General features: G+C 52.1%; 49 protein-coding genes (2 of these 49 running past the window's edge). 23 read left to right on the top strand and 26 right to left on the bottom strand.

The window, feature by feature from the left end:
- Window positions 1-1,820, bottom strand: the 5' portion of a protein-coding gene (locus tag EL633_RS21430; protein WP_126629156.1) for an FHA domain-containing protein. 505 nt of this gene lie to the left of the window's left edge; only the first 1,820 of its 2,325 coding nucleotides appear in the window; the start codon lies at window positions 1,818-1,820; its stop codon lies off the left edge, out of view.
- 150 nt (window positions 1,821-1,970) lie between these two features.
- The gene (locus tag EL633_RS21425) at window positions 1,971-2,696 is read right to left on the bottom strand and encodes a hypothetical protein (protein WP_126629155.1); all 726 of its coding nucleotides are present in this window, start codon (window positions 2,694-2,696) and stop codon (window positions 1,971-1,973) included.
- Between the two features lie 300 nt (window positions 2,697-2,996).
- On the opposite strand from EL633_RS21425, the gene EL633_RS21420 reads away from it, so the two are divergent.
- From EL633_RS21420 to EL633_RS21405, 4 genes are all read left to right on the top strand, one after another.
- On the top strand, window positions 2,997-3,449 hold the full coding sequence (locus EL633_RS21420) for a hypothetical protein (RefSeq protein WP_161982308.1): 453 nt from the start codon (window positions 2,997-2,999) through the stop codon (window positions 3,447-3,449).
- Window positions 3,450-3,648: 199 nt separating this feature from the next.
- Window positions 3,649-4,035 (top strand): PadR family transcriptional regulator, encoded by a 387-nt coding sequence (locus EL633_RS21415; RefSeq protein WP_126629153.1) that lies wholly within the window; start codon window positions 3,649-3,651, stop codon window positions 4,033-4,035.
- Window positions 4,032-4,973: a hypothetical protein gene (locus EL633_RS21410; RefSeq protein ID WP_126629152.1), complete on the top strand. Its 942-nt coding sequence runs from the start codon at window positions 4,032-4,034 to the stop codon at window positions 4,971-4,973. Before EL633_RS21415 ends, EL633_RS21410 begins: the two co-directional genes overlap by 4 nt.
- Window positions 4,974-5,001: 28 nt before the next feature.
- Complete coding sequence (locus EL633_RS21405) at window positions 5,002-5,628, top strand: DUF4352 domain-containing protein (RefSeq protein WP_126629151.1); 627 nt, start codon at window positions 5,002-5,004, stop codon at window positions 5,626-5,628.
- Window positions 5,629-5,705: 77 nt separating this feature from the next.
- On the opposite strand, the gene EL633_RS21400 is transcribed toward EL633_RS21405, so the two are convergent.
- Window positions 5,706-6,071, bottom strand: coding sequence for a VOC family protein (locus tag EL633_RS21400; RefSeq protein ID WP_126629150.1), 366 nt, complete (start codon window positions 6,069-6,071; stop codon window positions 5,706-5,708).
- A 366-nt stretch (window positions 6,072-6,437) separates the two neighbouring features.
- Between EL633_RS21400 and EL633_RS21395 the strand changes: the two genes are divergently transcribed.
- A complete protein-coding gene (locus EL633_RS21395; RefSeq protein ID WP_126629149.1) occupies window positions 6,438-7,271 on the top strand; it encodes an aldo/keto reductase in 834 nt (277 codons plus the stop codon).
- Between the two features lie 64 nt (window positions 7,272-7,335).
- Here the strand turns inward: EL633_RS21395 and EL633_RS21390 are convergent, their stop codons facing one another.
- From EL633_RS21390 to EL633_RS21380, 3 genes are all read right to left on the bottom strand, one after another.
- Window positions 7,336-8,289 carry an RluA family pseudouridine synthase gene (locus tag EL633_RS21390; RefSeq protein ID WP_126629148.1) on the bottom strand — a complete coding sequence of 318 codons (954 nt, stop codon included), beginning with the start codon at window positions 8,287-8,289 and terminating at the stop codon, window positions 7,336-7,338.
- Window positions 8,282-8,893: a signal peptidase II gene (gene lspA, locus EL633_RS21385; protein ID WP_161982307.1), complete on the bottom strand. Its 612-nt coding sequence runs from the start codon at window positions 8,891-8,893 to the stop codon at window positions 8,282-8,284. The genes EL633_RS21390 and lspA overlap by 8 nt, the downstream gene beginning before the upstream one ends.
- A 108-nt stretch (window positions 8,894-9,001) precedes the next feature.
- Window positions 9,002-9,511 (bottom strand): hypothetical protein, encoded by a 510-nt coding sequence (locus EL633_RS21380; protein ID WP_126629146.1) that lies wholly within the window; start codon window positions 9,509-9,511, stop codon window positions 9,002-9,004.
- 361 nt (window positions 9,512-9,872) lie between these two features.
- Between EL633_RS21380 and EL633_RS21375 the strand changes: the two genes are divergently transcribed.
- Window positions 9,873-10,940 carry a Gfo/Idh/MocA family protein gene (locus tag EL633_RS21375; protein WP_126629145.1) on the top strand — a complete coding sequence of 356 codons (1,068 nt, stop codon included), beginning with the start codon at window positions 9,873-9,875 and terminating at the stop codon, window positions 10,938-10,940.
- A 99-nt stretch (window positions 10,941-11,039) separates the two neighbouring features.
- Here EL633_RS21375 and EL633_RS21370 read toward each other — a convergent pair whose 3' ends face one another.
- The gene (locus EL633_RS21370) at window positions 11,040-11,429 is read right to left on the bottom strand and encodes a cupin domain-containing protein (protein ID WP_126629144.1); all 390 of its coding nucleotides are present in this window, start codon (window positions 11,427-11,429) and stop codon (window positions 11,040-11,042) included.
- A gap of 362 nt (window positions 11,430-11,791) precedes the next feature.
- Between EL633_RS21370 and EL633_RS21365 the strand changes: the two genes are divergently transcribed.
- Both EL633_RS21365 and EL633_RS21360 read left to right on the top strand, forming a co-directional pair.
- Window positions 11,792-12,235 (top strand): VOC family protein, encoded by a 444-nt coding sequence (locus EL633_RS21365; RefSeq protein WP_126629143.1) that lies wholly within the window; start codon window positions 11,792-11,794, stop codon window positions 12,233-12,235.
- A gap of 225 nt (window positions 12,236-12,460) precedes the next feature.
- On the top strand, window positions 12,461-12,685 hold the full coding sequence (locus EL633_RS21360) for a hypothetical protein (RefSeq protein ID WP_126629142.1): 225 nt from the start codon (window positions 12,461-12,463) through the stop codon (window positions 12,683-12,685).
- A gap of 66 nt (window positions 12,686-12,751) precedes the next feature.
- Here the strand turns inward: EL633_RS21360 and EL633_RS21355 are convergent, their stop codons facing one another.
- The 7 genes from EL633_RS21355 to iscB all read right to left on the bottom strand — a co-directional run bounded on the left by EL633_RS21355 (window position 12,752) and on the right by iscB (window position 24,692).
- Window positions 12,752-13,867, bottom strand: coding sequence for an outer membrane protein assembly factor BamB family protein (locus EL633_RS21355; protein ID WP_161982306.1), 1,116 nt, complete (start codon window positions 13,865-13,867; stop codon window positions 12,752-12,754).
- 13 nt (window positions 13,868-13,880) lie between these two features.
- Entirely contained in the window at window positions 13,881-14,249 is a 369-nt protein-coding gene (locus tag EL633_RS21350) for a hypothetical protein (protein ID WP_126629140.1), read from the bottom strand.
- A gap of 903 nt (window positions 14,250-15,152) precedes the next feature.
- Window positions 15,153-17,594, bottom strand: a complete 2,442-nt coding sequence (locus EL633_RS21345) for a reverse transcriptase domain-containing protein (protein WP_126629139.1) — start codon at window positions 17,592-17,594, stop codon at window positions 15,153-15,155.
- 967 nt (window positions 17,595-18,561) lie between these two features.
- Complete coding sequence (locus EL633_RS21340) at window positions 18,562-19,956, bottom strand: cytochrome P450 (RefSeq protein ID WP_126629138.1); 1,395 nt, start codon at window positions 19,954-19,956, stop codon at window positions 18,562-18,564.
- Between the two features lie 633 nt (window positions 19,957-20,589).
- A complete protein-coding gene (locus tag EL633_RS21335; protein WP_126629137.1) occupies window positions 20,590-21,807 on the bottom strand; it encodes a leucine-rich repeat domain-containing protein in 1,218 nt (405 codons plus the stop codon).
- Window positions 21,808-21,860: 53 nt separating this feature from the next.
- Entirely contained in the window at window positions 21,861-23,363 is a 1,503-nt protein-coding gene (locus tag EL633_RS21330) for an MDR family MFS transporter (RefSeq protein WP_126629136.1), read from the bottom strand.
- Between the two features lie 33 nt (window positions 23,364-23,396).
- Window positions 23,397-24,692, bottom strand: coding sequence for an RNA-guided endonuclease IscB (iscB, locus tag EL633_RS21325; protein WP_126629135.1), 1,296 nt, complete (start codon window positions 24,690-24,692; stop codon window positions 23,397-23,399).
- Between the two features lie 385 nt (window positions 24,693-25,077).
- Here iscB and EL633_RS21320 point away from each other — a divergent pair, with 385 nt between their 5' ends.
- From EL633_RS21320 to EL633_RS21305, 4 genes are all read left to right on the top strand, one after another.
- Entirely contained in the window at window positions 25,078-26,055 is a 978-nt protein-coding gene (locus tag EL633_RS21320) for a LacI family DNA-binding transcriptional regulator (protein WP_161982305.1), read from the top strand.
- A 69-nt stretch (window positions 26,056-26,124) separates the two neighbouring features.
- Window positions 26,125-27,066: a LipP1 family hormone-sensitive lipase gene (gene lipP1, locus EL633_RS21315; protein ID WP_126629133.1), complete on the top strand. Its 942-nt coding sequence runs from the start codon at window positions 26,125-26,127 to the stop codon at window positions 27,064-27,066.
- Window positions 27,067-27,186: 120 nt separating this feature from the next.
- Complete coding sequence (locus EL633_RS21310; RefSeq protein WP_126629132.1) at window positions 27,187-27,546, top strand: carboxymuconolactone decarboxylase family protein; 360 nt, start codon at window positions 27,187-27,189, stop codon at window positions 27,544-27,546.
- Entirely contained in the window at window positions 27,527-28,066 is a 540-nt protein-coding gene (locus EL633_RS21305) for a carboxymuconolactone decarboxylase family protein (RefSeq protein WP_126629131.1), read from the top strand. The genes EL633_RS21310 and EL633_RS21305 overlap by 20 nt, the downstream gene beginning before the upstream one ends.
- A gap of 58 nt (window positions 28,067-28,124) precedes the next feature.
- Here EL633_RS21305 and EL633_RS21300 read toward each other — a convergent pair whose 3' ends face one another.
- Together EL633_RS21300 and EL633_RS21295 are read right to left on the bottom strand one after the other, a co-directional pair.
- Window positions 28,125-30,062, bottom strand: coding sequence for a hypothetical protein (locus EL633_RS21300; protein ID WP_126629130.1), 1,938 nt, complete (start codon window positions 30,060-30,062; stop codon window positions 28,125-28,127).
- A gap of 233 nt (window positions 30,063-30,295) precedes the next feature.
- On the bottom strand, window positions 30,296-30,706 hold the full coding sequence (locus tag EL633_RS21295; RefSeq protein ID WP_218027531.1) for a TraR/DksA family transcriptional regulator: 411 nt from the start codon (window positions 30,704-30,706) through the stop codon (window positions 30,296-30,298).
- Window positions 30,707-31,098: 392 nt separating this feature from the next.
- On the opposite strand from EL633_RS21295, the gene EL633_RS21290 reads away from it, so the two are divergent.
- From EL633_RS21290 to EL633_RS21270, 5 genes are all read left to right on the top strand, one after another.
- On the top strand, window positions 31,099-32,376 hold the full coding sequence (locus EL633_RS21290) for an MFS transporter (protein WP_161982304.1): 1,278 nt from the start codon (window positions 31,099-31,101) through the stop codon (window positions 32,374-32,376).
- Window positions 32,377-32,595: 219 nt separating this feature from the next.
- Window positions 32,596-34,449 (top strand): beta-galactosidase, encoded by a 1,854-nt coding sequence (locus EL633_RS21285; protein WP_161982303.1) that lies wholly within the window; start codon window positions 32,596-32,598, stop codon window positions 34,447-34,449.
- A gap of 323 nt (window positions 34,450-34,772) precedes the next feature.
- Entirely contained in the window at window positions 34,773-36,131 is a 1,359-nt protein-coding gene (locus tag EL633_RS21280; protein ID WP_126629127.1) for a TolB-like translocation protein, read from the top strand.
- 188 nt (window positions 36,132-36,319) lie between these two features.
- Window positions 36,320-38,365, top strand: coding sequence for a 1,4-alpha-glucan branching protein GlgB (glgB, locus tag EL633_RS21275; protein ID WP_126629126.1), 2,046 nt, complete (start codon window positions 36,320-36,322; stop codon window positions 38,363-38,365).
- Window positions 38,366-39,179: 814 nt separating this feature from the next.
- Window positions 39,180-39,989 (top strand): NUDIX hydrolase, encoded by an 810-nt coding sequence (locus EL633_RS21270; protein ID WP_126629125.1) that lies wholly within the window; start codon window positions 39,180-39,182, stop codon window positions 39,987-39,989.
- A gap of 139 nt (window positions 39,990-40,128) precedes the next feature.
- Here EL633_RS21270 and EL633_RS21265 read toward each other — a convergent pair whose 3' ends face one another.
- Window positions 40,129-40,572, bottom strand: coding sequence for a hypothetical protein (locus EL633_RS21265; RefSeq protein WP_126629124.1), 444 nt, complete (start codon window positions 40,570-40,572; stop codon window positions 40,129-40,131).
- Window positions 40,573-41,084: 512 nt separating this feature from the next.
- Window positions 41,085-41,234, bottom strand: a complete 150-nt coding sequence (locus tag EL633_RS36640) for a nitroreductase family protein (RefSeq protein WP_161982302.1) — start codon at window positions 41,232-41,234, stop codon at window positions 41,085-41,087.
- A 306-nt stretch (window positions 41,235-41,540) separates the two neighbouring features.
- Here EL633_RS36640 and msrA point away from each other — a divergent pair, with 306 nt between their 5' ends.
- Window positions 41,541-42,089, top strand: a complete 549-nt coding sequence (gene msrA / locus EL633_RS21260; RefSeq protein ID WP_126629123.1) for a peptide-methionine (S)-S-oxide reductase MsrA — start codon at window positions 41,541-41,543, stop codon at window positions 42,087-42,089.
- A gap of 55 nt (window positions 42,090-42,144) precedes the next feature.
- Here msrA and asnB read toward each other — a convergent pair whose 3' ends face one another.
- Window positions 42,145-43,986 carry an asparagine synthase (glutamine-hydrolyzing) gene (gene asnB, locus EL633_RS21255; protein WP_126629122.1) on the bottom strand — a complete coding sequence of 614 codons (1,842 nt, stop codon included), beginning with the start codon at window positions 43,984-43,986 and terminating at the stop codon, window positions 42,145-42,147.
- Window positions 43,987-44,753: 767 nt separating this feature from the next.
- Here asnB and EL633_RS21250 point away from each other — a divergent pair.
- Both EL633_RS21250 and EL633_RS21245 read left to right on the top strand, forming a co-directional pair.
- A complete protein-coding gene (locus EL633_RS21250; RefSeq protein WP_126629121.1) occupies window positions 44,754-46,058 on the top strand; it encodes an alpha/beta hydrolase in 1,305 nt (434 codons plus the stop codon).
- Between the two features lie 121 nt (window positions 46,059-46,179).
- Window positions 46,180-47,790, top strand: a complete 1,611-nt coding sequence (locus EL633_RS21245) for a pentapeptide repeat-containing protein (RefSeq protein ID WP_126629120.1) — start codon at window positions 46,180-46,182, stop codon at window positions 47,788-47,790.
- A 155-nt stretch (window positions 47,791-47,945) separates the two neighbouring features.
- Here the strand turns inward: EL633_RS21245 and EL633_RS21240 are convergent, their stop codons facing one another.
- The gene (locus EL633_RS21240) at window positions 47,946-48,605 is read right to left on the bottom strand and encodes a histidine phosphatase family protein (RefSeq protein WP_126629119.1); all 660 of its coding nucleotides are present in this window, start codon (window positions 48,603-48,605) and stop codon (window positions 47,946-47,948) included.
- A 264-nt stretch (window positions 48,606-48,869) separates the two neighbouring features.
- Here EL633_RS21240 and EL633_RS21235 point away from each other — a divergent pair, with 264 nt between their 5' ends.
- Complete coding sequence (locus tag EL633_RS21235) at window positions 48,870-49,172, top strand: hypothetical protein (RefSeq protein WP_126629118.1); 303 nt, start codon at window positions 48,870-48,872, stop codon at window positions 49,170-49,172.
- A 72-nt stretch (window positions 49,173-49,244) separates the two neighbouring features.
- On the opposite strand, the gene EL633_RS21230 is transcribed toward EL633_RS21235, so the two are convergent.
- Complete coding sequence (locus tag EL633_RS21230; protein ID WP_246039182.1) at window positions 49,245-50,567, bottom strand: amidase; 1,323 nt, start codon at window positions 50,565-50,567, stop codon at window positions 49,245-49,247.
- A 214-nt stretch (window positions 50,568-50,781) separates the two neighbouring features.
- Here EL633_RS21230 and EL633_RS21225 point away from each other — a divergent pair, with 214 nt between their 5' ends.
- The gene (locus EL633_RS21225; protein ID WP_126629117.1) at window positions 50,782-51,765 is read left to right on the top strand and encodes a D-alanyl-D-alanine carboxypeptidase family protein; all 984 of its coding nucleotides are present in this window, start codon (window positions 50,782-50,784) and stop codon (window positions 51,763-51,765) included.
- 25 nt (window positions 51,766-51,790) lie between these two features.
- On the opposite strand, the gene EL633_RS21220 is transcribed toward EL633_RS21225, so the two are convergent.
- The 3 genes from EL633_RS21220 to EL633_RS21210 all read right to left on the bottom strand — a co-directional run bounded on the left by EL633_RS21220 (window position 51,791) and on the right by EL633_RS21210 (window position 54,826).
- Window positions 51,791-52,168: a response regulator gene (locus EL633_RS21220; protein WP_126629116.1), complete on the bottom strand. Its 378-nt coding sequence runs from the start codon at window positions 52,166-52,168 to the stop codon at window positions 51,791-51,793.
- Window positions 52,169-52,212: 44 nt separating this feature from the next.
- Window positions 52,213-53,691 (bottom strand): PAS domain-containing sensor histidine kinase, encoded by a 1,479-nt coding sequence (locus EL633_RS21215; protein WP_126629115.1) that lies wholly within the window; start codon window positions 53,689-53,691, stop codon window positions 52,213-52,215.
- 214 nt (window positions 53,692-53,905) lie between these two features.
- Window positions 53,906-54,826: a GNAT family N-acetyltransferase gene (locus EL633_RS21210; RefSeq protein ID WP_126629114.1), complete on the bottom strand. Its 921-nt coding sequence runs from the start codon at window positions 54,824-54,826 to the stop codon at window positions 53,906-53,908.
- Between the two features lie 359 nt (window positions 54,827-55,185).
- Here EL633_RS21210 and EL633_RS21205 point away from each other — a divergent pair, with 359 nt between their 5' ends.
- The gene (locus EL633_RS21205) at window positions 55,186-56,628 is read left to right on the top strand and encodes a HEAT repeat domain-containing protein (protein ID WP_126629113.1); all 1,443 of its coding nucleotides are present in this window, start codon (window positions 55,186-55,188) and stop codon (window positions 56,626-56,628) included.
- A gap of 19 nt (window positions 56,629-56,647) precedes the next feature.
- Here EL633_RS21205 and EL633_RS21200 read toward each other — a convergent pair whose 3' ends face one another.
- Window positions 56,648-57,424 carry an SDR family oxidoreductase gene (locus EL633_RS21200; protein ID WP_126629112.1) on the bottom strand — a complete coding sequence of 259 codons (777 nt, stop codon included), beginning with the start codon at window positions 57,422-57,424 and terminating at the stop codon, window positions 56,648-56,650.
- A 179-nt stretch (window positions 57,425-57,603) separates the two neighbouring features.
- Window positions 57,604-57,671: the end of an alpha/beta fold hydrolase gene (locus EL633_RS21195; RefSeq protein ID WP_126629111.1), read on the bottom strand. The gene runs 631 nt beyond the window's last position; 68 of the gene's 699 nt are visible here — the last part of the coding sequence; its start codon lies beyond the right edge, outside the window; it ends in the stop codon at window positions 57,604-57,606.

Raw genomic sequence — 57,671 nt, 5'->3', positions numbered from 1 at the left:
TGCTCACCTGCGTTTATTTCCGGCGCTGGATTGAGACTGGCGCTCATGGGTTGGGGGTCGGGAATCGAAGGTTGGAGCAGTGCCTGCAAGCTGGCAGCGTACTCAGAACCATGCTGGGGATGCACGTTGCCAAGTTCTGGCAGGTATGAGAGCACCTTGCCGTTGCGTACGAATAGCCGTCGCCAGCTTGATGGATCCAGTGGCAACAGCGAGTGGCGCTGGCGACGAGCGGCGTCAATAGCGTTGGCGCGTAGACCCTCGTCAAGGCCGCTGGCCTTGCTGATCTGCTCGATGCGCTCCGCGCCAAAGTTGATCGGGACGGCCTGACTATACTCCTTGGCGCTAACATGCAGCCAGGCATGTGTATCTTCACGAATGCTGTCGGCGAGCTTGCGAATAGCATCGGTCGGTGAGGTCCCGGCGTCCCGCGCGCGCCAATATTCCAGCACCCGCGCACTATGTCCAATCATACCAGCCATGGCCCCACCACTGGTCAGAAAGTGTCCATTGCCAAAGGAATCGCCGGCCACCACGCCATTGACCGCGACCAAAGGATCATCTCCGACGCGCTCAACGAGACTGAACAAGGTTGGCCCATAAATCATCTGAACCTTCGTGAGCTCCCGGACCGGAATCTCAAGGATGTGCGAGGCCTGCTCCATATAGTAGTCGTAGATCAGATGTTGGTAGGATGCAAAGAATTCTGGCGAATGCGGATCCGTCCCTTCCGGCAGGAGTCCTGCTGCGATGGGATCAAAGGTTTTGAAGTCTGGCACCTGGACCAGGACCCAGCCTACCTCGGGATCATTTTCGTGGCCCACAGCGATCTGTCGCACCCAGTATTCCTTGCCGTCCTGGTCAAATTCGGAGGAGATGCGTCGGCGTAGACGGCCACCGACCAGTACCTCAACCAGGCCTGCCAGAAAGTCAGCCTGCGCCACCACTGCCCCACGGCCGTCCTCATGATCGACTTTCACGTCCTGCTGCTCAAAACCCAGGCGTTTCGCATCGCTACTACTAAATCCTTGCGCGATCATAAACAGCTCTGGAACACCAAGTTCAATCACTTCACTACCAGGCTCGCGCACACGCACAAACTGGCCCTTGAAATCGAATTCCTGGAGCGCCTCGATCTGAATGCGTTTGCGACCATCCTGGCAGTGGATAAAGCCCTCGCCATCTCCCGGCACGACCCGGTGGTGCGTGAACAACTGGACCCTGGGTGGATGATTATTATCCCGATCCTGCTGCTCGATCAATTCCAGATAGCGACGCAGCAATTTCTGGATCGAGGCCGCTTCAGCCTGGAACGTTGAAGGACCATCAAGGACCTCGACCATCGAGGAACGAATCCTGGTTGGATCCGGGTGGGCCGGCGGTTTAGGCGGCTCCAACAACGTAATCACACGGTTCGGCAGGCCATCGCGCCAGCGATCATCAATAAACTCAACGTCATGGATCGTGCCCACAATATGTTGATCCACATCAAAGCCATCAATAATCTCGTCCGCCACAATATCGCCCGCGCTCGTCTCGGTACTATAAAAGCACTCGGCGAGTCGGAATAGCCGTCCATCGCCCCGACGCGGGATGCGCTCCTCGCCGTAGCGCGCTAGCATCAGCTCATCAATCAAGCCAAGTTGGTGATACAGGTCCTCACGAATATTCCAATGCACACCAAGAAAGGGATCACCACGCATCTCGACGCCTACCGCCTGCCTCCCCATAGCAATCGTCCACAGCATAGACATCATGTTCGTGCCGCCCATTCCCAGTGCTAGAAAGTTTGGAGCAACCACGACTCCATTAACAACACCCATCTTTGTCTCCCACTCTGATTCAGGGTTGCGCTTATCTGTCAGCTACTGATTACATCCACTATGATAAATACGACGCGATGAGATGTTTTTGCGGCATCAATTGAACCCACATGCGATAAAACTCAACCATTTCATAAACCACACACTAGGTCATGCGGCGGTAAAGATCCGCATCTTCTGAAAAGCCTGCATACAATCACGCCAGCAGGTACGCGGCGTAATGCCAACGGCACGCAAGACGCTACGATGATCATAGATAAAGACACAGCACACAAGCATAAAGAGAAAACGCCAACCGGTATAGATCGACCAGCGAGCCAGCGGTGACAGTTGGGAGAAGCTCTGACGCAGGTAGCTACAATGGAAGGTCACATGTCCATGCTCATCTTGCATGATCTGCGCGAAAACGCTGCGCAAAACGGCGTCATTGGTCCCATCGTGGAGCGCCTTATAATAGACCTGAGCAATCACCTCCACCAGCAACAGCACCAGCAGTTCCATGCGCAATCCCATTAAACGCCGTAGCCAGACAAAACACGTATCGCTCCAGTGTTGCTCTAGTAGACTGCCACCCAGACCCTCAATAATCCCAGCCAGCAAGCGGCTATGGAGCTGCTCCTCCTTCACGAAAAGATCGATGGCAGCTATATAATGAGTATCCAGTGTCCTGGCCGCAGCCTGCCGCAAGTGCAGACCATCTCCCTGCTCGCCAACCTGGAAACGCTGTAACGAGCGCACAAGTGGCCCACGCAATGCCGCTTCCACAGAGATTCCTTGCTCCCATGCAATCGGCTGCCGCAATAAAGCATTGCCCTTAAAATAATTCACCCAATCCTGCGCAATAAATTTCGCTTTATATATCGCGTATACATTCATATATCATATACCTCTATATGCTATAGATACAATCAAAGAGGATTTATCTTGTAATAGCTTATCCTGTAAAAAGAGATTTTGAAATGTCTTAAAGACATCTCTCCACCGGTCCAAGGACCGCCTGAATAGCACATGGAACCAGCACAATCTGCTCCACAGTGCGGACAATACAGGTCGCGCAAACAGATGCCTATCAGGGCGTATTCTGACCCGATAAGCATTTATAATGAGAGTGACCTCTATTTTTGCAGAGAGGACAAAAACGATAAGCAGAAGAAATCAGACATAAAGGAGGCACCCATGCCACAGGAACAACTACTACAGAAGTTTGCCGACGCGTACGAGCAGACCATTGCGGCCGCCACTGAAGCTACACAACGCGGCATCACCGGCAAAGCAAATAAGTGGGGACCACGTGAAATCATCGCTCACCTGGCAGGCTGGGAAGTTCTCGCCGCGCAGCGCATCCCCTATATTGCAGCAGGAATGGCCCCTTTTGCTGAAAGCGATGAGCAGCGGCAAAGCATTATGGATAATGCGCTCAATGCGATGATGGTCACCATGATTGGAGATCAATCCTTTGAGCAGGTATGCGGCATCTTGCGCCACGCCTATCAGGATACGATCGCCATGCTTAGAAAATTAGACGAGAAATCCTTTCAACCGGGCACCTACGCCTATGAACGTACGGTAGATGTCCTCGACCATTGCAAGGAGCACATCGATCAAATCTCCGCACTGCACCATTCCTGATGTACTCAGGCAAAGCGGCTCGCAATACTGAATGACCTTGGCCCTATGCGCGGGTAATGGTCATTCAGTATTGCGAGCTCAAACTTGACAGGTCTCTTTTTTTACCTTACTATATCCATAGTGAATATATTCATTGTAATTATATTCACTATGGATATTTATTTACTGGGCAGAAACACAAAAAAAAGGAGTCCTTTTGATGAAGCATGCTGCGGACGATCCGGAGGCGCTGCTGCCACTGTCACCTGCAATCTTTCATATTCTGCTGGCACTGGCGGCCGGTGAGCGCCATGGATATGGCATTATGCAGGAGACGGCGCTCAGGAGCGAGGGCAAGATCAATCTTGGGCCGGGAACACTCTATCGTTCAATCAAGCGTTTGCTGGCCGATGGGCTAATAGAGGAATCTGATGAGCGGCCAGCCCCTGAATTGGATGATGAGCGCCGCCATTATTATCGCCTGACTCCATTTGGATTGCGCGTCGCCCGGGCGGAGGCACAGCGGCTAGCGGATCTTGTTCGCGTTGCTCAGTCACAGCGATTGTTGCCCAGTCCAGGCGTGGTCGGCCTCGAAGGGGGTGCATGATGAATACCTCATCTGCAAGGAAGCGGGCGCTGGCGTTCTCCACCTGGCTCTATGGCCTCTTTCTCTATGCCTATCCAGCCACGTTTCGACGAGACTATGGCGCGCGTATGGTCCGCGTCTTTCGCGATAGTTGTTCTGAGACGCTACAGCAGCATGGCATGGCATCTCTCGGCCCGCTCTGGTTACACACGATCATGGACCTGCTACTCACGGCCAGCCTGGAACGCTGGTCCACTTTGAAGGAGAAGACACACGCTATGACGACACTTCCCACCACCCAACATGTCCCGCCGCGCCTCTGGATAGCGCTGGCCGCGACGCTGCTGGCCTTTATGGTTTCGCTGGTTGCCAGTCTGAATCTGTATCTGATTGAGGATTCAAGTCCGCTAACCCGGGCCGCATATACCGCGTCGCCCCTACTCCGCTTCAGTTACGCGGGCATCTACCTCTCGGCGCTGGTCGCCGGAGTTGCCATCTGTGCCATCGCAGGTTATGTACTGATACAACGCGTTGCTATTGTCAGAACTGGACTTGTAATCATAGCGCTCGTGGTCATGCTTGGAGGCTTCGGCGGACTGCTCGTGCGCCATCCACAAACCTTTCTGATCTACGGCGCCATCTTTACTGCCCTGCTACTCCTCAACATCCTGCTGGAACAAACTATAACCAGACATACAACTCACCCGCTGGGACCACGACCCGCCAGGATCCTGGGTGCCTGTGTGAGTGCGGGGAGCATCCTCCTGATCAATGTCATCCTACTGGTCCTGCACACCCTCCTTCTCAATCCAGTCAGCCATGCACTCTATATGCAAGGACAGATAGGTGCAACCCATTTCAATTTCACCCTTATCTCGATGGTCCTCGCGTTCCTGACCATAGTTATTTGTACTATAAGTCTCGGTAGTGCGTTCCGCCTATCATCACTGCGATCCTGAAAGTCTCAGATGAGGAGCGGAACAAAGCATGTCGATTTTTGATGCACTGCTAATCCTTACTGTATTGGGAAGCATAGTCGCCATATTTACCAGCGGCTATTTTCTCTTGCGTCGCCGCTGGCAACGTGCCAGACGGATCCTGCTAGTGTTGGCGATTTCCCTGGTCCTGTATACGTTGGTACTGCTGAGCGTTGCTCTACTCAGTCCCCAACGTATACTCGCTATGCACCAGAATCGCTGCTTTGACGATTGGTGCATCTCGGTGGAAAGAAGCATAAAACAACCATCCATTGGCACAACCACTACCGCACACGGAACATTTTATCTGGTAACCGTACGTGTTTCAAGCCAGGCCAGAGGCATCACCCAACGCGCAACGGATGCTCAGGTCTATCTCCTGGATGCCGGCGGTCAACGCTATGATCCTGATAGCAACGGCCAGCAAGCCCTCGACGCAACTAGACAAAGCGGACCACCCTTAGACACCAGACTCGCCCCTAGTGGCTCGTTTACCCATATCGTCGTCTTCGATCTGCCCAAAAGTGCCTCTGCGCTATCCCTGGTCGTTACCCATGGCCTCTTCCCAGAAATCCTGATCATCGGCAGCGAACAAAGTTTCCTGCACAAACCAACCATCTTCCAGTTACAATCCTAACAGGGCAAAATCAAGGACCTCTTTTGTCAAGAAAGAGGTCCTTGATTTTGCCCTGTTAAATGTTAAGCGTCGTTTGTTTAATGTGTCGGTGACTGGAGCATGACCAGGGCGTGCTTGTCGGGCGTGTTGACGTTAAAGATTGAGCCGAAGGGCATTTGTATGATTGGCGTTGTGCCTGCCCCTCTGGCAGTAAGCGCTGTATGCAGTTCGCCAATGTTCTTGGTATCAAAGTACAACTCTACCGTGCCGGCGGGCGGCGTGTTCTCATCCACCAGGTTCAAACCAAAGCCAATGCGCTCTTCGTTGCCCTTCAAATAACGAAAATTGGGACCACTCTGTTCTGCAGTGGGCTTGAAGCCAAGCGTTTCCGTAAAGTACGTAAACGACTCCTCAAGGTCGGAGACGTAAAAAACAATAAAGTCGAGAACTGGCATAGTAGACATAATATATTGCTCCTTGCGCTTTTGCTATGATAGCACTCTCTACAAATTCGAGCTCTATCTGCTTTGTTTATCTTCACTACCAGTAGTGTACTTCATCGTTGTGACACCGTTATGGCAACAGCGTTTCCATTTTGCCAGCCTGCAATTATTTTGCTTTATTAACTATTTAAGGAGCATCTCGATAACTTGATATACTGCTAGAGCATGCATTGGCAGGCGCTCAAGATGGATGGGGAATATATACGACACGAGAAATGTTTATATAAGTGTAAAACAAAATGGGAAAATAAAAATGACAAAGTCGGAGTATTTTTGTGCTCTTCAACAGGCTTGTCTCTCCCTTATACAAACAGGAGGACCAGACTTTTGACCAATATCCAACATATCACTGATACGACAAAACTCAATAATGGCGTCAATATGCCGTGGCTTGGCTTTGGTGTTTTTCAGACAAAGGAGGGTGACGAGGTCATCAATGCTGTCCGAGATGCGCTTGAGACTGGCTATCGCTCGATCGATACGGCCGCCGCATATGGCAATGAGACGGGCGTAGGTACGGCCATTAAGCAGAGTGGCGTGTCACGCAATGAGCTGTTTATCACGACAAAATTATGGAACGCTAATCAGGGCTATGATTCCACGCTGCGTGCCTTCGATGAGAGTCGTAAAAAACTTGGCATCGATGTCGTTGACCTGTATTTGATCCACTGGCCGGTGAAGGGTAAATATAAAGATACCTGGAAGGCTATGGAGAAATTGTATCGCGACGGCAGCATCCGTGCGATCGGCGTCAGTAATTTCCAGGTTCATCATCTTAATGACCTGTTTGAGAGCAGCGAAGTAGTGCCAGCTGTGAACCAGATCGAGCTGCATCCGTTGCTCAGCCAGACTGAGCTGCGCACTTTCTGCCAGCAAAAAGGTATTCAGGTAGAGGCATGGAGCCCACTTATCCAGGGTAATCATGATCTCCCACTGCTGAAAGAGCTTGCAGACACCTATCATAAAACACCGGCACAGATCATTCTGCGCTGGGATCTCCAGCATGGTATTGTGACGATTCCAAAATCGATCCATACCGAGCGTATCCGCGAAAATGCTGATGTGTTTGATTTCACGCTTTCCGATGCAGATATGCAGCGTCTGGATGGCTTGAATCGCAATGAGCGCACCGGTGCCGATCCAGATAACTTTAACTTCTAAGCTGGATCAATCAAGCTAAAAGCGCTCCCCCGAATATGTTTCGGGGGAGCGCTTTTTTTGTGTGCTAGAGATGCTCAGACTGGTCGAGGACGCTCTGTAATTCTGGTGGCAGAGGTGCTTCAAGCTCGATCGTTGCGCCTGTGGTAGGATGCAGGAAGCGCAGTTGATAGGCGTGCAGGAACTGGCGCTTCAGGTTGATGCCGTAGCGCAAACGGTTCGTGCCATACGTTGGATCGCCGACCACGGGATGTCCGATGGCCTTGAGGTGGACGCGGATCTGGTGCGTGCGCCCGGTCTCCAGTTGCAACAGGACCAGGGTGTGGTGTTGGAAGCGCTCTTCGACTTTAAAGTGGGTGATGGCATCCTTACTGTCGACCGAGGTGATGGTCATCTGCTGACGATTGCGGGGATCACGGCCAATAGGAGCATCGATACTCCCACGCTCCAGGGCGATCACACCTTCTACCAGGGCCAGATAACGCTTCTCGATCTGGTGGGCCTTCATCTGCTCGATTAAAGCAGCCTGGGTACGCAGATTTTTCGCCACGATCAGCAGGCCTGAGGTGTCGCGGTCCAGTCGATGCACGATGCCTGGACGCAGATCCGCTTCTTTGGTGCGTAATTCAGGATAGCGTGCCAGCAGGGCATTGACCAGGGTGTCATCATAGTGTCCTGGCGCGGGATGCACAACCATGCCCGCGACTTTATTCAGGACCAGGAAGTCGACATCTTCATAGACAATATTCAGCGGCATGGCCTGGGGCACCACGTTTTTGACCGCCGAGGAGGGGACAAAGTTTAAGATACGCACGCTGTCGTTGAGCCGCAGGGCATAGCCTGCCTTGGTGCTGACTTTTTCATTAATGAGGATCGAGCCATCGGCGATCAATTGCTGGATCGCGCTGCGCGACAACTCGCTGACCTGTGCGGCCAGGAAACGGTCCAGCCGTGTGCCTACCTGCTCGTCGCTAATCGTCCATTGTGTTTGTACTGTTGAGGGTGATGTGTCGTTATTCATTATTCTCCGATGTGCTATGTTTTACCGCAGAAGTCTCTTTGGATGCTTCTTGCTCTGCCAGTGGCTCAGCGACCGCGGGCGCTGGTTCGGCTTCTTTATCGCGCTTCACGCCCCCAAAGAGGACCATGATGAAGAGCAGGAGGACGCCAACCGAGATACAGGCGTCGGCGACATTAAAAATTGCGAAGTAATAGTTGATCTCAGGAATGCGGAAGGAGACAAAATCCACGACGTAGCCGCTATGCACGATACGGTCAATCAGGTTGCCGACGGCGCCTCCCAGGATCAGGCCAAAGACGATCTTGTAGGCCAGGGGACCGGTATTAAGCATTCTTACGTAGATAACACCTACCACCACAATAGCCGCGGCAATCAGTACCGCCAGCAAGATCGAGCCATTTCCACCGGACAACATACCAAAGGCGGCACCAGAGTTATGAATATACTCAAATACCAGATTGTGTCCAAAGACAGGAAACGGCATCTGGCTGCCGACCGTCATGTTCCGGACAACCAGAGATTTGGTCCATTGGTCCAGCACAATGGCGATGATGGCCGTACATAATGTCAATAGATCATATAGGCGCGCACGTTTAAGAGGCACGATTCCTTTTTCCTTCTTTCCTTGACAGCTATTTCGTCGATTGGGCATGCCTATTGTACCACACGCCACCAATCGACTCTAGCATATCTGCCTGGACGCACCAGAACCTTAAACACTCGTGGCGCTAATTTTGCCAAGGATACAGATCTGCTGAGGTTCGGGAATATGGCGCAGGTGGTGTTTGGTCAGGATACGGTTCGCCAGGGCGGCGATGCGCTCGTCATCTTCAACGTCAATCAGGGTTATAGGTACCTCGATAGGTCCCAGTCGTAGATTCACCCTGAACGTGCCAGAAGGTGGGACCGTATGTTTGGCCGCCAGGAAAAAGATATGGATAATGGAACCGGCGGCACACAGAAGAAAATTCAGCCGCTCAAAGAGGTCTGGTTGCCTGTTCTCAAATTCATCGCACTGCTCAATATCGGCCGCCACCTGATAACGACGATTATTGCCACCCAGTTTACCAGTATAGACAGAGACAAATGCGTAGCCATATTGTTGCAGTAAATGTCGAAAATTATCGCCAAAGGCATAAATGATCGACACATCAACAGGTACTTCGTCCTCGGGCGCGATCTCAACCCGAAGCACCATCCGACTCCCCGATTGTCTATCCATGCAAGCTCCCCCCACGCTTTTTACTGTATATGCACGCTACTACAAAGAAATATATTCCATAATGCACTATCTCTGTGGTATGACGAATGAAAGAATATACATCTCAAAAAGCTCAGCCTCAATCATCTAGCCTATCAACATTTGCTGCGGCCCCCATACACATCCGGCACAAAAACCTATTACTACACTATTACTCATAAACGAGTAAAAATGTCTCACCATCAATGGAGAGACAGGCCGCTTCTGTCATGATAAGCGAGATGCATATGCTATTATTCATTCGAGAGGTAATTTCTCTATCAATTATTTTCTGTAGCAAAGAATCAATGTAGGATTGAAACGCAAAAGAAAGATGAGAATTATGACTCGTTTACATGTTGGCTTTATTGGTACCGGTAGACGCAAAGAGCGCCGCGATCAATTCGGCTTTGCCATGGCCTATGAGCATGCCGCGGGCTACCTGGCTCTGCCAGAGCAGTGTGAGTTGGTAGCCTGCGCCGATCTTGTTCAGGATTATGCGGCGGCCTTCGCAACCACCAATGGCATCCCGGATAGCGGCATCTACACGGACTACAAGAAGATGCTGGCTGAATGCAGTCTGGATATTGTGAGTATCTGTACCTGGCCTCACCTGCATGCGCCGATGGTGCTGGATTGCGCGCTGGCCGGGGTGCGGGCCATCCATTGTGAGAAGCCGATGAGCGATAACTGGGGCATGGCGCGCCTGATGGAACAGGAGTGTTCACGCCACGGTGTACGCCTGACCTTTAATCATCAGCGCCGCTTTGGTCTGCCGTTCCGCCGGGCCAATGAGATAGTGCAGGCCGGTACGATTGGCGAACTCCAGCGCATCGAGATATCCTGTGGCAACATCTATGACTGGGGCACCCACTACCTGGATATGGCGGGCCTGTACAGCGGCGAACAGTCCGCTGAATGGGTGCTGGGCCAGATCGATTATCGGACGGAATCGCTCGTCTTTGGGGCCCACGTCGAGAATCAAGCCATCGGCACCTGGCGCTACCGCAACGGCGTCTTCGGCCTGATCTGTACAGGTCCAGGTTCAGGACTGATCGGGGCCGATATTCGTCTGCTTGGCAGCAACGGCACCATCGAGATCGGCAACTGGGAATCCCACCAGCACCTGCGGGTCTCAACCCTGACCAGCACTAACTGGAACTACATCGATACGGGCGAGGACAACCTGCATGGACCCAACTATGTCGAGCGGGCCATCGCCGATATCGTCGATGCCGTGGTGAACGACCGCGTCTCGGAACTTAATGCGCGCAACGCCCTCAACGCCACCGAAATCATCTTCGGCATCTACGAAAGTAGCCGCCGCCATGGCCGCGTCGATTGTCCACTCGTCATCAACGACCATCCCCTCGTCGCCATGATCGAAGCCGGAACTATCCAACTCTCCTGATCCCATCGCTGGCCTCCATTCCTCTATAAAATTGGATGGAGGCTTCTTTTTTACATCATAACCAATTTTGTTGAGCCTGGAGATCCCCAACCTCGCCGCCTATTCCACAATCTCGGAGTCAAACTGGCGCATAATCGTGTTATGCTCTTGACGAGGAGCTTTATGCAATGCAGCGATCAATTCACGTAGACGTGGAGTCATGATGATAAGGTACCTTGTCGGACCTGACGCCTCATAATACGCGTGTGCAACGCCAGCAGGCGCAAATACGGTCGTCCCTGCCGGGGCCTCAACAGTATTGTCCTGAAACCGAAAAGTCAATATCCCTTCCAGGACATGCCAGGCCTCGTCATCGGAGTAATGGACGTGCAGGTAATCTGGACCGCTCCCACTCCACTCTTGAACATCAAAGGACTGACCCGTCGCCATAATAGGTTGCTGGCCTTCTCCTCGTGCTTGCTTCCCCGGAACGATGATGGGTTGGTTCATGCCGCAGTTTTCTCCTCTCTTGTACTTACTCTGCCAATTCAAGCAATAACAAACTCATCATATCATAAAAAATTTACTGCTCGATTCGCTTTTCTCTCAGTTTACTCAGTAGGATCAACAGCTAAGAGGTCCTGCGAAGCGTTCGCATAGATCTACTCAAAGTCCAGCTGAAAGGCGCCATCAATTCCTACCCACGCGTCTTTGAGCGCGTGCGCCTGCCATGCCGTACATCTACTTGACGACCTCGTAGCACCAACCATGATTGGTGGATTTTAGGAATGAAGATGTCCAGTTTCACCACTATACTGTCTGTATAGCTCACACTTGAGAACAACATAGGATCACAAGGAGGAAACACACCCATGGCATTATCAATACAGGTTGTTATCGATTGCGCCGATCCAGACAAGGTGGCCCACTTCTGGGCGGATGCACTACATTACAAGATCCAGGATCCCCCCACAGGATACGACTCATGGGAAGCTTTCTTACAGGCTCATCATGTCCCTGAAGATCAATGGACGAGAGCTTCAGCGATTGTGGATCCAGCAGGAAAGGGACCACGCATCTTCTTCCAACGCGTCCCTGAAGCCAAGACGGTCAAGAATCGCGTCCATCTGGATATTAACGCCAGCCAGCTGGCCACAGATCCGGCTGCATCACAGGCAGAGCGCCAGCAACGCATTATCACCGAAGCTGGACGCCTGACAGAACTCGGGGCCCGCGAGCTCTACCGCATGGAAGAATTCGGCAACCTCTGCATCACCATGGCCGATCCCGAAAACAACGAATTCTGCGTCCAGTAAAAGTATCCTCAATGAGAGGGGACCAGTAAGCACCGGGCCTGCAGGTCTCCTCTCGGCCATCCAGAAAAAATCTATGCCACAAAAAAGATATCCACATAGCGCCTTTTTTTTCAACAACATATCCACAAAAGCAAGCTGACATTTGTGGATAAAGGACTTGGCTCTCCAACCGTAAAACAGTACACTTAAAGCAGACACCAGGACAGAAACTAAGAGGAGAGAGCAATGTCAGAAATGCCACGCAGCGTCCTACGCTACCGCCCAATCAGCAATGAACTCCAGGCAGATTCGTTTACGCTTGCAGAATGGAAAAACACCCGAGAATATACCGACGATAGGCCAACAACACAGACATTCAGCCTCCCCTGGCAATGGTCTTTTTGTCTGGGAATGCTCATCACCTTACTCATTCTCCTCATAGGCCAGATCATCAGGTTGCCTACTATCTAATAGAGTCTACATCATTTTTGCGGTGAGAGAAGGCGATTCGGGCAAGCAATGAAGCTTGAATCTCGATCAACTTACAGCAGGTGATTCGACAAACCAATCCAGTTCAGCCACCCAATCTTCGTGTCCTGTCTGTATATCGATGGCATGGAGAGTGCCCACATGACCTCGGCCGTATTCATTAAAACCAACGTATAGCTCATCACCCAGCAACTGCATATGTGTCGCCCCGCCACTCTTCAAGGCACGCAATTTCCGCTGCCAGAGCAGTTTATGGCTCGGAATTTCAAACGCAGAGAGATCACCAGAGGTGGCAGCCACATACAATGTATGCTCAGAAAACAGCAGAGAGACACCACGCATATTCGGATAATGCCAGAGAGGTCTACCATTCTTTATATCGATACCAACCAGCTTGTCACGCTGACTGGTGTAGAGCAAGTTATTAATAACAAGCAACTGGGCACCAGAATCAAGTATCGGCGTATTCCGCCAGATAAGTTGTCCGCTCTGCGCATCAATAGCGGTGAGACAACAGCCATCGTCCCCAATCCCTGCATACACAACACCATTATGGACAATAGGCGCGTTATAAACACGTCCATTGGTCTGGTAGGTCCAGCGTGGCTGCCCCGTAGCAGTGTCAAGGGCATACACAGCATTCCCATATGAGCCAGCATACAGTGTACTATTTTCGATCACGATGGGAGAAGCTACCACGTTCATCGTCGCATATTTCCAGCGCTTACTACCATCGCGTGTATCGAGAGCATCGATGTTAGTTTGACCTGGCACATACAGGGCATCGCCTACAACGAGAGGTACGCCGCCAAAAGAAAATAACTCGCGCCGCCAGATCAGTGCGCCTGTGTCGGCGCTAAACGCATAAGCCATCCCTGACTCTGTCGACACGAAAACACGTGTATCCCGAACAGCCAGGCCCCTCACCCCATCCAAAGATGGAGGAACACTGATCAAGCTACCAGGCGGCAAATCCCCAACTTTATATACAAGCCGCTTACTGATATGCAGACACCATTGTAATGCTCCATCGCCTGCATTCAACGCATAGAGATGAACACCACTAGCAAAATAAATACTATGCTCCCCCGCCTTGGTAACGGCCCGACGCAAAGTAATGCGTGGATAAAACTGCTCCTCAGCAGGCTCAATGATCTCATTCATCGTCATAAATTCTTCAATTCTGATGCGCAAACATAACTTGTTGTGTATAAGCCATAATTTTGCCCTCAGCAGGATCAACAGCTAAGAGGTGCTGCAAAGCGTTCGCCTGCATCTGCTCAAAATCCAGAGTAAATGCGTCATTATTTCCTAAGAATGTATCTTTGAGCGCGTGTGCCTTCCTGCCCAGGGGTTGCATCCGCAAATCGGCTGGCTCACTACCTTGCTCAAATGCAATCCGCAAACTGGCCTCAACAGCTTTCCACTCAGCTAAAAGTTCCATCATACGCTCCGGACCAAGCTGACGCTGACGCTCACTCAGATAACGAGCTTGCTCGTGCGTGAAATATTGCTCAGGATTGTACGACTTCGCTGGATCAGGCATATTTCCTCCTCATAACTAAATAATTGGATCAATCAAAATAATATACGCCTTTATTACTGCAAAAGGTTCCCTAACGAGAACATCAAAACCTTTTCTCCGAGCGCTTACCTTATCCAATAACTTAAGCACGCTTGTGGCTACGCAAAAAGCAGCGGATCGTACGTCGAGTGGGCGCCACACGCAAGGCCCAATACATCTCACGTAGCGATAGAGAAACCCGACATGGTCATGATCAGGAACCTTGACGTAGGCCGAGGAGACGGCAACCCGCAAGGGGATTGCCCTACATCTGTCTTTTTTCTTTTTTCCATTCTCTTAAAGATAACATGATGGTTATTCTCTTCCTGCATGATAAAGTAACCTGGAAATGACTATTGTAGGTTAATCCCCTTGCGGGTTGCCGTCTCCTTGCCACACGGTTCGGTCGCTGCAATATGATCCTGTCCAGGCCACAAATCCCTAAGTGAGATGTATTGCACGCAAGGCCGGCGTGCGGCTTGATCAACGGCTAAACATGTTTAAAAAGCATCGCATGCCTGTGGCGCCTACATCAATCCGGGTTTATGATCCGGTTCGTACAGGCATAGATAGCACTGGGACGTCCCACTCCAAAACATACCTGCGTTTCTATCTCACCTCAAACATGATTGGTGTAGGCGCCACAGCACTGCGGGTCTTTCTCGAACGTTGGCCTACGTAAACTCAGCAGTGCGGCCTTGCGTGTGGCGCCCACTCGACGTACGATCGACTCGCATCCAAAATCGTTACGTTGAAAGATCTGGCATAAATCATCATACTTAAACATGCACATCTAATAATACCAGATGTGCATGTCTCCTATATACGCTTCATACCATGCCGTACCACAGCGATTGAGTGGCATGGTATCGACTTAGACTCTACCTAAAAGAGATCTTCCTGGCTAGAGGTATCGCTGGCATCAGAACCCAATGCATATTGATCTTGCTGCAGGATAATGTGTAGCGGTACCAGTTCAGTATTCAGGAAACGGAACGTTCCCAGGTGTTCAAGAATTTGTGGACCATAGATGTAGACGATCCAGCGCCAGTAAGGTCCGAGCGTCCTTTGTCCGCGATAGCCCAGTTCGTTGCTACGATAGATGAAATCATTGACCAGCACTTCCATACCCGGGGTGGTCGCGGGCGCCTTCATCTCCACATGGTTGATGTGAGATGAATAGAAATTTGACCAATCGTTTACCCTACGTTGCCAGGCAACAGTAAGTTTGGTGGGGATCGTCTTCTTCTCCTCATCAGCCCACTGTTCCGCATAACTGGAAGCCGTAATCAAACTTAGTGTCAAGCCACAGCCACCGGCAGTAATCGGCCAGTAAAACCACGCTTCTGGCAGCGTAATGCTCATATCATTATCAAGAAAGCGCTCACGGATCGTCTGATGAATAGCCTGGACGATGCCTTGACCTTCACCAAAGAACGCTTGATGAAACTGAGTTGCCACCACATCGATGCTCTTTCGATGGACCTCGCCAAAATCAGAATCCATGGCGGTGGCGCGAATGAGATATTGGACATGGAGATTATAGGCCTCGATCTGCGTTAACAGCGATGGATGGCGCAGGACCTGTTGCCGCGCCTGTTCCTGGTAGGTCGCAAATGCCTCCATATCTACCTGCCATACACCTTGCTCGTTAAGCTTTATCAGTAACCAGGAAGGCAAAGCTGCAGGGAGCTGCTCAGGGAGAGAGCCCCCAATACAAACGGCCCCACATTTTTCCTGATTGAGGGTTAGTCCAGTACGCTGACAAAACTCCTGAGCCGCCTGCCAGGCTTTGACCGCTTCATCCGCATCTGGCGTCAGGATACAGATATCATCAACCAGACGAATAACTTGTACGCGAGCACTACGCAAAACATGTTGATCCAGGAGGTCAAGCACCATCTCTCCCAGAGCATTAGAGAAGCGGTGATGAAGAGGGACACCACGTCTGATGGATGTCTGCTCGTCTACCCGCTGTACCTGCACCTCTAAAAATGTGCGGAAAAAGGCCAGATCGCTCGACGAAAAACCATAGCGCTCAAGTATGGCGATCAGGAAGTCATGCGGAAGAGAAGGATAGAAATCTTTTATATCGAGCTTCAGTACATAGAAAGGATGATCAGGGAAGGCCACACGAGCGGTTTGGATCTCTGCATTGATAAATTGTAATGTGTACCTCATGCCATCAACTTTTCGCCGGGATTCATAACCTTCGAGCGTCGTACTGGCGTGCTGAATTTTTTCGCGGAGGAGTTGGCGCACAGCGACAATCGAACTAGTGTAAGCAGAGCGCTTAAAAAATTCCTTGAGATCCTTGAATGTCAACGGGAGATTGGGATGGGAGAGGAGATTTATCCATACGTCGTTCTCTGCAAGCCTGTATTGATCGAGTATTTGTTGAAACAGGACCTCATCCTCATCCTCGGAAGGCTCCTTAAGCAGAGCTAACAGGTACTCGTCTCTTTGTGCACGCTCCACCGACTGGAATGCTTGAAAGGTATCTTGCAAACGCGTTCCCAGGATCTCTAAAAAGCACATGGTAAAGAGATCATAGGAGATAAACAGGCGCCACTTACTCATTGTCCAGAGTGGAAAAAGCTTCACACCTGCGTCAGGCCAGTTCCATTCATCAAGATGGGTGAGCTGGATAGAAAAGGCGTCGGCCATCTCTTTACACATCACACTATCTTGCAAGAAGTGTTTTGCCTGTCTGTGAATAGTTGCAGAACGAAATGGACTGACACTCAGATGGGTGAGAACTTCATTTAATTCATTGGTGGTAATACGCGCTCGCAGTACGGTTTTCGCCGATACCTGAAACCGTGTAGCAATATCTTTTCCCTTCAAAGCGCGCTCGGCGAAAAGCTCGTCTAAAAACGCGAGATCTGGCGAGCTTTCCGTAGGCTGGCAGGCGGCATCTAAAAGCCGGGTACTTATCTCGGTTTCGGCAAGATCTGGCTTCGTTCTCTGAGTCTTTTCGTGGACCCACTCTTCAAGCAAGGCCCCAAATATATAAATCAAGTCCGAACGTAGGCGCCCCTGCGGTAATTCCTTTGCCAGGCGTGAACGCCAGAAGGTAATCGTCTCCTCTGAAAGCTGCAAACCATTAAGCAATGGCTCCAGGTTGGCAACATCTGGATGCAGCGCGATACCAGCCATCGTAATTTTCTGCAACTTGGTAAAGAGCAAGCGCAACTGCTGTAATGTCTCTGGCGTTTGTTTTAGTTCCTGTTCCAGTTCACTATAAGCCCGCGCAAGCCGAGGTCGCTGTCGACGTAGCTCATTCAGTTTCATCTGAGCGATCAAATACTCATTCTCAGTAATCACAGGCGTGCCACCTTTCAACAAGAAAAATATTAAGCACAATACGTGCTCTTAAACTCTTCTTTTCCTCAACCCCAAAAGCGGTGAACAACGCCCATCCCCCACCTCGCAACAACCCGATCCCATCCCACCTAGCCTCGTAGCCCCCGTAGCTTTGCCCCTCAGCGGGCAATTCGTCCCGCCCTTAAGGTGGGACCCAGTATCCCAGCCGCCACCCTTGCACTCGTCCTATATCTCCCTCCTTAAGCACGCTTGTGGCTACGCACAAAGCAGCGGATCGTACGTCGAGTAGGCGCCACACGCAAGGCCCAATACATCTCACTTAGCAATATAAAAAACCGATATGGTCATGATCAGGAACCTTGACGTAAGTCGAGGGGACGGCAACCCGCAAGGGGATTGCCCTACACAAGTCATTTCCAGGTTCCTTTATCATGCAGGAAGAGAATAAACATCATGTTATCTTTAAGATAGCAAAAAAAGAAAAACGAGAGATGTAGGGCAATCCCCTTGCGGGTTGCCGTCTCCCTTGCTTGTCGTCAAAGTCTCTGTGAACGATCATGTTGGGGATAGCATGTCGCTAAGTAAAATGTATTGCACGCAAGGCCAGCTTTCGGCTTTATCAACGGCTAAACGTGCTTAAAAAGCATCGCATGCCTGTGGCGCCTACACCAATCATGTTTGAGGTGAGATAGAAACGCAGGTACGTTTTGGAGCGGGACGTCCCAGTTCTATCTGTGCCTGTACGAACCGGATCATAAACCAAGATTGGTGTAGGCGCCACAGCACTGCGAGTCGTTCTGATCCGTTGGCCCACATAAACCCAGCAGTGCGGCCTTGCGTGTGGCGCCACTCCACGTACGCAACGCCACGTCATGGAGCCGAGGCATCCTCATTCCCTTCACCGAAAGGCATTGAGCCTTGCGTGTGGTGCCATTCGACATACGATCTGCGTCAGAGGCTCATGTGTTTAACGAGGGTGAAGCGTCAGGGGCAGGCCATAGCGAGGGCGGGTTGCCACCGACACCTGGAGTTCGACTGGATGACCAGGAACGCGGCGGAGGGAGTAGCGCTGGGCAACTGTTGCTAGGACGAGCTGTGCCTCCATCATAGCGAGGCTGTTGCCGATGCACAGGCGTGGCCCACCTCCAAAGGGAATGTATGCATAGCGCGGACGATTCGTCGAGCGTTCTGGAGTGAAGCGGTCTGGGTCGAAACGCTCTGGCTCCTCCCAAAATGCCGGGTGTCGATGCAGCATGTGCGCCATGAGAAAGATCAGGCTGTTGGCCGGAATGGGATAGCCGCCAATCTCATCGGAGGCAATGGCGTGGCGGATGATGAAAAAGGCTGGTGGGTAGAGCCGCATGGCCTCCTGAATCACATTGCGGGTGTAGGGGAGGTCGCCCAGGCGGTCAACGGTCGGGATCTGTCCGCCCAAGACGCGATCCACTTCGTCATGGAGGCGCTGCTCAATCTCGGGATGCTGAGAGAGGAGATACCAGGTCCAAGTGAGGGTGGCAGAGGTAGTCTCATGCCCAGCAAGCAGGAGGGTCATTACCTCGTCTCGCACCTGTTGATCATTCATCTCCTCACCGGTCTCCTCATCTCGTGCGGAGAGCAACATCGAGAGCAGGTCAAAAGCCTCCGCTGGTGAGTTGGCGAGGCGTTGACGCCGCTGGCTAATCATGTCATAGACCACCTGGTTCAGCGTCTTTAGCCCAGTTTGCAGGCGACGATTGCGCGGTGTTGGCACCCAGAGCGGAGGAAATGGGAGCAGGAAGTAGCGTGTGAGCTGAGGTAGCATCGTGGTAAAGGTATGACCGACCACATTAACATCGCTGCTCAGGTCCAGATTGAAGAGCGTTAGGCCAGCGATATGCAGGGTGAGGCGCGTCATCTCCGTCTCCATATTCAGTGGTTGCTCCCCCTGGTTTTGCCAGCGTTCAAGCATGGCCAGCGTCGCGTCAGTCATGACGGTTCCGAAGTGCTCCAGACGCTTGTGATGAAAAGAAGGCTGCATGAGCCGCCGCTGATGCAACCAGGACTCGCCATTGCTGGTAAAGAGTCCGTTGCCGAAAAGGGGCATAACCGAGCCCAACATCGCAGACGGCTTGTCGTAGTTCCGATGATGATCGTGCAGAACCATCTTCACATGATCGGGGTGATAAAGTAAATAGCCGGGCCACAACAAAAAGCGGACCCGAACCAGATCTCCATAGCGCCGCCACATCCTGAAAGTAAAGCCCTCTGTATCGCGCGCAAACGCAGGTGCACTTCCAAGAGGAGGAAAGCTGTGCGGACCAGGAGCCTTCCTCGGCTCCTCTGCTGGCTGTGTTTCTGGTGCAGTCGGGGTCATGTGCCGCATGAGTGAAGCTCCTTTTAACTACAAAACCGTTCTCGCTCCAAAATAGGTGAGGCACGATAGAAGAGTTCTTAAAGATCATAGCACAGGGAATCCTCTTTTTCCAAGAGAGCGCATTCCCTTGTGAAGCATATCCTGGCACTGTGCAGCATATCATGGCAAGGAAATCGAGGAAAAGTGAGCAAAAAAGCAGGAAGACTGCATACGCTCGACGCACTGCCACGATATGCTGCGCAATACAGAATCGCTGCCAAAAGATGCTTCACAGCATCATATTGTTTCATTGATCTCGATCGGCCTGGGAGCATGGAACAGTGCCAGGATATACTTCACAGTCACTGCCTACATGGGGGAAAATTACTGTCACCTTTCAACAAGAAAAATATTAAGCACAATACATGCTATTAAACTCTTCTTTTCCTCAACCCCAAAAGCGGTGATCAACGCCCATCCCCCCGTACCCCCCGTAGCATTGCCCCTCAGCGGGCAATTCGTCCCACCCTTAAGGTGGGACCCAGTATCCCTGCCGCCACCATTGCACTCGTCCTTGTACATACCTCCATGCGGTTCCCCTGTCTGAATGACGGCTGAAAGCACGGGAAACCGCAACAAGCCAACCTCGTGCCAAAATCTGGACTAACGGAGCACACGGCATCCATACTGCTCAAGTTGTTCGAGCCAGGCGGGATACACGGCCAGCTTGAGCCAGCGCAGGTCGAGCTTTTCAAGTCTGGTTAAGCGGCTCAAGCTGGTTGGTAGCGTGACCAACCAATTGGCCCTGAGGTCCAGTTGCCGCAGTTGTTCAAGCTGACCGCTACTTTCAGGCAACACTTTAACACGGTTATTGCGTAAGTCCAGGACTTCCAGCTGGGATAACCTGCCAAGCGACGCAGGCAGTGTCTCCAAATGGTTATTGGCTATACGAAGTTCGCGCAGGTTGGTGAGCTGGCCCAACGCGTCTGGAAGTCTGGTCAGGCGATTGTTCATCAGATGGAGCTCCTGCAGCTGTGTCAATGATCCCAGGGATTCCGGTAAAGTTTCCAGCCGGTTGTTGTAGAGCCGGAGCTCCTGTAAACTACTGAGCTGGCCTATGCTGGCTGGTAGCTCGGTCAGCTGGTTGTCGGTGATATTGAGATAGCGCAACTGTCTAAGCCGCTCAAAGAGGCTGGTTGGTAACCGGGTCAGCCGGTTATTGCTGAGATAAAGGTAGTGAGTGAGCTGTGTTAACGCTCCCAGCCGCTCTGGTAGCTCGTTCAGCTGATTATGCGCGATATCCAGAGTATGGAGCTGACCTAGTTCTCCAATGCTTTCTGAGATGACGGTCAGCTGGTTTTCCGCGATATTTAAGGATTGTAACGCACGCAACTGCCAGAGTTCTGCGGGCAGCTCTTTGAGTTGATTTTTGCCTACACTGAGATATTCAAGTCCTGTGAGCTGGCCTATCTCTACCGATAATGTGATCAACTGGTTGCCATACAAGGATACGACTTTGAGCTTTGGTAGTTGCCAGAGCGCGGCGGGCAGACTGGCAAGCTGATTGTTATCAAGATGGAGCTCTTCCAGCTCGTGTAGATCCCCTATCCATGCTGGCAGGACCGTTAGCCGGTTGGCATCCAGCCAGAGCTTCTTCACGTGCCGCAAATTGCTCAGTGATGCAGGCAAAGAGGTCAGTCCACAGTAGCGTAGCCAGAGTCCACGCACAACACCGTCCTCAACCATTATCCCACCTGTCTGTCCGGCTTCTTCCATGCTAGTGGGCGACCAGACTGGTAAGGCCTGACCATCCTGGAGCATGGCCGCCTTGCGTAGGGCACGCTCCAGGTCTGCGATGGCGTCTCTCTCATTCAAAGACATACTTAGAACATCCTTTGCTGTTTTCCACTATTGTAGCAGAAAATGCAGGAACGTTAAATGGCCATTTCTTCTTCTAATAGTGTTTGTTCCTGTTGCTCAGGCTGGCGCTGGCTCTTTCTGTTACGCGGCACAAGACACATGACGATGAAGGCCACCACGGCCAGAGCAGCCGCCAGCAGAAAGCTTTCATGCATCCCCAACAGGGTACTCTGATGCTGGAGAAGTTCTCCGCTGAGTCCCTGGAGAGACAGGCTGGTCAGGTAGTGCTGGCTGCGTACCTGGACGACACTGGCCAGGATGGCGACTCCCATCGGGGCGGCCGTGGCGTGCAGGACCGTTACCAGGGTTGAGCCGTTGGCGACTTCTTTGTGCTCATCTTTCTCGATACGCGACATGGCGGCCACCGGTATCTGCTGGACAAGGGCGTTGGCACCACCTGACAGGAGCAGGATGCCGATAATCATCCAGATGGCGGTATCTAAGGCCAGGGTTACCATCAGCGCGGCGCTAGCGGTCAACAGGATCAGGCCAGCCAGTACAACTGGACGCGGGCCCAGTTTGTCCGCGAGTCGCCCGCCAATCGGGAGGATGGCCAGGGTGCTTATTGCCTGTGCCGCCTGGATGATGCCGGCCTGGAAGGCGCTCTGCTGATGGAGGTTTTGCAGGTAGATGGGAATAAGGAATAGGATGCCAAAGCGAATAAAGGCGACGAAAACGAGAGCCAGGACGCTAAAGCCAAAGGCACGATCACCGAAGCGTCGCAGGTCTAGCAGCGGCTGCTGTCCATGCCGGACTTTGGAGAGCTCGATCAACGCGAACGCGCTTAACAGGATGATTCCAGTGATAAAGCACAGAATATTCCAGAGCGGGTTGCCACCATTGGTAACAGAAGAGATGGCATACAACAGTGTGGCGCTACCGCCGGCAGCAGTAATAAAACCGAGGGCATCAAAGCGGGTTCCTGGTTGCGCGGACGTGTCGCGCAGGAGCTTCTGTGCCATCACAACGGCGATAATACCAAGGGGCACATTAATAAAGAAGGCCCATTGCCAGCCAAACGAGCCAACCAGATAACCACCCAGCACAGGACCAAAGGCCGGCGCAACCATCAAGGCCAGTCCGGTAACGCTGGCCGCTGTACCTCGCTCTTCTGGAGGAAAGGCTTGATATTGGAGGGTCATCACCATCGGCAATAAGATACCACCGCCAATGCCCTGAATAAAGCGGAAAAAGATGAGCGAAGGCAGATCCCAGGCCAGCCCACACAACAATGAACCCAGCAGAAACGCACTCAAGGTCCAGACATAGGCGCGCTTACCGCCAAAGGTGATACTCAAATATGGAGCCACAGGTATCACCGCTGCCTGAGTCAACATATAAATGGTGACCACCCACTGCACAGCTTGCAGATTAGCACCAAAAGCATTTTGCATCTGCGGGATCGCCACGTTAACAATCGTGGAATCCATCAAACTCATAAACATCCCTAATGTAACAGCAATCGTGACCCACCACTTATACTCGATACGTACAGGCAAACGCGAACTGGAAGCCATCTTTAAATTCGCGTGATGCGGGGACCCCTCGGTTCACCCATGGGGAGGAGCATCACGCACTCCTTTCGTCTCATATGTATACTCATAGCCGTCTGCCCGATGCAAACGGCGCATATATTTGGGGTGAACGTCGGTTTTACCCAGACGAAACGATGGACGATGGCGGATGGCAATTCGCCCCCAATAGGTGCCCTTCGGGGTAATCGCCTTGACCATATCGCCTGTCCTGTACCCCATGTATGATGACTTGCGCTCTTTATGGTGCTTTGGAAACCCGTCAGCGTCCGTCACACACATTTTTCGCCTACCATGCCCTGTCGCTTTGATCTTCAATGGTTTGATCCCCTTGGTTATCAAAACTACAGGGGTACTCGTTCCGACGTTTGCTGCATCAAGCCAGTGCGTCTTTGGGAGGTTGCGCGTCGTTCGGTTGTACCTGGTCAGACCGCCAGAACCGCATTCTACTGGCAATCCTGTCGCCTTGAGTCGTTCAAAGAGTTTCCATCGTGTACTGTTTACCGCCGTCGCATCCTTGAGCGGCTTTTTTGCCTGGGCCTGGATCTTTTTCAACACCTCTGGTTTCTTCTTGAGGAAAACCGCAATATCCTGCGTTCCTTTCGCTGTGTTGCACTTCTCACAAGCCAGACACAGGTTGCTCACGCGATTGGTTCCTCCTTTTGCTCGTGGATGGATGTGCTCTATTTGTAAGGGAACATCTTTTGCTTCGCAATAGGCACAAGCCCGTTGCCACTTTTCGAGCACGTATTCTCTGATCTCGTAGCCAGCCAGGGAGCCTTGCTGATACTCCACCCCTGACACTTCGGGATTCTCCATCAGTTGCATGTCAAATCGTACCAATTCCATACTGATCGCTGAGATAGGCGCATACCATGAGAGACGGTTGACCCACGTGAGCACATTCGCAAGGCGACTCTCAAGTGACGGTGGGAACCATCCCTGAGCGCGTGTTCGGTTCTGCCATCGAGCTTTGCGATACCGCGTTTTTCGTTGCCGCCTTGATCTGCGAACGGCACGGCGATCATCGAGAGATGCTTTTACCGTCTGTCCACGGTGATCAAGTTCAGCAGCGAAGACCACCTCTGCTGAAGCATCATTGACAAGAGCAATGCCTGTGGTTCGACTACCGGGATCCAGTTTGATGCGCAACGGTTGTACTTCTGGTTCAAGAACTTCGGTCTTCAAGATAATCGTAAACGGATACATACGAAAGACTGACGCTTTTCCCCCATGGAGAAGGATGCGTGCTCTTGCAGGATGGACGGGATCAAGTGGTTGGGAGTTCGTATCAACAACAAAAACCTTGCTCATAAAGAGCCTCTACTTTCGTAGGTAATGTGGTTTTCCTCGTCAATGTTCGTGCGTGGTTTAACGCCAATGACACTGGATTCACCCTGTACTCCTGTTTAATCAGTGGCCGTAGAGGTCGGGGCTGGAAAGCACCCCGACGTACCTATTTCACTCCGAACGGAGTTTCTGTTTCAAAACTGAGACTGGTCAGGTCTGGGCTTACCGGAGCAAGCCCCCGCATTTATGCGTGGGGTTCCTGACCGGCCGCTCCTTTCTATGTATATCGTAGCGGTCTTACTTACACGTGTAAGTAAGACCGCTACAAAAAAAGATTTGACTTACACGTGTAAGTACAGTATACTTGAGGCACAGATGAATGTCAAGGGAAAACGGATGGACACATGCAATGGATAAAGGACAGCAACGAATCACCAGCAACGATGTGGCGAAGGCCAGCGGGGTTTCGCGGGCTACGGTAAGTTATGTCTTGAATAATGATCCTCGACAGAGTATTCCGGAAGAGACACGCAAACGCGTCATTAGAGAGGCCGAGAAGCTTGGCTATCGTCCGTTTACGCCTGCGCGTGTCCTGCGAGCAGGACATAGCCAGATTGTGCTGGCGGTCTTGCCGTTTGAGCAGGTGGATCCAGGCCTGGCACTAGGGCTCAAAGAACTGGAGACGCGGCTGGTCGAATATGGTTTTACCCTGATCAGCTATGTAGGGGTCCAGCAACTGGCCTCCAAAATCCATCCTTCCGCCAATGTAACGCCCAGTGTGATCGTCTCCTATGGCAATGAGAAGGATCCTGCGATCGCTAGCTTCCTGCAACAATTCCAGGTACCAGTCCTGTCCGGCATGAATAATCAGGCAATGCAGCAACTATCAGGAAAAACACAGGTTGACTATCTGGTCAAACAAAGTCAACGCCATATTGTGTTTGCAGCACCCGAACGACAAGATGTACAGTTCGTGGTACAGGCTCGCCTGAATGGTGTGCGCCAGGGATGCACCGGACATGGCCTGCCATCCGCGCCAGTTTTTGTCGTGCCCGCCTCACGTCCAGCCGCCCGCGCAGCCATCCAAAATCTGCTGTCCCACCAGCCTGGCCCTTATGGAATCTGCTGCTACAACGACGAGGTCGCCTTCGCGGTCCTGGCGGCCCTCACCGATGAAGGCATCAGTATTCCTAAAGAAGCAGCAGTGATTGGCTTTGACAATATTCCGCTGGCCCAGTTCAGCATTCCAGCGCTCACGACCATGTACTTTGACGGCCAGCAATCCCTGGATGCCCTGGTCGAAAACATCCTGTCCGCCAGTCGCGGTGAAGCAACCAGGCAGGTTCCCCAGCCATCCCTGAAACTGATTGTACGCGACTCAGCCTGAGAACCGTTCAAACTGTAACTAAATGTCCAGACAGTTCTCATGCCAGCTAGTTAGTTAGAGGAGTACACAATGACTCTTGATCCGCAGGTAGCCACCTATCTACGCGACATGGCGATCATCGATGCCGCTGAGCCCGCACCAGACCTACCGCTCGCACAACAGCGCCTCCAATCACAGCAGCGAGATATTGAGCAAGCAGGTGAACCTGAAGCGGTGGCTAAGATCACAGATCACACGATCGTCGGTCCGGCCAGCGCCATTCCCCTCCGTATCTATACACCAGAGGGTAGCGGCCCATTTCCAGTGCTGCTGTATTTTCATCCAGGTGGCTGGGTGTTTGGCAGTATTGAGGCCAGCGATCCCGTGTGTCGCGCCATCGCCCGCCATACTCCCTGTATCGTCGTATCGGTTGGCTATCGCCTGGCGCCAGAGCACAAGTTTCCTGCCGCACCCGAGGATTGCTATGCAGCAACACAGTGGGTGGCGGACCATGCCCACGAATTTAATGGAGATCCACAGCGCATAGCAGTTGGCGGCGATAGTGCCGGCGGTAATTTAGCCGCAGTGGTAACCTTGATGGCCCGCGACCAGCATGGACCCGAGCTCTGCTTCCAGGTTATCATTTATGGCGAAACCGACTACTACGAACCAGGAACCCCTTCCTACACAACATATGCCGCTGGCTATGGACTAACAAAAGCAGAAATGAGCTGGCTATGGGACCAATATATCGACCGTAAAGAGCATGCAACGCATCCTTATGCATCTCCATTGCGTGCCACAGATTTAAGCAAACTACCACCCGTACTGATCATTACGGCCGAATACGATACGGTCCGCGACGAGGCCGAACTCTATGCCCAAAGGCTACAGGAGGCAGGCGTCCCGGTGCAGCTCACACGCTACCAGGGTATGATCCATAGCTTCTTCCGTATGTTTACCATCTTCGATCGCAGCAAGGTTGCACTCAAAGAGATCACCAGCGCTCTCGCAGCGGCATTTGCAACATAGCTGCAACCATCAGCAACAGTAACTAGCTTGCCAATACATCGATTATCGATTATCCTGTATGAAGCAAAAAAAAGACTACTTGCATTATTTATTTTCTTTAGCGAGAACAGGAATGATACGATGCACGATCAGTCTCCGCAATCCTTTCAGCGTTTAAAGGATGCTCTGCTCTCAGGTCCTGGGGAGACCTCTGCGGCTTTACGTCAGCTATTGGCGCGGCAACCGGATCACCTTTTGCGTACGCCGGGCGAGTCACTGGATGAGGCGCTACCTGCCGAGTTAAAAGACTATACGACAAAAGTGGTCACCCATGCCTATAAAGTTATGGATCAAGATGTGGAGCGCTTGCGTGCCCATGGCTATACGGAACAGGCCATCTTTGAGATCACGGTGAGTGTGGCCTTTGGCGCTGGCGATCTGTGTCTTACACGGGGGCTGGCGGCCCTGGAAGGAGCTACACATGCGCCTGAAGAGCGTTGAGCAGATACTCAAAGGTCAGCCGGCGTCGGATCTGGTCCGCATCCTGGCCTATCAGCCTGAGTATTTTGGAGAACATTTCGCGACGTGTCTGCAAGAGGCGTTACGCGGGGAATCAGAATGGAGCGTGGGGGAGCGCGAGTTGTTTGCTTCCTTTACATCTTCGCGCCTGCAATGCAGGTATTGAACGGGTGCCCATGGCGCAGTTGCGTCTAAGGAGCTCGGTGCTGATCCGGTCGCGGCCGTGAATAGTGATTGGCGCACCGCCCCCATTCCTGAACAGCTACGGGCCACTCTCGGTCTGCTGGAAAAGGTTACCCTCTCTCCCAACGTGCTCTCTTCTGAAGATATGCTACCTGTGCTCGCAACTGGTGTCAGCGCGCAGGCTATTCAGGACGCACTACTGATCTGTGCGGGCTTCAACATCATTTCCCGCCTGGCCGACGCCCTCGATGTAGCTATCCCGTCCGCCGAAGGCTTCTCGCGCTCCGCCGAGAGACTACTCACCCACGGCTACCACTAAAAGCCGCTTCTCAAGCCCGAGGAACTCAGGAAGACCTGCCTGAGTTCCTCGAACATTATCAAGATGACGGCTGGGGAGTGAAGACGAAGTTGGAGAAGACGGTGGTGCTACCCGTGTGCTTGCTATCGGGCTGGACGATGAGCTCGACGTGGTCGGTAGTAATGAAGCTACTATCCTGGATCGCGGCTACGCGTACGCCGTTGATGCTCAGGCTCTGGGTCTCGCCATCGCTGACGGTCTCCATGATGTAGCTGGTGTGACGCGCAACATGGCCGGCGGCTAGTTGGTACTCACCACCACTGCTATCGTAGCGCAGCATACGCCAGTTACCATCGCTGCGGATGACGCAGGCGTAGCCAGCCAGTCCAACCCCGCTCATGCGTGTTGTCAGGCCGGCCCAGCTATTATTGGAGCGTTTGAGGTCCAGGGCGACCTGGAGCCGGTAGTTGGTTGAGAAATTACCATCCTGTCCATAGAAAGGAATACGACCCGGCACACTGCTGCCTTTCTTCTGCATGACGCTGAGTCCGTTGCTCTGACAACGTGTGCTGATATGCTGCTCGGCCACGCTGGTCGGCTGCCATTGCGCGGTCCCGGGATCACAGGAGGCTCCGGGTACACTGGCGCTGTAGGGTATGGCGGCCACACCGTCCTTGATGGCCTGCGCTGTGGCGCTCCCACTGGCTTCAGGGGTACCCGCATAGCTTATGGGGAGTGGTATATAGGAGAAATGGGAGAAGAGGGCGCTGGGCGGCGTGTGTGCCTCTGGATCACGCAGGCCGAATGAGATTCCATAGCTATCGTGATAGGTCGCGTCAATGATAGTCGCGACATACTGGTCGTTGATAGAGAAGGTCATCACGGGTCCGTTACTATCGGCGCTGAGTTTGTAGTCCTGGGCCGGCTTGACAAAACCACGGGCATAGCGCTTTTCGACGGTGTTAGTACCAGCACTATAGCGCACAAGCTCCCACGCACCGTTGACGCCTAGCTGCAGTACCTCATTGCCATAACCGGTTCTGCTCAGGTCAGAGCTCGCCTGATCACGAATCCCCAGCTTGAAGACCGCCGCAGGACTGGTATTAATGGGAGTGGCGGTAATCTGGGTGGTGTAATGCTGCGGTAGTGGCAGTCCCTTACTGGCAAAGACCATGCTGGCAAATGCATCATAATGGTCCCGCCGGGTCAACAGGACCCCGTCTTGCTGGCAAGTCGAGATAGTAGAGTTATCCTGTTTCAAGTGGGGTGTAGGGGTGGCTCTACCCACCACAGAGGATTCAGAGGTCGTAGCATCAGGAATCACCCAATCCGCGCCGCCTGGATCGCATTGCGCGCCGGGTACAGGCGCGAGATAGGGGTGGTCCCGCCAGGTGGTAGTCACCATGGTCGTCGTGTTCACGGCCTGGGTATTGATGGTCGCGTTCAGCTGAAAAAAGTAGTAGGCCAGGAAGCTGACGCAGAGCACAAAGGCCAGTGGCCAGCTCAGCAGGAGGTAGTGGAGCATCGTGCGCACCGGCTTCTTAGGCGGCTGGATGACTGGGACACAGGGATCAGTATAGCGCAACCAGGGATGCAACTGGTCCTGCTGACGAATGATGGCTTGCTCTTGCTCCAGAACGTTCTGTAGGTGCTGGCGAATCAGCGCGACCAGCGCCTTAGCAGTTTCCAGGGGAGCCTCGGTCAGGTAGAATGGCTCGGTGGCCCAGCGGGCCCTGGGCAGGATCATTGGCTCTTCAAGCACCGGGATCATATAGCGTGGATTCTGACGCATCGCGGTAATGATCGGTGGTGTGCCACGCCACTTGTCTGGATGCAGAATGACCACGCAGGCCGCCACTTCATCCGCCTGGGCTGCCAGACCAACCGTTGCGGCCATCATCACCGTTAAACCCAGGCTACGCATCGTCTTAACCAGTGCAATCGCTTGCAGATCATCAGGAGCCGCCGCCACCAATATTCTGCGCCTCAAAAACGAGGGCTGCATTTCGTACCCCATACCCGCTCATTCTCCCCTACATGCTTGCTAAATATTTGCAGATTGATAAGTATTCATTGTAGAGGACAGAACGAGGCGCGTCAAGATGATTTTGGAGTATGTCGATCTTTGTTATTATTACATCCGGAATCAGCGTATAGACAAAGAATATATCCCTGGTAATGCGTACGAACAATTATGGGGTGGTGGAAATGGTTCCACCACCCCATAATTGTTCGTACCAGCCAACATCATCAGGAGAAACGTGTGTTCTCTCCATCCTGGACCATTTCATCCTCACGGATCAGGCTTTGCTCGAAGGCCTCTTCATCCTCGATACAGCGGGGAGCCCAGGGGATGGCTTCCAGGCGCTTTTCAGGTATCACTTTACCACAGACAATACAATGGCCATAGGTGCCATCCTCGATGCGCTTCAAAGCAGCATTAACCTCGTCTAGCTTTGTCTGCTCGTTAAACTTGACGGCTTGATCCTGTTGCTCCTGCTGCTCGTCTACGGCCTCGTCTTCGATATCCTGATAATCATCGTTGGCCGGATCTGTCAAATAGTCGGCAGCGCTGGGCTGCGTCAGGTCCTTCAGATTACCCTCTAATTCCTGGCGTATATCCTCCAGGCGCTTCTGCATTTTTTTTGTATCTATCGCCATGGTTTTCTTGCTATCCTTTCTTCATCTATCATCCCACGTACCCGACCCACGCCCTGCACAAACCTCTCAATTTACCAGGCATTGCCGGTACGCATATATGCTCTGTACTATATACGTAGCTCACCGCTCTTCTGCCTCACATTCCGCATAATCACAACCTGACTCCATCCTAGAGGCATCTATCCACTATTATTTTACACCATTCCCATGAAAAAGATTACCAATTTATAAGCACAAATTATTATTACAGCAAAATATCTTCACTTAAATGATTTAAATTGCCATTGTATTGACAAAATATGCCAATACAATGTAATATATTCACAAGTAAAAAAGATACAAATAGATAAAATCATGCAAAGTACCTCTATGTATTAAAAGGAGATATGGTGATGCTGGCTGTATTACGCAATCGAAACTTTGCCTTGTTATGGTCTGGACAATTCATCTCAATTATGGGGGATTGGCTACTGGTGCTGGCGCTTCCTTTCTACATTTTTGATCTAACCCACTCGATTCTGGCGACGGGTGGGATGTTTATCGCGGTCTCGGTGCCACGTCTGCTACTGGGTTCGCTGGCTGGCGTGTTCGCGGATCGCTGGAATCGCCGCACGATTATGATTGTAACGGACTTGCTACGGGCTGGAATTCTTCTGCTGCTCTTGCTGGTTCACTCGGTTGCATGGCTCTGGCTGATCTATGCTGTAGCATTACTGGAATCGGCGGTATCACAGTTCTTTCTGCCGGCCAAAAGTGCACTGCTACCACAGATCGTCAAACCCGCACAACTGCTGGCCGCCAATTCGCTGGATTCTCTGAGCGAGGCCATCACACGCCTGATCGGTCCCACGATTGGTGGTGCCCTCTATGCCTTCTTCGGCATTAACAGCATCATCGCTCTGGATAGTACCTCTTATCTGCTCTCTGCCCTGCTGATCTTCTTGCTGGTCATGCAACCATTGGTCACGCCCGCGACCAACGAGGAAGAGCCAGTCGAGGCCGCAGTACAGTCCACGGCAGCGCTGGCCGCCTGGGGCAAGATCTGGCAGGAACTGGTGGACGGCCTGCGCATCGTCCTTCATAATCGGCTTGTATTGACCATCTTTATCGGCATAGGCGTCATGATGATCGGCGAGGGTATCATCGAAGTACTGCTGGTCGGCTTCGCCAAAGTCGTCCTGCACGGCGATGCCAGCACGCTCGGCTGGATCCTGTCGGCGCAGGGCATCGGCACACTCCTCGGCTCATTGATCAACAAACCACTTAGCATGCGGGTGCCGCCACGTATCCTGATCCCGCTCACCTTTAGCCTGAGTGGCATCCTCTTCATTGGACTCGTTAATACCCCCAACTTCATTTTCGCACTGGGTTTGATGGCTCTGATCGGCCTCTGCTTCGTGCTAGCCATGGTTACCGCGCAGACCCTGATCCAGCAAAGCATCGACGGCAGTTATCTTGGCCGTGTCTTCGGATCTTATAACACCACGCTCTCGCTCCTCGTCCTGATCGGCATGGGTATCGCCAGCGCCCTCACCGGCCTGCTCGGGATTGTTCCCCTGCTCGACATTGCAGGGGCTACCTTTATCCTCACCGCCCTGATCTTCCTACGCATGCCCAACGTCACCATCACACAGGAAGTTCCGGCCGTCCCTGAACCTACGCTGGTCTAACCTGACACACCACCATTACATAAATGCGAGCTGTTTTAGAGCTCATATATACTGCAATCAGAAGAAAAGGATATGCCCTTTTCTTCTGATTATGTCTTGCACGCAACCAGTCATGGGAGTGCGCCTCACCGTGTCGTTTCCATATATAAACACAAACTGTACTCGATTGGCATGTCGTGTAGTATAGCGTCGATATCAACCATAAGGAGAAATAACGCAATGGATGATTCGTTTTTTGATAAAACCCTCTACGGTGCCACCTTTAGCGTGCCATCCTTCACAGAGAAGCATTTGAACTGGCGCGATTGTCTTGACTATATGCAGGATGCGCTCCCAGAGGATTTTAATTTTCTGCGCATCGGGGCCTACTGGGCGTATATACAGCCAGCGGCAAATCAGTATGTCTGGGATGAATTGGATGAGGTCATTGATGCCATCGAGAATAAGGGTCGCTACAATATTGTGCTTTCGGTGGGTATGAAGGCTCCGAGATGGCCGGAATACTATATTCCTACCTGGGCGCTCCCCAACCCACCTGAGAAGAATAGCGAGATTTCAAAGGATGTCAGTCTGAGAATTAAGGTGCTAGACTTTATCGCTAAAACCGTGGAGCGCTATCGTGGGCGCGCGGTGATCAAGGCCTGGCAGGTAGAAAATGAGCCGATGGATCGAGCCGGCGAAGGACGCTGGTTCATCGGCGCCGATTTTGTGGCGGAAGAGGCGGCCAGGATTCGTAGCCTGGATAGCCGTCCCTTGATCATTAATTGTTGGTCCGAGAATCAGACCTTCAGTAGTCAGCCATGGGGGCTTGATGGCGATTATGCGGTCAAAAATGCGCTCAATATCGCGGACATCCTGGGACTCGATATCTATGCGACGGTTGATGGTCGACAAATCGATTTTCAGAATCGTTGTCAGTATCTGCCAACGGAATATATCAAGCGGGCCATCAATATGGGTAAGAAAGCCATCGTGGCCGAGAGTCAGGCCGAGCCATGGGGCAACATGACCACGCCCGAGGATATTCGCTGGCTCATGGATCAACATATCGGACAAGGATATCGCACAGTCCTGATGTGGGGACTTGAGTGGTGGTATGAGCAGGTTATCTATCATCATGATGACAGCATTTTCCGCCATATCAACTGGGAAACCAAACGCTTCTCGATGCTCTCACGTGTCAATCCCGAGTGGAGCACAAATCATGCCACAGATATTGTTCAGCATAACAGCAAACTTTTCATGACGGTTGTCGGACATGACTCGGGCATCTGGCTCTTCTCTAGCGCCAATGACGGTCAGACCTGGAACACGAGCCGTGTGCCCGATGCCAACTGGATCACCATGGATCCTGTCGGGTTGGCCAGTCATAATGGACAATTATTCATGACCATCGTCGGAGATAACGATCAGGCCTGGCTCCTCTCGTCACAGAATGATGGATACAGTTGGAAGACCACACAGATAATGGGTGACTGGCAAACACCACGACAGATGAACATGGCCAGCCTCAACGGCATACTGTATGTGACCATGGTTGGCAACCTGAGCAACGAGGTCCTGCTCCTCGCCTCCAACGACAATGGTGCCACCTTCTCATCCTCACACGTTCTGGGCGATTGGCAAACGCAACAGCCCATCGACATTGCAGTCCATAACGGCGATATCTACATGACCGTCGTTGGTTACCATGACTCGAGTATCTGGCTGATCAAATACTCAATCGCCAACCAGACCTACTCCTACAGCCAGGTCATGGGTGGAGCGGACAACTGGCATACCCACTTCCCCGTAGGCATCACCAGCCACGACGGCAAACTCTACCTGGCAGTTGTCGGAGATCAACAATCCGAAATCCTGCTGCTACGCTCCAGCGACAACGGCCAGAACTGGGACGTCTCACCCGGAATCTTCGATGGCTGGACAACCTCCCAGGCCATCGCCCTTACCGAATACGTCAACCCCTCAAACCAGCGCCACCTGCACGCATCCCTCATCGGCTCAACCGCCGGCGAAATCTACCTCTGCACCAAAGATCCCATACTCACACCAGAAAAGGTCCTCCAATACTAAATACACACCATCCCAGGGACGGTTGGCAAGGGTGGGCTTGCCAGCCGTCCTTTTTCCCCCTTTTGTAAGAGGAGCATAGAGCGTGGCGGTCGCGACCGCCACGCTCTATGCTCCTCTTACAAAACAAGTGAGCGCTGTAAGCGCGAGGCGTATGCAATAGATTCCACACCCACCATTAGCTCATCTTCCCTCAAAAAAAGCCAGATATCATGCAGATGATGAGCAAATGATGTGCAGATAACATAGAAACACAGCCCAAAACAAGCCATACTCAACCTATACATTCTATGTTTACCCATACCAATACAAAAAGGGGAAATATCATGCACCCTAAAACTCTTTTCGGCACCGTACTTATGCTTATAGCTGTACTTATAAGCGCATGTAACATTAATGCCAATGCAACCGCGAGCAACACAACATTTGTAACAACGACAAATTGTCCTGGACAGGAACGTGGACGCGCGGCAGTCATGCCGGCACTCACCAGTCCACAACATCAGGATGTAGCCTATCTATGGCAAGATCACGCAAAAACTGTATTGAGCGAATATGACACACAAACAGGCAATAAGAAGAAGCTCCTCACATTCACCGAAAACGACAATGTGAACGCGAATGTCTCGCCCGATGGTCACTGGATTATCGTTACCCAGTCCACAAGCGATTTAGAAAACGCCATCAAACTCGTCCGGATAGATGGAGCATATGCGCAAACACTCTACTGCTCAACAAGTGATAATTTTCTGAGCAGCGCGCTGCTCTCCCCCAACCAGCATTCTCTGGTTTTCAGCGAGGTGAATCCAAATACACAGACCTTTACATTGAATAAACTGGATATGAGCACGGGAAAAGTACAGGCGCTGCTCTCATCATTACAACCTGGTTATCCAGGCGTACCGATACAACCACAAGCAATAGGTGACACGAGCACACAAGCCAGTAGTCAGCAGCCCCAGGCTAATATTCATTATTACAGCCAGCTTTTGATGCCACAGTCAGGAAAGCCTCCGATCACGGGATATATTCCCTTTAAATGGGCGGGCAATAGTAGCCTCTACTTGCAGAGTGCAGCCGTAGTTCCATCCGGTGGGGGTGCATTCCCCAATAATCTTTATCAGTTACTCGATATCAACAAACCGGTCGAGCAACAGAGCAACAACGTGAAATCGCTCACGGCAGCATTAAAGCAAGGCAGCTGTTATAATTACGATATAACCGCCGATCACACGCAGCTCATTTGTAGTATGGGCCCAAGCAATCCCCTAGATCCAACGCAACCAGGGGTGGGTGTAGCAGCGGTTAATGGTACATCGCTACATAACATATTCACTGCATCATCTAGCAACCAGATGGTGCTTGCAAGTACACCGAGCGGCCACATGGTCCTGTTCATCGTCAACGATGTGAAGACAAAGCTGGCGCAATTCTATCAAATCAATAGCAATGGGACCGCGCTAAAACTGATCACGAGCGCAAAGGCAGCAGAGTATGCATATGAGGGATATGGCGCAAGAAAAGGTTATGCAAACGTTTTGCACGACGGCAAGTACTACGCGCTCCTAGCCTTTACCAACAGCACAAATATGCTTGTCATCGGTAAGCTCGCTGGCGGCTCACCTACCACCACGAAGATCTCAGACGACATAGAAACGCGCATCGTTGGCTGGACCGCCGCATAGCAAGAATATGATCGCGACCTTTTCCCTGGTTGTGGCGCGAGACTGAAGCCTCGCGCCACAACCAGGGCAATTTCCTCAAATAATAGCGGCAATAGCGCAGGCAAAACGTACTTTGTTTGCGAAATGTGCTATGCTAAAGGTACATAGGCAATACAGTAGAAATACATCGGAAAAAAAGGAAATCTTTTATGTCAGCACCACTTCTTCCACAACAACCAGGAAGTGATACAAATCATAGATCACATAAACAGGAAATTCCTTCCGTCTTTAGTGAGTTCGACCTGTATCTATTTGGACAGGGGAAACACTTTCGCCTCTATGAGAAGATGGGGGCACATCTGCGTGTCGTTGATGGCGTTGAGGGCGTGAATTTCGCGCTCTGGGCACCTCATGCCAGATCAATCTCGGTCATTGGGGACTTTAATGATTGGAATCGCAGTGCCAATCTGATGCATTTACGCCATCAGGATCTGGGGGTCTGGGAGTGCTTTATTCCGGGTCTGAAGACGGGTTCGCTGTATAAGTTTGCGCTCTATTCACGTACTAATAATTATGCCGCCGACAAAATTGATCCCTTTGCTTTTTCCTGCGAGCTACGCCCGCATACGGCCAGTATTATCACGGATATCCATCAGCATGAGTGGCAGGATGCGGACTGGCTGGAGCGGCGGCCAAAGCTTCAGGAGCTGAATGCACCGATGTCGGTCTATGAGGTGCATCTTGGCTCGTGGCGCCATGTGCCTGAGCGCCATCAGCCGGGCGCGGTTGAAGAAGATCGCTTTATGACCTATCGGGAACTGGCTCCGGCTCTGACCGACTATGTGAAGAAGCTAGGTTTTACGCATGTGGAGCTGCTGCCAATCACCGAGTTTCCCTTTGATGGATCCTGGGGCTATCAGGTCACCGGCTATTATGCGCCCACGTCCCGCTTTGGCACGCCCGAGGATTTCCAATATTTTGTGGATTATCTCCATCAGGCCGGTATCGGTGTGCTGCTGGATTGGGTGCCTTCGCATTTCCCGAAGGATGGCCATGCCCTGAGTTATTTCGATGGCACCCATCTCTATGAGCATCCTGATTCCCGCAAGGGCGAGCATAAGGAATGGGGCAGCTATGTCTTTGATTATGGGCGGAGCGAGGTACGTAACTTCCTGATTGCCAGCGCGCTGTTCTGGCTGCGCGAGTATCATATCGATGGCCTGCGCGTCGATGCCGTGGCCTCAATGCTATACCTGGATTACCTGCGCGATCCCGGCCAGTGGATCCCCAATATCCACGGTGGACGTGAACACCTGGAGGCCGTGACGTTCTTGCAGCAGCTTAACGAGGCCGTCTATGCCGAGGTACCCGGCACCGTGACTATCGCCGAAGAGTCGAGCGCCTGGCCGCTGGTGACGCGTCCTACCTATGTTGGCGGACTCGGCTTCACCCATAAATGGAATATGGGCTGGATGCACGATATGCTGGAATATATGAAGTTCGATCCGATCCATCGTCGCTACAACCATCACAATATTACCTTCTCGATGATGTATGCGTATTCTGAGAACTATGTGCTCCCACTCTCACATGACGAGGTCGTCCACATCAAGGGCTCGATGATCCGCAAGATGCCAGGCGATCTCTGGCAGAAGTTTGCCAATCTGCGCGCCTTCTACGGCTATATGTGGGGACATCCCGGCAAGAAACTGCTCTTCATGGGTGGCGAGTTCGGGCAATGGAGCGAGTGGAACTTCGCGCAGAGCCTGGACTGGCATCTGCTGGCACCTCCCAGTGATCCACATCACAGTCAGTTGCTCGACTTTATTAGTGAACTCAACCGTATCTACCACGATGAGCCCGCCCTCAGCGCCCTCGACACCGACCCGGCCGGCTTCTCCTGGATTGACCCACATGACAGCGATAATAGCGTCATCTCGTTCCAGCGCCTGAGTCCAAACCATGACGACACCCTGATCTTTATCACCAACTTCACACCCGTCCCGCGCCACGGCTACCGCCTCGGTGTCCCGGAGACCGGCATCTACCATGAACTCCTCAATAGCGACCACGAACGCTACGGCGGTAGTGGACTACTCAATGGCGCAGACATTACCAGCGATCCCATTCCCTGGCAATCCTGCAACCACTCCATCGTGCTGACCCTGGCGCCACTCAGCACCACCATCCTTAAACGCCGACCCGGCAGTAGCGGCAAGCAGGCTCCCGCACCCGAAACCGTTGAACAGGCCTGATCACCCACACCCACCAACCCTGCCACCATAAGCGGTGGCAGGGTTGGCGGGCATAGGCAACCCAAGAAACGATCCCGTAGCTGCGACCGCTGAGGGTTAATACTTTTCGGTTAAGGGGGATGAGGAATGCCCCTGATTCCATGGCGTGGCGTTGTGTACATCGAGCGAACGACGCGAGAAGCGACCGATCGTACGTGGAGTGAGCGCCACACGCAAGGCCGCACTGCTGGGTTTACGTAAGCGAACGTGTAAGAACGAGACGCAGTACTGTGGCGCCTACACCACTCACGGTGGATGGTGCCGAAGCGATGGGAAACGTTTGGCATTCCATATCTATCCATCCAGACCCGTCCCTGTACGAATCAGATCAAGAACCATGATGCGGATACGTGATCGCGATCCTCAACGTTCCATTGCGAACCGGATCAAGAAACAAGATTCGTGTAGGCGCCACAGGCATGCGAGGTCTTTTATACACGTAGCGCCGTTGATCATGCCGCATGCCGGCCTTGCGTGTGGCGCTCACTCCACGTACGATCGGCTCGCTTCTCGCGTCATTCGCTCGCTGTATGTGGTTCGCTGCTTTTTACACCGTTTTCGTGAACACAAAAGTGCTTAACCGAAAGGTATTGCCGCTGAGGGCCGTAACTACGGGGACGGGGTCGTGGTCAGGGGAGGGATTACTGGGGATGGGCCTCATGGGTGCGCTGGCAAAAAATGCATGGCATACCGCAGGAGATTGCCCGGATTTGATATGATGGTCGTAGTTGTTTGATCTATCAATCTGGGATGCTACGAAAAAGAAAGAAAATCTATGTTTGAAGGCAAGAGGCTCGGCCTCTTATTTTTGTTGGCTCCGGCCAGCGCCGCTATGGAGGCGCTACTACCGACGCTATTTGAGGCGCTACCGGAGCTTGCGCCGGCCCGGCTGGATGCTACGGAGGTTGAGCGGGCCATTCTAGCGGGACAGGATACGCTGGGGATCTGTGATTCCCGTACGGGCGCGCGCTGGCGCAAGAATTATCCCGATAATGTGCGGCTCCTGTCTCTGGAGGATGCCGGCGGTAGTTATGTGGATTATGTGGTGACGGCGGCGGGACTCGTTGAGCAGGTGAAGGGTATTATTCTGGCGGAGCAGAGCCGGCGCCGGGTGCTGAATGCTCAAAGTTCTGAGCGATTACGTCATAGCTTTGATTATACGGCAACGGCCTATGTGCTGAGCGACGATTATAAGAAGGTCCTGCTGATCCTCAAGGCGGATGGACGCTGGTTCCCACCTGGAGGTCATATTGAGGAGGGCGAGTATCCACACGAGGCGGCGCTACGTGAGGTGCGTGAGGAGACCGGCTATACGCTGCGTTTTATCCAGCAACCACATGGTGTGGGCACACAACTAGGTGAGGCGGCCCTATTTCCGGTACCTTATCAGGTGCTGCTGGAGGATATTACGACCCACTATCACCATGACTTCATTTATCTGTGTCAGGTTGAAGGCGAACGGGCACAGGACGCTGAGTTTGAGGGTCAATGGGTAGAACTGGATCAAGTGCTGTCCCTGCCAGCGCCCGACGATATCCACTATACCATCGAGCAGCTTGTACGCGACATTACCACCAGGATATAAAAAAGCAGCGGGGGAAAATATCTATGTTTCCCCTGCTACTTGTTGAGTGGATGCTGGACCTTTGTTGATTGATCCCTTTATATGGCTAGCGTGCAACGAAGCTAGCGGGCTCCCACTACCCGGCAACTTGTCACGATCGCTATGCACAAAAATTATCTTCCTGATCCGCGCAGACAGGAAGGCATGTCAATTCACCAATGCGTTCGAGCGGTCGAGAAGGAGCCAGGAAACTGGCCCGTTTTGAAGGTCGGTAATACTGAGCGAAGCGCATGCGCATATCTTTATTGCGCTCGTATGTCTCGACCAGCAGAGCCCGGGTGCGCATGCCACCTTCGATGGTTGTATATATGTTATACATCAGCACGCCGTGATCCGCCGCACTCGTATCCAATACCGTCTGCACAGCTCCCCGCGCCTCATCCAGGGTCTCGGTCTGCAAAACAATCATCGCTGATTTAATGTTCAGGACTGGAATGAGATCCTCATCTCCTTCGATCGAGGCGAGCCCCATATCGACGGATCTGTGAATCAGCTCTAGAAGTTCGGCGTTGAGACCTTCTATTTTCGCAATGTGTTCTCCCATTAGCATTGTCCTTTACAGGTTGTAACGACCTACGATTTTTGACAATGACAAATTTCCATGTACCGGGTAAAACCTATAGTACATGGAATATTCATTTCTGTCCAGTTGCGAAACGTATAACCTACAGAAAAAGAAGCTATGTCCTCTTACTACTTATCAACAACTACCAGACTTTTCGCAGAATACTGATCTTTTTTCTCGTCCACTTCCACCTTCATGATTACAGATACATCGAGGATAACACTGATTACCGATGGATTGTTCGCCCGCTACGCAGGTGGTAGGAGGGGACATCAAATAATGTGTATGACAATGTCATACACGAATCACCAACCAATTTGGATGACCGAGCTCACGGCGAACATTTTTTTCGTTACCAGTAGCACTCTGGCACGCGCCTGCCCCGTCCAGTGCTCTCCAGATCACATATGTTACGTATCAGGAAAGTACTGTGCAGGACTCAAGCAAGAAGATTATGCATTGGCATCAGGCGTGGGCTGCTGCCAGCTGCCCTAAAAAACAAATTCACCGAGTGCTTTGCGGACACGTGGCGCCAGTTCGCGCTCACGCAATACCGGATGCAGCGTGTCAGGGGAACCAGGATAGTCCAGGGCCATAACGGTCACAGGCACATAGCCCTCAGGAATATCAGGTATATGCATGAGAGTTTGGCTCCCGGCTATCAATAATAACAAGCAAGTACAGTGACATATTCACTCCCCCCCGTTATGGCTACCTGGCTTCCAACCCGCACAGCTTGTGCACAACATTTTCAACTGGGCATATCTTAGGGTGGACATTGTGAGTTTTCAGGTTTTTGAAATTACCTGTGCCGGTAAGGAACATTCATCTTGTTCGTGGTGTTTATATAGGTGGAAAGAGAAAGTCATACAAGTGATGAAACGAACTTTCCGATCTCTATGCAAAACAATAGTCACTACAAACGATGAAAAAATAGAGGAGTATCTATGGCACAGCTTGAAACCGCGACCCTGGCGAATGGATGTTTTTGGTGTACGGAGGCGATCTTTAAGCGCTTGCGTGGTGTGGAGTCCGTGAAATCGGGCTATGCTGACTCGAAGGTGGCCAATCCTTCTTACGAGGCGGTCTGTACTGGTCGAACTGGCGCGGCCGAGGCGGTCCAGATTACGTTTGATCCGGCGGTAATCTCGTACGATAAGGTGCTGGACATCTTCTGGAACTTGCATGATCCAACGACCTTGAATCAACAGGGCAATGACGTTGGTACCCAGTATCGTTCCGCCGTCTATTATCACAATGATGAGCAGAAACGTATCGCTGAAGCGGCAAAGGTTGCGTTGGATGAGTCAAAGCTCTACCGTGATCCGGTGGTGACTGAGATCTCACCTTTCACGAACTTTTATCCTGCCGAGGCGTATCATGACGATTACTATGATCGCAACCGCAATCAGGGCTACTGCCGTCTGATCATCGACCCCAAGGTGCGCAAACTCCTGAAAGAGTACCGCAATGACCTGAAAGCCGAGGTCCGCTAAAACGATGATCGGCCCACTTCTCATGCGAGAAGTGGGCCGATTTTATTGAGCACCTTCAAATGAAGCGTACCTGATAGCTGGTGATCCAGGCCTCTAGTTGGATGATGCGCTCAAGTGGACTGATAGCAAAATCCTGTGATAGTTCGGGGCCTTGCCGGGTGGCGATAGCTTGCCAGGCGGGTACATCGATCAATGGGCGTATGGCGGCATTGGGATCATTGAGAATCTGGAGGGCTCGCTCACAGACGCCTTTGACGTAGCCAGGATGCTGCGATGAAGGATAGGCGCTCTTGCGGCGCATCCGGGCGTCCTCGGGCAGGATACCGCGCAAGGCTCGCCGCAGGATACCTTTTTCGATTGAGTCGACGTTCTTCATGTCCCAGGGAATATTCCAGACATATTGAACGAGCCGATGATCGCAGAAGGGTACACGCACCTCGAAGCCGCTGGCCATACTCATGCGGTCCTTACGGTCCAGTAGCAGTGGTAGCCAACGTGTCAGGCCCATATACAAGATCTCACGGCGCTTCGACTCCTGCGCGCTCTCACCATCCAGCAACGGCACTTCACTTTGCGCCTCCTGATAGCGACGCATAATATACTCCTGCGGCCGTGCCTTCTGCAGGACGTCCGGTGCGAGCATGGATGGGAAACGGGACATCATATCGCTGCGCAACATCATGACGAGCCAGGGAAAGATGTTGGCCTGCATGACCTCGTCATAATGGTACCAGGGATATCCCCCAAAGACTTCGTCGGCCGATTCACCGGACAAGGCGACGGTGGCATTTTCTTTCATGGCTTTGAAGATCAGATAGAGTGAGGTCTCGATCTGACCCATCCCGGGCACGTCATGGGCGTACAGTGGTACCAGCAGATTGTCCAGTAGCTCGGGCGTATCAACGGTAATCGTATGGTGGCGCGTGCGCGTATACTCGGCAACTCGTTTCACCCATGGCGCATCCAGGCTGGGCCGCATATCGTTACCAGTAAAATACTCGGCGCTCTCCTTAAAATCGATTGAATACGTCTCCAGTTGCTGACCATTATTGCGGAACTCCTGGGCCGCCAGCGCGGTCAGGGCGCTGGAATCAAGGCCACCTGAGAGCATACTGACTATCGGTACATCAGCGATCAACTGGCGCTTCACAGTATCCTGCAACAACGCCAGGATATGCTGGCTGGTGGTCTCCTCATCATCGCTATGTGGCGCGCTACGCAGGGACCAGTATTGAATGTCGCGGGTCTGCTCGCGCTCAAACGTGATCAGGTGGCCGGGCCGCACTTCATGGACATCATGATAATAGCCAAAGCCCGGTGTATGAATAATAGAGGCCACAAAGATATCAGCGATACCATCCGCGTCAACCTCAGGCTTGACCAGTGGATGCTGGAAGAGTGCCTTAAGTTCCGAGCCAAAGATGATGGCGCTGCCACGCTGCGCATAGAACAGCGGCTTCACACCCAGATGATCGCGCACCAGTAGCAACTTCTGCCGGCTTTCATCCCACAGACCGAAGGCAAAGATGCCATTCAAATGTTCCGCACACGCCTCCCCCCACTCTACATACGCATGCAGGATCACCTCAGTATCCGACTGAGTCCGAAACGAATGGCCCCGTGTCTCAAGCTCGCTACGCAACTCACGGAAATTATAGATCTCTCCATTATATGTCAACGTATACGTCTGGGCGCCATTATCAAACACCATTGGTTGCGCCCCACTCACCGGATCAATCACGATCAAGCGCCGATGCGCAAAGCCTGCCCGTGGCGACAGCCAGATCCCCTTTGCATCCGGCCCACGATACTGCAACGTCGCCGACATCCGCTCTAAGACAGCACTCTGCTGCATCATATCTCGTTCCCAGTCAACCCAACCTGTAATTCCGCACATACTTGCTCAACCTTTCACCATTGAAAAAGCTCACATTCATAAACCATGCCATATGAATTCTCCTCCATATTTTACCACCAACCCCTCACCATATTTTATAGGTATTGTTGTATACACACGCAAAAACATATAAAGAATCTTATTCTTCTCTTTCAGCCCATACTCTCAACTTGAGTACATCATGGTCGAGATATTGGCGACCGGCACGCCTCCCCAAATGACGGCAGGACTTGTCCCTAATACATCTCACGTAGGGATTTGTTGCCTGGACAGATCATATTGAAGCGACCGAACCGTGTGGCGAGGAGACGGCAACCCGCAAGGGGATTGCCCTACATCTCCCTTTTTTCTTGTTTTGTTCTCTCAAATATACCATGATGTTTATTCTTTTTATGTATGATAAAGTGACCTGGAAATGAGTACTGTAGGGCAATCCCCTTGCGGGTTGCCGTCTCCTCGCTTCATGTCAAAGTGCCTGTGGACGATCATGTTGGGGATGGCAGTTGCTACGTGAGATGTATTGGGACTTGTCCCTGCAACCTGCTAGACGTATGAGCAGGCACAAATCCGAGGTTGAACACGCTTCGCTGTGCTCTCCTCCACACAACCACGTGTTTGAGGGACATTTCTTACGTGAACTGGGGCAGGCGCAAGACCTGCGCGACGCTGAGGAGCGACCGAATCGGCTGGCTGCTCTGGTATACTACATATATATACTTGCATTTTATTATTATCCATAGAGTATTGTGCATAAAGGAAAGATTTTTATGAGCACATCATCCAGTGAACTCGCTCGCCGCGTGGTGGAGCAGCTGGCTCAGGAACAATTTGAGCAGGTTGAGGCTCTGCTGGCAGACAATTTAAAGCCGTTTCTTTCAGCCGGTCAAATGCGGACAACCTGGCAGACGATAGCGCTACAGGCGGGCGACTTTCAGCAGCAACTGGCGATCCAGACGATCCAAACGCCCCAGGCGGTGGTTGAGGTTGTCACCTGCGCATTCGCACGTACTCAGCTTGATATTAATCTGGCCTTTAACACGGCCGAGCAGATTATCAGCCTGACGGTTACGCCTGTGGGATCTGTAGAGCGGCAGGCAAACACAACATATGACGCGCCACCCTATGCCCGTCCAGAAGCTTTTCAGGAGCAAGAGATCCAAGTGGGCACTGGCGAGTGGGCGCTGCCAGGCACGCTAAGCTTACCGGTCGGGACAGGACCATTCCCAGCCGTTGTACTGGTCCATGGCTCGGGTCCAGCCGATCGGGATGAGACGATCCCACCCAATAAGCCGTTCCGCGATCTGGCCTGGGGCCTGGCCTCAAAGGGGATCGCGGTCCTGCGCTATGAGAAGCGTACCCACGTGTATGGCGACAAGCTGGTGGCACTCAACGCGAAGATAACGGTCCAGGAAGAGACAATTGAGGATGCCTTACTGGCTCTGGAAGTACTCCAAAAGCGTCCTGAGATCGACCAGCAGCAACTCTATCTGCTGGGTCATAGTCTGGGTGGCTATCTAATGCCACGCATCCTCAGCGCACCGGCCGCCGCAAACGTCCAGGGAGCAATCCTGCTGGCCGCCTCGGCCCGTCCCCTTGAAGATATGATCCTGGAGCAGGTGAGCTACATTAACTCGTTGCAGGATAACGCGCCAGCAGGCCAACAGCAACTCGATGTCCTGAAGCAACAGGTAGCCCAGGTCAAAGATCCACAGCTCTCATTAGAGACGCCAAAGAGTTCCCTCCCATTTAATACACCGCCCTCTTACTGGCTCGACCTGCGTGGCTACCAGCCAGTCGAGATAGCCCGCCATCAGGCCCAACCTCTACTGATCCTGCAGGCCGACAACGACTATCAGGTCACCCAGGACGACTTCCAGCTCTGGCAAAACGCGCTCAAGGACCGCACCAACGTCACCTTCAAGCGCTATCCCGGCCTCCACCACCTCTTTATGCCAACCGAGCAAGCGGACCACAAAGCCACGCCTGCCTCCTACCAGATCCCCGGCCATGTCAGTGCCGCAGTCATCGATGACATCGCCAACTGGATCACCCAACCCAAAAAGCCATCGTAGGTTCAACCCTTGCAGAAGAAACTCAACGTAGTAGTAGCGCCTGTCCCATTTTCATCGAGAAGTGAGTGCATTGAGAAGGGGCAGGTACTACTTGCAACAGCCTAGTACAGCGAGGTGAAAAATGGACAGTAACACTCATGAAACATTTGGTGAAGAGGGTGAAGCCTTATCAAGAGAAGATGTAGAAATATTACTTCGCCAGTTGGGAGATACTGATAAGTTAGCTTTGGCTAACAAAAATCTACAAAAAGCAAATCTTAACAGTCTGCCTTTATCCCAGGCCAACCTTAGCGGAGCTAATTTATGCAAAGCGAACCTTATCGGAGCCGATTTCAGTGAGGCTGATCTCAGCGGGGCCAATCTCGGGCTAGCCAACCTGAGTAAAGCCAACTTTCGCAATGCCAACCTCAGCAATGCCAACTTTTTTGGGGCCACTCTTATCGAAACATATTTAGTTGGAGCCGATCTTAGTGGAGCTGTTTTCAATTACTCGAATCTCAGTGAGGCCTTTCTCCGCGAATCCAACCTCAGCAATGCCAATCTTATCGCTGCCAAGTTTTACCGTACCGATTTTAGCAATGCTAACCTCAGTAATGCCGACTTCAGTGGAGCGAATCTCAGTGGAGCTTATCTCTTTCATGTCGACTTCAGTGGAGCGAACTTAACAGAAGCAGATCTCAGCCATGCTAATATTTATGGATGTGAGGGCCTAAGTGGAGTCGATTTTCTTGGAGCCAACCTACGCGGAGCATTCTTTTTTCCTCCTAGTCTCAGCAAAATCAACCTAAGGGGAGCCGATCTTCGAGAAGCGAATCTCAGTGGAGCCGATCTTCGGGAAGCGAACCTCCGAGAAGCGGACCTTCGAGAAGCGAATCTCAGTGGAATTGATCTTCGAGAAGCGGACCTTCGAGAAGCAGACCTTCGAGAAGCAGACCTTCGAGAAGCGAATCTTAGTGGAGCCGATCTTCGGGAAGCCGATCTTCGGGAAGCGAATCTCAGTGGAGCCAACCTCCGTGGAGCCGATCTTCGGGAAGCGAACCTTGAGGAAGTTACCCTAAGCGGAGCTAACCTCCATGGGGCTATTCTCGCCAGCGTTGTCATTGACGATACGACGATATTCAATGTTCGGTCGTCATCCAGGCTGCATATCCGTATTGTAGAAGAGCCCTTGACCCCTTTAAATCTTACGAGGATTATCGTTGCTATTACCGAACTTTCTACGAAATGTTGGCTTATAGCGCAGAAGAGATTTGAAGATCTTGCCGATTATGACCAGACGCACAATCCCCTCTTTGCTTCAGAAAGTCAGTTGCATTTCATTGCCATAAAGGTTGATAAAGGTCCTATCCCATATGACCACGTGAATGATAATATCCTGGCCCGTATTTATGCTTCACCATTCGAAGCGACATTGAGCATCGAAGACAGTACCAGGAACGTGGTGGCAGGTATTACCGCAGCTCTTGATGGGGTCATTCGTGTCAAACGACGCGCTAATACCTTCGCTGGAGATGATAAGGCAAAAGAACAGCAGTTCGACGTCGATCAGGAAAAGTTAGATCGAGGAGATAAATTTGAACTTGGAGATGTTTTCGGCATTGCAGCCAAAACAGTTGCTATTTTACATCCAACTGCTGATGAAGAAACAATGGCGAGGCTTATACATATATTAGTACCAACATTACTACAATTCGAAAATGGGATAGGTTTAGAATTGGGCCAACTACTATAATACATTAATGAAACAAACCGTTAACGCTGATAAGGAAAGAAAAGAAATTATGAATAACGACCCTCAGGACATCCAGGTATCGGCCGAGCAGCAACAGCCTGCCCTCCGACCAGACGAACCTGCTGATCGAAGGGGGTGGCATGGACGCTGATGCCTTATCGCTCCTGTGTGGGATAGGCGTCGCGCTCAAGTTCGGCCAGATGCATGGTATCGTTTACGCTCACTACGTCGACGGCGCGCTCAGGATAGAGCGGTGGAAAACCTTTGCGCCGCTGGGGTGGGATTAAGCTGACCTGGCTGATCGAGGCAAATTCAACTTTGAAGAAGCTAAAGCTTTGCGCTGGCATCTGTAAGAGCGCGTGAAATATATAGGAAATAATGCCGCCGTGACAGACCACGACCACTGTGTCGCTCTCACCAAAACCCTCTTCCAACCTGCGAACAACCTGGCGCGCACGCTGGCGTAAACTTTCCTGCGTATCGGCCGGATAATAGCAGCTCTGCTCACCCATATCTTCAGGAAGCAGGGCCAATGGATAATCCGCCAGCAACGCCTGCTTGCCATAACTGGTCATCTCGCGAAAAACTCCTTCGCGCAGTTCGGGCCAGACCTCAATATGTCGGTTCCCCATCTCCTGCGCAATCAGGTGCGCGGTCCCCAGTGCTCGCACCAGGGGACTACTCAGCAGGGCGGTCACCGGCAAATCGGCCAGATAGCGACCAGTCGCCCGGGCCTGCTCCTCGCCGTACAGCGTCAGATAATCATCCCCGGACCGCTTCCCCATTTCGCCGTGCCGCACCAGATATACTTGCATCGTCTCATGTCCTTCCTTGCTACTGGTATCTTTGTCTTTGTAATAGACCTATAATACTATATCCAACTCTATCTATTCCATAGTTTTGCGTGCACACTCTACTTTTTCGTCTTTCCCCAGTGTCCTTATCGTAACACGCAAAACTATTTGTTCAGGTTTATGCTACTGAGGACACTTTTCCCGAGTACAAAAATTGAAGCAGGTATCCGTGGGACGACATTGATGCGTAATAGAAATAACACTAGTAGAAGTGAAGGAGTTTATATGTCTACTTCAGTACCACAGGATCGCTTTTCGCGGTCAACGATTCGTACATTCGTGTCGAACCAGCAAAATATCGCTGAGTCAACACCACTTATAGAGCAACAGATCAAGACTGATCAGATCTTTACCGATGCCTCCAATCAGCCATCAGGCCCGATCGATCTGCTTTATCGTTTCAACGATGAGCGTGAATCGCCTGCGCTGGGCTTCCAGCAGATAGATAATGAGCAGGATGAAGAGGAAATGTATTCACTGGTCTATATTGATCCCAGCCTGAAACAAGCCTGGGAAGCCGCCCAATAGCTTCGCTTCCCTCGCTCTACCATACAGAAAAGAAGGACCACCAACAAATGGTGGTCCTTCTTTTCTGTATGTTTACGCTTGATGATCCGTTGCTATTTTTAGTAGAACAGCCATTGGCTCAGCCCAGGCGAGTAGCTGCTCATCGGCCATAGCGGGGGCAACAAGCTGTAAACCAAGCGGCAGACCATTGGCTGCTTTCCCGGCCGAGATGGTGAGTGCGGGCATGCCAGCATACGACCAGGGCCGGTTCATAGCCGTATCTCCGGTCTGCACCAGTCCGGCGGGGGCTGGTCCGGCCGCCGCAGGACTGATCCAGAGGTCGATGCCTTTTTGTTGCATGAGTGTCTCCATTTCCAGACGCAGACAACTACGTCCGGCTCGGGCCAGAGTTATCTGCTCCGCGCTCACCTGTTGTCCAGCCCGAATTTTCGCGGCTGTACGTGGTCGATAGCGTGCTTGATGGACAGGGAACCAGTTTGCATGGACCTGCGCCATCTCCGCGCTGGTCAACTGACGATGACTAGAATTGATCGCCTGGATATCACTGAACGCGCCCACACGCTTGACAGAATAACCAGCACGCTCAAGTATCCGTACCTGCCGCTCAAAATCGAGCAGGGCTTCTTCAGACGCTTGCCTCAAATAGGGACCACCAGGCACGCCCAATCTCGGCCGTTGCGTTGCGGAAACAGGTGTCTTCCAACCAGAACATAGGACCGCGGCGGCAAGCGCGCTACCGGCCACGTCCTGGGTCAACAGGCCAATAGTATCGATGGAGACAGAGTAGGGGATCACGCCATCAGCTGCGATACGACCATAGGTCGGCTTAAAGCCAACAATGCCACAAAAGGCCGCCGGCCGAATCACGGAGCCCGCTGTCTGCGTGCCCAGCGCCAATGGACACAGGCCAGCGGCCACGGCGGCGGCTGAACCACTGCTTGATCCTCCTGGCGTATGCTCAAGGTTGTGAGGATTGCGCGTAGGACCCGACTCGTCAGAGGCGAACTCAGTAGTCACGGTCTTGCCGAGTATTAGCGCGCCCGCCTTACGTAAGCGGCTAACACAACTGGCCTCGTTGCCCGCAAAGAGCTCCGGGGGTAGCTGTGATCCCGCCCGCGTCAAAAAACCATCCACCCGAAAGATATCTTTAACCCCCACTAACACCCCATACAAAGGCGGCCGCTGAGCGGGATCAGGAAAACGCTGCTGCAAACGAGCGGCTTCATACAGGAGGCGTCCGGCCCGCTCCGGCTCAGGCAAAAACGCCTGAACAGACGGCTCTACCACCTCGATCCGCTCGCACACCTCCTCCACAAAGGCACAGAGATCACGCTGACCAGAGCGCAGTTCCGCGACAAGCTTAGCCAGCAGCAACGGCTCCATAATCATTCCCATTTTTTCTTTCCTCATGCAAGATGCACAACAAATCCTCTACGTCAAAGGATGTGCTCAATGCACACTTTTGCATTGTTTGATCGTCTATTTTTGCATTGTTTGGTCGTCTAATCTAGTAGAAAGCGTTATACCAATCTGGCTGAAGGTGTAACACTTTTCAGTTTCAAACGAATATACATATATCTGGATATTTTTTCGAATTAAAGGTGAATGCATGATGCAGCGTATTTTTAAGATCTTCTTGCTTATTCTAATGATAGCTATCTTCGTGGGTGCATGTATATTTTTTTTGCCTGCGGTCTCTATGGGGCAGGGCACAAGTAACGCGCTCTCGGCCTTTACTCCAAATGATCCTACGCCAACTCCAACGCCAGAGCCCACACCAACACCAGAACCCACGCCGACACCCGAACCTACACCTATCCCTACGACGCCAACGCCTATACCAACCCCTACGCCGACTCCGCTGGTCAATGGCTCTTCAGCCTATTTGTTGGATGTCACGACCGGCACGGTTCGCCTGGATACCAATAGCCATAAGCGTGTGTCCATGTGGAGCACAACCAAGGTTATGACTGCTCTACTGGCAGTTGAAAATCTGCCACCGGATCTCGTGGTCCAGGTCACAGCGGATGAACTGGATGAAGTTCCTCACGGCATGAGTAAAGCATTCCTCCAGGAAAAAGATAAACTGAGTGTGGAAAACCTGCTCTATGGCCTCTTGCTCCCTTCGGGCAGCGATGCAGCCGTGGTGCTGGCTCATACCGTATCCGGAAACACATCAAGCTTTGTGGCACTCATGAATACCAGGGCGGCCCAGCTTGGATTGACGGATACGCACTACGCCAATCCACATGGTGCTGAAGATCCTGAAAATTACTCTAGTGCCGCCGATTTAGTCAAACTGGCGTCCGTTGCCATGGGTTACCCACGCTTCGCGACGATTGTCGCAGCCACCGATCATCACCTGCCAGCAAATTTCTATCGCCATGCGTATCCCTGGGATAATATACTCGCGTCTTTTCTACAAACCGTGCCCCAAGCCAACGGCATCAAAACAGGTTCAAATGCAGAATCGACCGACTGGTGCATGGTCTTCTCCGCTATCCGCAATGGCCACTTGCTCATCGGCGCGGAGATGCAGGCCCATTCACAAACCCAGGTCTTTACGGACGCGGCCAACATTCTCAATCATTGACGACGGTCGCTGTCTGCACTACCGGCTATGAGGTTGGTACCAGGTTTTGGGCAATTTTCTCTAGCAGGTCGTCCAGGTCAAAGGGTTTGGCGATAAAGTCGCTGGCACCACAGTCTCTGGCGGCCTGTGCCGCGCTCGGGTGGGCGGACATCATGATAATCGGGATAGCCTTTGTCTCTTCCTGGTTGCGTAAGCACATGGTGATCTCCCGCCCATCTTCGCCGGACAATAACATGTCGAGCAGGATCAGGTCTGGAAGGGTGCTCTCGACAAGTTGTTCCAGGTCTTCTCCTCGCTCTCTGGTCAGGACGCTATAGCCGGCGTCCTCTAACATTACCTGGATTGCCTCTAAAATATCGGATTCGTCATCAACCACAATTACTTTTTTCTGATCTTCTAGCATATATTTACCATAGCATCTTTTATATATAATTTTCTACATCTATACTATTGAAGCGGTAAATGAAAACTGAATGTTGAGCCTACGCCTTTTTCGCTTTCAAAGGACATTGATCCATGATAGCGTTTGATGATTTCGCTGGAGATATAGAGGCCAATGCCCAGGCCTGGAAAGGTTTTTTCCAGTGGATCAGTGACCTGGTAGAAGCGCTCAAAGATCTTTTCTTGATGTATTTTGTCGATGCCAATGCCAAAATCTTGGACGCTCACGATGGCCTGCTTGTCTTGCCGGACAACTGAAATGCAAACTTTGTCTGCCCCGGGCGAATATTTGATGGCGTTGGTAAGAAGATTAATCACGACCTGTCCCAGACGGTCCCGGTCACCATAGATGGAGATATTTTCCTCGGAGGTGAGCTGCAAGCGATGCGTTGGTGTCATCTCCTGTACGTTCTCAACGATCTCTTTGACCAGTTCGTCCAGCTGGAATTGTTCTTCACGATACGTAATTTTGCCCGCTTGCATCTTGGTGATATCGAGTAGATCGTTGATCAGTGTCGAGAGCTTGGTGAGCTGGGCGTCCATTCTTTGTAGGAAATGGACCGTTTCGTCGTCGCCGCGCTTTTGGAAACGGTTGCGCAGAACCTGGGTGTAGGCCTTGATGCTGGTAACAGGCGTTTTCAGTTCGTGGCTGGCCATACTGATAAACTCATCTTTGCGCTTCTCCAGTTCTGTCCGCTCGGTGATATCAGTAGAGGTGCAAACAATCCGATCGACCTGCCCCCGCTCATCAAAGATGGCGATCCCACTGGTCTCTAAGATGATCCAGCGCCCATCTTTATGTTTGTAGCGGGCAATAGTATGCACCTTCTGACCGGCCAGTGCGTCAGCAAAGCCTTTCTGTATCACCGCCAGCTCATCTGGATGGACCAGGGTGAAGGTACTGGTACCGATCAGTTCCCCCGGCTCATAGCCAAGCAGCGTTTTTAAGGATGGGGAGACATAGCGCCAATTGCCATTCAAATCCACCAGCGAAATGATGTCGCTGACATTTTCAGCCACCAGACGGTAGCGCTCCTGGCTGCGGCGCAGACGTTCCTCGGCCTCTTTACGCTCAGTAATGTCTCGGGAAATGCTGAGAAAGCCAAGGATGTTATCGTCCGCATCACGCAGAATGGTCGATTTGACGTCGATCCAGACCAATGATCCATCTTTACGCCTTCCTTGCCATTCATCAACATCCTCCTGCTGCTCATAGAGCTCCTGAAAGTCATGGATGCGCTGTGCCTCATCCACCTGAGGATAAAGATGGTCAGGTGTATGTCCTAATATCTCTTCAGGGGTATAGCCAAAAAGCTGGGTAGAGGCATGGTTCCAATAGGTAATCCGGTGCTGGAGGTCGGTCACAATCACGCTATCCCGCACGTTCTCTAAGATGGTTGATTGAAAAAGCAAAAAGCTGTCTGAACTGGCAGATTGGTCCCCTTCAATGTGGGTAGAGGCAGCATGTGGATCTGGTAGCGACATCTTCTACATCCTCGGAAATTATCATCCTGATCATACTATAATAATTTGTCTGGTTGAGACAACATGCATTTTGAAAATTCTATTTACTCATAAACACGTCAATACAAGCTACCCGGATGCAATAGTTTCATCCAGGTAGCCTCCATTACTACCACTATCCAGAGGATATCAGCAGGTTGAACGGATAAAATCAGGTACGCCATAGGTACTATGGCTATAATTTCTTAAAGTATGACAACCAGGTCTCAAAGGTCTTGAAGCCCGCCGATTCGTAGAGGTGCAGGGCACCGGTTGGATTGGCGGCATCGACGCTAATATAGGCCTGGGTAATTTCCATCTGCTGCAAATTATGTAGATTTTGGAGCAGTAACGCACGTCCCAGCCCAAGGCCGCGCCGCTCGGGATGGGTGCCCAGCGTTTCGATCAGGCCAATGGTACCGTCCTCTTTCGTTGGCATCAGGGTCGCGACACAAAAACCAACCAGGCTGCCATCAGCGGCCTGGGCCACCAGATCCAAATCCGCTCGATAACCTGGCTCCTCACGGTACGCACGAAACTCTTCCAGGCTCTCCGGCTGAGAGTTCCAATGCTCACGAAAGGCCAGATTCTGGAGCGCGTTATTCTCCTCGCTTTCGGCCAGGGTGGCGCGACGCAGCGTATAGCCAGCAGGAATTTTCGGTGCAGGCAGGGCGGTATCCAGGGGCTGCTTCATAGTAAAGAAGTAGCGTTCACGCACAAAACCGTTGCTCTCCAGGAAATTAAAACGGAACTCATGGTCTGAGCGAGCCGATGAAAACAGACGGCTAACACGGGCCCCGCTGTATTGCCGCGTCTCCTGTTCGGCCCAGTGTAAAGCCGCCATCTCAAACTCCTGTCCACGCGCCATTGGCCGCACATAAAACCAGTAACGACCTTCAACCTCATCTTCCGCCACCGTAAAATTGAGCCGCGCAAAGCCCTGTACATGATTGTCATCATCAAGCCAGAGTTGAAAAAGTGCTTTATTATGACCATCAGCAGCCTGCAAAGCCTGCCGATGCACATTCATATCAAGCGCATCAGCCGCCTCGCACAAGCGCAATAGTTCATCAATAGCCGCAAAATCATCCGGTAAAGAAGCTAAACGCGTAATCATTTATACTATCCTTATCTACAAACAGTATATTGCTAAGTAAACATTAGAGACTATATCATATTTATCCACCGAAAAGCAAATAACATCATCCAAAATAAGGCTCTAAAATGCCAGGCATAAGCAGCAAAAAAACGTTGGTGGTGATTGGATTATGTTTATCTGCAACTAATCCTTAAGGCATGGTAATTTACGTTAAAATAAGCTACAATAAAAGTTAAACTATTCTATTTACGTCGGGTCTGGTTCTGCATTCCTATTATTTATCTGCCGCTCCCCGATGATGCGTAGTATATATATGTTCCTATATATAGGATAGGATAAGCGATTATCGGGGACTTCGCAGGAAAGTGCAGGTATTGATGTTAGAAACGTTGGATACGATTCCCTGGCAACTACTCCAGCAGGCGCGTGGGGATGCCAGTGAGGTTCCTGGCTGGATCAAAGATCTTACCTCAGAAAATAAAGAGGTGCGCAAACAGGCCTACCTCCATCTGGGGAGTAGCATCTATGACCAGGGAACGGTATATAGCTCGACGGCTTATGTGGTGCCGTTCTTATGTGAATTATTGGAGAATCCGCAGGTCTTGCATAAGGTCTGGATCTTGCAGCTGCTGGTTCGCATCGCGCATGGCTCGTCGTATCTAGATGTGCATTATCGCATGACCGATAAGCGCCATCCCGCTGATTTTCAGCAGAAGTTGCAGGAAGAGTTGCGCTGGGTACGTGCGGCCCAATCGGCGGTGAGCGCGGGTTATCCGACCTATCTGCGCCTGCTGAAAAGCGATGAAACCAGGGTGCGGGCCGCTGCTGTCTACACGCTGTCCTGTTGTCAGGTGCATGCAGACGAGGTGATTCCTGCACTGAAAGAATGTTTGAAGCAGGATGAGAAGCAGGTGGTACGCGCCAGCTGTATCTTCGCGCTGGGCCAGCTCATGCCCCACATTAAAGAGACCTATGATTTCTTTCAACATCTACTGAAGAAGCAGAAAAAACCTTTGCTGGCACTGGTAGCGTGCCTGACCTATGCCACGCTGGCCGAGGAGGATACGCCACGCCAGATCGTGCATCTCCTTCTTGAGAGTTTTGAGCTCCCACCGGAGATCAAGGAGAAATTTCGCTCCCTACCCTTTACGGACGTAAATCTAGAGGCTACCGTCAGTCAGGCGTTCCGCTCTATCGGTCACTCTATCGCGCCCTTAGTGGTGCCAACCTTGATCAAGGCCCTGCCACACTGCGATGCGCACAGTGGCGTGGTGCTGGTCGATAATTTGCTCTACCTGGTCCTGGAGGGCCGCACGATCAGTGATCAGACCCATGTTGACGACCTCTCAGATCTACAACGCGAGGTACTAACGGCGCTAGTCAAGAATAAACAGCTCTGGGAGACCGGCAATATGCTCCTGACCGTGGGAAGCTATTTCAAGCCAGCCCACGGCCTGAACTTCTCCATGTGGAGCCGCGAGGACGTAGCCCAATTCCTGAAAGGCAAGCCGCTGCAAAAGTTGGAGCATATAGATATCCCTATGCCTGCCATCACCGAAGCCATCGAGCAGGAGGCTCCTCTCGAAGAGCTTAAAGAAGAACTTGAGCAGAAGCATCTCGACGAGGATTGGGAAGCTCCTCTTGAAAAGCGACCTGAGCCGGTAGGTCATACCAACTGGATCAGCAAGATCATCCGCAACTCATTGCATAGACTCCCTATTCCGTTCGGAAATCCTATCCTGCCGGTCAGCAACGCGGCCCAGACAGAGGATGAGCCGGCGCTCATATCATCATCTCAACCGGAGGAGAATGCCAGCTAGCAATGCTGCTGGCTGAACATCAAAAGCCTCCCGTAGAGCGTATAATCTGGCCAGTGACCCACTCGGCATCCTCACTGGCCAGCAATGCGATCAGACGCGCCGCATCCTCTGCCTGTCCCACCCGGCCCATCGGGAAACGCGGCAGGAGATCTTGCTTGATCTCTTCAGTGATCCAACCGGTATCGGTGGGACCCGGATCAATCGCGTTGACGGTAATACCGCGTGGCGCGACCTCGACGGCCAGCGTGGTCGTAAAGGCCTCGATCGCGCCTTTGGTGGCCACATACGGCAACTTACCCGTCATCGCGCCCCGGCCCTGTCCCGAGGTCAAACTAATAATCCGTCCACCACGGCCCGCCTGAAAGCGGCGCGCGAATTCCACGGTCAGCAGCATCGTCCCGCGCATATTGACCGCATAATAGCGATCCAGGATAGCCCCCGTCAGCTGCTCAAACGGCGCATTAAAATCATCGTGCGTCGCATTATTCACCAGGATATCCACCGGCCCCAGCTGCTGCTCGACTGCATCCATCACCTGTCGTGGAGTATCATCCGCCGCCAGATCAACCAGCCGATGCGCGCAGCGCACCCCCATGGACTCAATTTCACGCTTCAGCGCCTCCGGCCGATCCTCTTCGGCCCCCCAAGGCATCGACGCATCATAGTCATGCCAATAGGTAAAAAATACATCGACCCCCATCCGTGCCAGCGCCAGACATGTCGCCGCCCCAATCCCCCGCCTCCGACTCGCCCCCGTCACCAGCGCAATCCTACGCCTGACCTCTTGCGGTACCATCGTATACCACCTTTCGCTAAAAACGACTATTCCCCATAGTATACCACCTGCCTGCTATGCCGTTACGCATGGAGACCTGTGCGGAAAGTGAGGAGAGATAAAACTGGGGAACAGATCGGATTTCTTCGATCTGTTCCCCAGGCACAACGCCTATACGCTTCCTTCACAGCGATCAGGGATTACTTCGCGCTGGCCTGCGCGGCCGTGAGGATGAGGTCGGCGACTTCACGGGGGTGGGATACGGGGG

The organism is Dictyobacter alpinus (assembly GCF_003967575.1).
Lineage (GTDB): Bacteria > Chloroflexota > Ktedonobacteria > Ktedonobacterales > Ktedonobacteraceae > Dictyobacter > Dictyobacter alpinus.
This window is presented reverse-complemented; position numbering and strand designations above follow the sequence as displayed.

Excerpts from the sequence above, each read along its gene's own strand:
- EL633_RS21335 (WP_126629137.1), bottom strand. The coding sequence starts at position 21,807 with ATGTCTTTGAATGAGAGAGACGCCATCGCAGACCTGGAGCGTGCCCTA.
- EL633_RS21295 (WP_218027531.1), bottom strand. The coding sequence starts at position 30,706 with ATGGCGATAGATACAAAAAAAATGCAGAAGCGCCTGGAGGATATACGC.
- EL633_RS21265 (WP_126629124.1), bottom strand. The coding sequence starts at position 40,572 with ATGGGAGAACACATTGCGAAAATAGAAGGTCTCAACGCCGAACTTCTA.
- EL633_RS21400 (WP_126629150.1), bottom strand. The coding sequence starts at position 6,071 with ATGTCTACTATGCCAGTTCTCGACTTTATTGTTTTTTACGTCTCCGAC.
- EL633_RS21405 (WP_126629151.1), top strand. The coding sequence starts at position 5,002 with ATGTCGATTTTTGATGCACTGCTAATCCTTACTGTATTGGGAAGCATA.
- EL633_RS21250 (WP_126629121.1), top strand. The coding sequence starts at position 44,754 with ATGAGCACATCATCCAGTGAACTCGCTCGCCGCGTGGTGGAGCAGCTG.
- EL633_RS21300 (WP_126629130.1), bottom strand. The coding sequence starts at position 30,062 with ATGGGGTACGAAATGCAGCCCTCGTTTTTGAGGCGCAGAATATTGGTG.
- EL633_RS21200 (WP_126629112.1), bottom strand. The coding sequence starts at position 57,424 with ATGGTACCGCAAGAGGTCAGGCGTAGGATTGCGCTGGTGACGGGGGCG.
- EL633_RS21350 (WP_126629140.1), bottom strand. The coding sequence starts at position 14,249 with ATGCCTGATCCAGCGAAGTCGTACAATCCTGAGCAATATTTCACGCAC.
- EL633_RS21380 (WP_126629146.1), bottom strand. The coding sequence starts at position 9,511 with ATGGATAGACAATCGGGGAGTCGGATGGTGCTTCGGGTTGAGATCGCG.
- EL633_RS21225 (WP_126629117.1), top strand. The coding sequence starts at position 50,782 with ATGATGCAGCGTATTTTTAAGATCTTCTTGCTTATTCTAATGATAGCT.
- EL633_RS21290 (WP_161982304.1), top strand. The coding sequence starts at position 31,099 with ATGCTGGCTGTATTACGCAATCGAAACTTTGCCTTGTTATGGTCTGGA.
- asnB (WP_126629122.1), bottom strand. The coding sequence starts at position 43,986 with ATGTGCGGAATTACAGGTTGGGTTGACTGGGAACGAGATATGATGCAG.
- EL633_RS21355 (WP_161982306.1), bottom strand. The coding sequence starts at position 13,867 with ATGAATGAGATCATTGAGCCTGCTGAGGAGCAGTTTTATCCACGCATT.
- EL633_RS21230 (WP_246039182.1), bottom strand. The coding sequence starts at position 50,567 with ATGGGAATGATTATGGAGCCGTTGCTGCTGGCTAAGCTTGTCGCGGAA.
- EL633_RS21270 (WP_126629125.1), top strand. The coding sequence starts at position 39,180 with ATGTTTGAAGGCAAGAGGCTCGGCCTCTTATTTTTGTTGGCTCCGGCC.
- EL633_RS21210 (WP_126629114.1), bottom strand. The coding sequence starts at position 54,826 with ATGATTACGCGTTTAGCTTCTTTACCGGATGATTTTGCGGCTATTGAT.
- msrA (WP_126629123.1), top strand. The coding sequence starts at position 41,541 with ATGGCACAGCTTGAAACCGCGACCCTGGCGAATGGATGTTTTTGGTGT.
- EL633_RS21285 (WP_161982303.1), top strand. The coding sequence starts at position 32,596 with ATGGATGATTCGTTTTTTGATAAAACCCTCTACGGTGCCACCTTTAGC.
- EL633_RS21390 (WP_126629148.1), bottom strand. The coding sequence starts at position 8,289 with ATGAATAACGACACATCACCCTCAACAGTACAAACACAATGGACGATT.
- EL633_RS21370 (WP_126629144.1), bottom strand. The coding sequence starts at position 11,429 with ATGAACCAACCCATCATCGTTCCGGGGAAGCAAGCACGAGGAGAAGGC.
- EL633_RS21240 (WP_126629119.1), bottom strand. The coding sequence starts at position 48,605 with ATGCAAGTATATCTGGTGCGGCACGGCGAAATGGGGAAGCGGTCCGGG.
- EL633_RS21425 (WP_126629155.1), bottom strand. The coding sequence starts at position 2,696 with ATGAATGTATACGCGATATATAAAGCGAAATTTATTGCGCAGGATTGG.
- EL633_RS21375 (WP_126629145.1), top strand. The coding sequence starts at position 9,873 with ATGACTCGTTTACATGTTGGCTTTATTGGTACCGGTAGACGCAAAGAG.
- EL633_RS21410 (WP_126629152.1), top strand. The coding sequence starts at position 4,032 with ATGATGAATACCTCATCTGCAAGGAAGCGGGCGCTGGCGTTCTCCACC.
- EL633_RS21360 (WP_126629142.1), top strand. The coding sequence starts at position 12,461 with ATGTCAGAAATGCCACGCAGCGTCCTACGCTACCGCCCAATCAGCAAT.
- EL633_RS36640 (WP_161982302.1), bottom strand. The coding sequence starts at position 41,234 with ATGCATATACCTGATATTCCTGAGGGCTATGTGCCTGTGACCGTTATG.
- EL633_RS21205 (WP_126629113.1), top strand. The coding sequence starts at position 55,186 with ATGTTAGAAACGTTGGATACGATTCCCTGGCAACTACTCCAGCAGGCG.
- EL633_RS21330 (WP_126629136.1), bottom strand. The coding sequence starts at position 23,363 with ATGGCTTCCAGTTCGCGTTTGCCTGTACGTATCGAGTATAAGTGGTGG.
- EL633_RS21310 (WP_126629132.1), top strand. The coding sequence starts at position 27,187 with ATGCACGATCAGTCTCCGCAATCCTTTCAGCGTTTAAAGGATGCTCTG.
- EL633_RS21320 (WP_161982305.1), top strand. The coding sequence starts at position 25,078 with ATGGATAAAGGACAGCAACGAATCACCAGCAACGATGTGGCGAAGGCC.
- iscB (WP_126629135.1), bottom strand. The coding sequence starts at position 24,692 with ATGAGCAAGGTTTTTGTTGTTGATACGAACTCCCAACCACTTGATCCC.
- EL633_RS21280 (WP_126629127.1), top strand. The coding sequence starts at position 34,773 with ATGCACCCTAAAACTCTTTTCGGCACCGTACTTATGCTTATAGCTGTA.
- EL633_RS21415 (WP_126629153.1), top strand. The coding sequence starts at position 3,649 with ATGAAGCATGCTGCGGACGATCCGGAGGCGCTGCTGCCACTGTCACCT.
- lipP1 (WP_126629133.1), top strand. The coding sequence starts at position 26,125 with ATGACTCTTGATCCGCAGGTAGCCACCTATCTACGCGACATGGCGATC.
- EL633_RS21220 (WP_126629116.1), bottom strand. The coding sequence starts at position 52,168 with ATGCTAGAAGATCAGAAAAAAGTAATTGTGGTTGATGACGAATCCGAT.
- EL633_RS21340 (WP_126629138.1), bottom strand. The coding sequence starts at position 19,956 with ATGCGGCACATGACCCCGACTGCACCAGAAACACAGCCAGCAGAGGAG.
- EL633_RS21365 (WP_126629143.1), top strand. The coding sequence starts at position 11,792 with ATGGCATTATCAATACAGGTTGTTATCGATTGCGCCGATCCAGACAAG.
- EL633_RS21235 (WP_126629118.1), top strand. The coding sequence starts at position 48,870 with ATGTCTACTTCAGTACCACAGGATCGCTTTTCGCGGTCAACGATTCGT.
- EL633_RS21420 (WP_161982308.1), top strand. The coding sequence starts at position 2,997 with ATGCCACAGGAACAACTACTACAGAAGTTTGCCGACGCGTACGAGCAG.
- EL633_RS21245 (WP_126629120.1), top strand. The coding sequence starts at position 46,180 with ATGGACAGTAACACTCATGAAACATTTGGTGAAGAGGGTGAAGCCTTA.
- glgB (WP_126629126.1), top strand. The coding sequence starts at position 36,320 with ATGTCAGCACCACTTCTTCCACAACAACCAGGAAGTGATACAAATCAT.
- EL633_RS21215 (WP_126629115.1), bottom strand. The coding sequence starts at position 53,691 with ATGTCGCTACCAGATCCACATGCTGCCTCTACCCACATTGAAGGGGAC.